We start from the raw sequence: 56384 nt of genomic DNA, 5'->3' as shown, positions 1-56384 counted from the left end.
GCAGCAGGTCGCGGATGGCAAGGGCGCAGCTGCGCGCGGCGCGCTCGATCGATTCGCCCGCGGACCACTTCGCGCCGGTGGTGGCCACGTGCGTCTGCACGATCAGGGCCGGCGCCGGCGTGCCATCGATGCAGAAATCCGGATCGCACGCGCGGTCGCCCGGTTGCGTGGGCGCGAACGCGATGCCTTCGCCGAGCGGTTCGGCGTCGACGCTGGCGTGCGCGAACACGCGGTTCACCGCGGCGAGCACGCACGGGCGCGAACGGAAGTTGCGGTCGAGCGGCGCGGCAAGTTGCGCGGTGCCGCGCGCGTCGAGGTACGTCTGCACGTCGCCGCCGCGGAAACGGTAGATCGCCTGCTTGGGATCGCCGACCAGCAACAGGCCGCCTTCGCCGAACAAGCGCGAGAAGATCGCCCACTGCCGCGCATCGGTGTCCTGGAATTCGTCGACGAGCACCAAGGGATATTGCGCGCGCAGGGCTTCGGCGAGCGCGTGGAAGACCACGTCGTCTTCCGTCGCTTCGAACACGGCGTCGACGAGGTCGTCGAAGCCGCGCACGTTGGCTTCGCGCTTCATCGCCTGGTCTTCGCGGCGCGCGTCGGCGCGCAACGCGTGCAGGTGCATGAGGTCGAAGCCTTGTTCGGTTTCGAGGAAGCGTTCGACGTGCGCCGACAGGGCGAGGGTCGGTGCGAGGTGCGCCTTGCTCGGAACGCAGGCCTTTCCCAGGCCTTCGCGCGTGAGCTTCGGCAAGTCTTCGTGCGATTGCGGCGGCGCATCGGACTGCACCGAGAACCAGTGCCACAGCGTCTCGATCGGCAGGCGCTTGTCCTTCGCCTTGCTCAACAGCCCCTGCGTGGCGGCCGCATCGAGCAACGCGCGATCCGCCTCCCCGTGGTGCGTGAACGCACGACGCAACGCGAGCCACGCCTGCGTGCGCGCGGTCTGCGGATCGCCGGCGGGCGGCGGCGGCAGCAAGGGTTCCGAAGACAACAGGTCACGCAGGTCGTTCGCCAGGCTGTCGACGTCGGTGAACATGCGTTGCAGGAACGCCGCGCCTTCCGCGGTGCGCGCGTGCGCGCGCCACAGCACGACCGCCAGGCGGCTGCGCTGCGCGGCGTTGTCGGGCTCGATGGCGGTGGGCAGCAGCGGCTGGCCGGCGAGCAAGGCGTGTTCCGACAACAGGCGCTGGCAGAAGCCGTGGATGGTGGTGATCGAGGCCAGGTCGAGGTCGCGCACGGCGCGACGCAGGCGCAGGCGCAATGTCGACAGGGATTCGCGGGTGCCGTCGTGCAGCGCGGCATGCAGCAAGCCGCGGAGGAGGGCACTTTCGGCGTCGTCGCCTTCGCGGTGCGGCGCGTCGTCCGACTGCCAGGCGTCGGCGAGTTGCGCGGCGCGTTGCAGGCGCAGGCGGACGCGTTCGTGCAGCTCCTGCGTCGCGGCCACGGTGTAGGTGACGGCGAGGATCTGCGGGACCTCGAGGCGCTGCACGATCACGGCGCGCGCGAACAAGCCCGCCAGCGCATACGTCTTGCCCGTGCCGGCGCTGGCTTCGATGAAGCTGCGCGCATCCAGCGGGGTGTCGAGGATGGTGGCGCTCACGCGAACATCCCCGCGTCCAGCGGCGTGGCGTGTTCCAGCGCGCTGAAGATCGCGACCGAGAGTTCGGCGAAACGCATCTGCGCGCTCGCGTCGTCGTCGTAGAACGGATCGCGGCCGCGCAACGCAACGCGCGTGGCGGGCGAGGCTTCGGCACGGCCGATGCCTTCGAACGCACTGCCCATCCAGGTATCGCGCGCGGCGCGCAATGCGGACGCCGGGTCCTTCTTCGCCAGGCATGCGACGAAGTCGTGGCCACTCTTCGGCAGGAACACCTGCGGCGCGCGCACTGCGTGGTCGTGCCAGGCGAAGAAGGCGTCGAGTGCGGCAGCGGCGCGCTTCTCGGACACCGGCTTGCGTACGATCCATTCGGGATCGGCGCCTTTCTCCGGGCGGGCCAGCAGATGCATCGACTTGCCCAGCAACGACGCGCACAGCGCATCGAGCCCATGGCGGATCACGTGCCCGCCGTGCTGGCCGTCGGGACGCAGCACCACGCGCAGCAAACCCGGGCGATGCAGGCCGTCGAGCGTGCCGCGCAATGCGCCGGCCTCCGACGCATGCGAAAACGCGGCGCGCGCGGCGGCGTCACCGAAGCCCTTCGCGAGTGCGCGTTCCGCGAACGGCGCGATTTCCTCCAGCATCTCCGCGACCTGCGCGCGGCCATCCGCGCCGGGCGCGACGACGGCGCGTGCGAGCAAGCGTGCATGCAGCGCATGCGCATCGGGCCGCCCGTTCGCGCGCATCCACGCATCGAACACCGCGTGGCGCAACGCATAGGCACCGAGCGCGTCGGGCGCGCCGAGCGGTTCGTGTTCGGCCAAGGGTGGTTCGTCTTCCGGCAGGCGCAGGCCGAGACCTTCCTGCAGGTACACGGCGTGCGGGCGCATCAGCGAGCGACGCAGGCGATCGAGCGACAACGCACCGCGCTCGCCTTCGCGTTCGGGCAGCACCAACGTGGGCGGCGCGAACACGGGTTCGTCGTCCACGCCCGAGGCTTCCGTGGACGCCGCCCGCCAGCGCGCGTCGTAACTGAAGCGGCGCGGTTCGATGGGCTCGCCCTGCGGCAACGCTTCCCCGACATGCGCCGCACCGAATGCGCCCGGCGAGAACGGCTGCAACGCATGCCGCACGACGAGGGCCTCGCGCACCTTTGCCGTTTCGACCGCGTGGTATGCGGCGGCCGCGTCGAGCAATTCGGTCACCAGCGTCGACGGCTCGCGCCGGCTGTTGTCGCGCGGATCCATGCCGCACCAACTCATCGCGAAGACGCGGCCGGACGAGGCGAACAATTGCAGGAACAGGTAACGATCCGCATCGCGCCGCGAGGGATCGCCCGTGCGCCGCTCCGGCGTCGACAACGCGTTGGCGAGGCGATTGACGGGATCGCGGCCTTCGCGCGCGGGGAAGGCGTCGGCGTCCATGCCCAGCAGCCAGATCGCGCGGAACGGGATCAGGCGCATCGGCACCATGCGGCCGAAGCAGATGCCGCCCGACAGGAACGGCGCGCGCGCATCGCTGGTGCCGAGTTCGGTGCGCAGGTGGTCGAGCACGACGGCGTGTTCGACCGGCGCGTCGTAGCCCGCGGTGGCGGCGCCTTCGGTGAATCGCGCGATCGCATCGCGCAGGCGGCGCAACAGTTGCGCATCGGCGCTGTCGCGCGGCGGTGCGAACGCGTCGTCCAGCAGGCGCTGCAGCACGGTGGCCCACGTGGCCGGCGGATGCGGACCGGCCAGGCGCGTGCGCGCGCTGCGCAGCATGTCGACGCAGCGCAACAGCGCGTCGAGGGTTTCCGCGGCCTGGCCTTCGAGCTCGGGCCACGGCGCGATGCCGGCGATGTCGTCGTCGGCGCCGCTCGCGTAACCGAGCAGCAGGCGCTCGATCGCGAATTCCAGCGTGTACGCATTGCCGTCCGCGCCGTGGCGCTGGCGGTCGTCGCCGTCCAGGCCCCAGCGCGCGCCGGCGGATTCGAGCCAGTCCTGCACGCGTGCGCGGTCGGCATCTTCGAGGTCGAAGCGCGCGGCGATCGCGGGAACGGCGAGCAGGTCGAGCACGTCGGCGGTCGATGGGGCGCGCAACGGGAGTTCGAGCAAGCGCAGGAACGCCTCGGCGATCGGTGCACTCGCGAGCGGGCTGGTGTCGGCGATCGTGTACGGCAGTTCGCGCGCGGTGCCGAGCGCGCCGCCGAACACGGCTTCGATATGCGGCGCATACGCGTCGATGTCGGGCGCCAGGACGGCGATGTCGCGCGGCTGCAGCGGCGGATTGCCATCGGCGGGCCAAGCGTCCAGCAGCGCGCGCAGCTGGTCGTGCAGCACCTGCACTTCGCGCAGCCGCGTGTGGCAGGCGTGGAATTGCAGGCTCGGATCGCGTGCGTCCACGGTCGCGCGCGGCCATGCGGCGTCGTTGGCGTCCTGCAAGGGCGCGCGGTTGTCGAGCAGGTCGGCCTGCATGCGCCCGAGCAGCGTGGTGCGCGTGGGTTCGACGAACGGTGCGAGGTCGAACGCGGGCTGCACCGCCTCGCCGCCGACGAGCATCGCGACGAAATCGCGGCCGGCCTGGCCCCACGCGGCGAGCAACGGATTGGGTTGCGCGTCGCCGAGCGCGAGGTACGCATCGTCCGCGCCCGGCGCGTAATCGGACCAGCGCGCGAGGTCGCCCCAGAAGCCGCGCGCCGGCGAGTGCAGGTAGAAATGCTGCGTGCCCGCGTGCGACTGGCTGGCGATCACCTGCAGCACGTCGGGCGAGACGTTCTGGCACGCGAACACGAACAGGCGCGGCGGCAGGCCGGTCGGCGCTTCGCCCGCACCGGCGCCGAAGCGCGCGAGGTAATCGTCGATGCGCCGCGCGCGATGCGCCTTGCCGCGGCCGATCGCGCGCCACAACGCCGCTTCCCAATCGTCGCGGGGTGCGCGCTTCTCCCAGCCGAGCAGCCAGTCGCGGCGCCAGGCCTGGTATTTCTCGAACGTATCGGCCAGCGCGGTGGCGAGCGACCAGGCCTTGCGCGGCTGCGCGTCGTCGAGGAAGCGCTGCAACGCCGCCGGGGGGTGGCGCTGGAGTTCGCGCAGGACGTGCCAGCGGAGGGTCTCCGGGGCCAGGCGGTCCTGCGGCGGCGCGGGGCCGAGGTTGCGATCGAGCGCCAGGTCCACGAATTCGCCCGGCGTCAGGAACACCAGGTTGGCGCAGATGCCGCTCGCTTCGGCCAGCGCCTGCTGCAGCCAGCGGCGCATGGAGAACTGCGGGACCAGGACGATGTCGGGGCGCAGCCAGTCGCCGTCGGCCGGCGGCTTCGCGACTTCGGCCGCCAGCAGCCCGGCGAGCACGTCCAGCGCATTGCCGTGGTAGAGGCGGAAGTCGGGGCGTCCCTGCATCGGGGCATGATGCCGGACGCGTGTCGCACTCGCCGAGACATGCCGAAGCGGCCGGCCGAAAGCAGACCTGCGACAATCCGCCCGCTCGCGCCGCCGCAAGCGCTAACCGCCATTCAGCGCCCGGGCGCCAAGCTGCCGCGCTTTTTCGCGATCCCCCGATCCGCCCCCGAAGACCCGCCCGTGACCGATCCAGACACGCCCGCCGTCCGCGTCACCGATGTCCGCCTCGAACGCGGCGGTCGCACCGTGCTGCACGACGTCACGCTGGTGGTGCCGCGCGGCGGCGTGACCGCGGTGCTCGGCCCGTCGGGCAGCGGCAAGTCCACGCTGCTCGCGGCGCTGACCGGCGAACTGGTCCCGGCGGCCGGCAGCGTGGAAATCTTCGGCGAGCCCGTCCCGCGCCAGCAGAAAGCGTTGCTGTCGATGCGCAAGCGGCTGGGCGTGCTGCTGCAGGGCAACGGCCTGCTCACGGACATGACCGCGGCGGAAAACGTCGCGCTGCCGCTGCGCACGCACACCGACCTGCCCGATGCGGTGATCCGCAGCCTCGTCGAAATGAAGCTGCACGCCGTCGGCCTGCGCGCCGCGGCCGACCTGTATCCGCGCGAGCTGTCCGGCGGCATGGCCCGCCGCGTCGCACTCGCCCGCGCGCTGGCGCTGGATCCGCCGCTGATGATCTACGACGAACCGCTGACGGGCCTGGACCCGATCGCCAGCGGCGTGGTCATGAGCCTGGTGCGCCGCCTCAACGACACGCTCGGCCTGACCAGCATCGTGGTCACGCACCACGTGCACGAAACCATGCCGGTGGCCGACCACGCGATCGTGATCGCGAACGGCCGCATCGTCTTCACCGGCACGCCGGCGGAATTGGCGGCCTCGCAGGATCCGCTGGTGCGCCAGTTCCTGGACGGCCAGCCCGACGGTCCGATTCCCTTCGACACGACGGCGCGCGCGCCGGAGGCCGCCTGATGCCCTTCGTCGCCGCCACCCGCGGGCTCGGCGCCGCCGGCCTGTTCGCGCTTTCGGTGTTCCGCGCCTCCACGCCGACGCGGGATTTCTTCGCCGAGCTGGTGAAGGAGATCTACAAGATCGGTGCGCGCTCGTTGCCCATCGTGGCGGCGGGCGGGGCGTTCGTGGGCCTGTCGGTCACGCTGCTCGGCTATCGCGCGCTGGAAACCTACGGCGCCACGGGCCAGGTGAGCGCGCTGCTCGGCCTGGGCCTGTATCGCGAACTCGGGCCGGTGCTCACGGCATTGCTGTTCATCGGCCGCGCCGGTTCGTCGATCGCGGCCGAACTGGGCCTGATGCGCGCGACCGACCAGATCACCGCGCTCGGCCTGATGGCGATCGACCCGGTGGCCAAGACCGTCGCGCCGCGCTTCTGGGCCGCGGTGCTGTGCGTGCCGCTGCTCACCGCGTTCTTCGTGAGCCTTGCGATCACCGCCGGCTATTTCGAAGCGGTGCACGTGATCGGCATCGACGGCGGCACGTTCTGGCAGACGATGAAGGACAGCGTGGATTTCCACGACGACTTCCTCGTCGCGTTCTTCAAGGCCGCCGTGTTCGGCGGCGTGTCCGCCCTCGTGGCCGCGTACGTCGGCTTCCATGCCGAACCGACGATCGAGGGCACCTCGATTGCCACCACCCGCGCGGTCGTCAATGCGTCGCTGCTGGTGCTGATGTTCAATTTCGTCCTTTCCGCCCTGTTGTTCAGGAGTTGATGGCCATGCGTGGTCCCCGTCTCGAATTCGCGGTCGGCGCATTCCTGCTGCTGGCGCTCGCCAGCGTGCTGGTCCTGGCCCTCGCTTCCACCAACGGCAAGTTCGGCTTCGGCGGCGATAGCTATCCGCTGAAGGCGCGCTTCTCCACCATCGGCCAGCTGCGCGTCTCGGCGCCGGTGAAGATCGGCGGCGTGATCGTCGGGCAGGTGTCCGATGTGTCGCTCGATCCGCAGAAGTTCGATTCGATCGTCACGCTGTCGATCGACGGCAAGTACAAGGATCTGCCGGCCGATACGTCGGCGGGCATCTTCACGGCGGGCCTGCTGGGCGAAAGCTACGTCGGCCTCAGCCCCGGCGGGGATGTCGAAACCCTGAAGCCCGGCGACGAGATCACCTTGACGCAGAGCGCGGTCGACCTCATGCAGCTGGTCGGCAAGTACATGTTCTCCGGCGCCGACAAGCCGGCCGCCCCGGCCGATGCCGCCGCCGCACCCGCCACCACCGACGTTCCCTCCCCCGAAGCCACCACGGAACCCACGCGATGAAACGATCCCAGTCCGCCGCGCGCGTGTCCCCGCGCCGCTTGATCAACCAGACCCTCGTCGCCGCCGCCATCGCGACCACGCTCGTGCTCGCCGTGCCGTCGCTGTCGCATGCCCAGGCCGCGGTCGCCGGTGCGACGCTGCGCAACACGCCCAGCGCGCAGGTGCTCGACAACAGCACGCGCATCGTCGCCACGCTCGAAAAGCGCCGCGACGAATTCAAGAAGAACCCGGCCGCGCTCGACAAGTTCATCTCGAGCGAGTTCAACCAGATGTTCGACCGCGACTACGCGGCGCGCCTGGTGCTCGGCCGCCACGGCCGCGGTGCGTCGGATGCCGACGTCAAGGATTTCGCCGACGCGCTCGCCGACAGCCTGATGGCGCGTTACGGCTCGGCGCTGATCAACTTCGACACGGGCCTGAAGGTCCGCGTGAAGTCCGAGACGCCGCTGCGCAACGGCGCGATCGTCAAGGTGTCCAGCGAGTTCCTGCGCGCGGGCGGCCAGACCACGCCGGTCGATTACCTGATGCGCAAGACCGGCACGAAGTGGCAGGTGTTTGACGTGATGGTGGAAGGCGTGTCGTTCGTGCAGACCTTCCGCAGCCAGTTCGATGCGCCGCTGAGCACCAAGTCGATCAAGCAGGTCGCAGCCGACCTCCGCGCCGGCCGCGTGCAGCCCGACGCCAAGCAGTAATGCGCACCCCCGCCGACAACGGCGCCGGCGTGGCGCGCGATGGCGACGCACTGGTGTTCACCGGTGCGTTGTCGCGCGTGGCGGTCGCTGCGTTGTGGGCGCGCGCGCTGGCCCAGCTGTCCGGCGTGCGCCGCTTCGACCTTGGCGGCACCACCTCGGTGGACAGCGCGGGGCTCGCGCTCCTGGCCGCCCTCGCGGCCCGCGCCGGCAACGGCGTCGTGGTGACCGGCGATCCGCCGGGGCTTTCTGCCCTCCGGGACGCCTATCGGCTCGATGCGGGCCTCGGATTCGCCTCCGCCTGACCGGTAAACTGCCTCGCATGGAACGCACGGCTCCCCCCTCTTTCACGCGCCTGGCCGTAACGCTGTCGCTTGCGCTCTGCGCGGGACAGGTGTTCGCCCAATCCACCGACGCGCAACCGGCAGCGGCCACGACGGTGATGCCCGCACCGGCCGTTTCCGTCGAAGCGTCGCCGCAGGTCGCGCCGCCGGCCGCCGCCGAACAGACGCAGGCCGAGCAGGATTACGAAGCGATCTACGGCTCCGAGGGTCAGTACAACGACCCGACGTTGCCCACGCCCGCGCAGCTGCCGGAATCCTACGATCCGTGGGAATCCTTCAACCGCAAGATGCACGGCTTCAACGAAGTCGTGGACAAGCGCATCGCCAAGCCGCTCGCGAAAACGTACGTCGCGGCCGTGCCGCGCCCCGTGCGCCTGGGCGTCAGCAATTTCTTCGCCAACCTCGCCCAGCCGCTGAGCGCGATCAATGCGCTGCTGCAGGGCAAGCCGAAGCAGGCCGGCCAGGCGCTCGGCCGCTTCGTGCTCAATTCCACGCTGGGCCTCGGCGGCATCTTCGATCCGGCCACCGCGGCCAAGATCCCGTATCGCAGCGAAGACTTCGGCCAGACGCTCGGCGTGTGGGGCTGGGAGCGTTCGCGTTACCTCGAACTGCCGCTGTTCGGGCCGCGCACGGTGCGCGATGTGTTCGGCATGGTCGGCGATTCGCCGCTGTCGCCGTTGCGCTCCATCGAACTGGACCGCAGCCGCATCTTCCTGCAGGGCCTGCAACTGGTCGACGTGCGCACGCAGTTGTTGTCGCTCGACAGCATGCGCGAGGGCGCGACGGACGATTACTCGCTGCTGCGCGACGCATGGCTGCAGCGCCGCAACTACCAGATCTTCGGCGATCGCCAGCAGGACTCGGGCGAGTTGCCGGATTACCTGCAGGACGACCAGGACAACCCGATCGTGCCGATCGATGCCATCCCGGTCACGCCGATGGACGGCGGCTGACGCTCAGGCGTCCGGCGATTCGTCGAATTCCAATTCGTCCGGCACCAGGGCCTCGGGCAGCTTCTTGCGGCTCTTCACTCCGAGCTCCACCAGGCGCCGCGCACGCGGGATGACCGCCTGCGCCGAATCCTCCAGGCGATCGCGCGCGGACTTGTAGGCCTTCGCCGCGCCGTCGAGGCTCGCGCCGACGGACGCGAAATCGGTCAGGAAGTTGATCACCGAATCCAGCAGCAGGCCGCCGGTCTTGCTGATCTCCAGCGCCTGCTTCTGCAGCTTGTCGCGCGTCCACACGCGATCGACCACGCGCAGCACGGCCATCAACGTATTGGGTGACGCGAAGGCCACGCCCTTGGCGAAGGCATCGGCCTGCAGCGTGGTGTCGAACCCGAGCGCGCCGGCAAGCGCGCCTTCGATCGGCACGAACGCGATGGTGACGTCGAGCGCGGATTCGCCGACGGACTTGGGATAGTTGCGCTCGGCCAGGTCGCGGACGTGCATGCGCAGCGCCACGGCGTGGCGACGCATCGCCTCCTGCTGCGCTTCCGGGGTCTCGGCGTTCATCGCCTCCTCCCACGCCACCAGGTTGACCTTGCTGTCGACCACGATGCGGCGGTCGTCCGGCAGGCGCACGATCACGTCGGGGCGCAGGCGGCGGCCTTCCTCGTCGGTGCTGGTCTGCTGGCGATCGAAATGCACGCCGTCTTCCAGGCCCGAGCTGCGCAGCACGTTCTCGAGCATCAGCTCGCCCCAGTCGCCGCGGACCTTCGCGTTGCCCTTCAGCGCGCGCGTGAGCGCCGAGGCCTGCGAGGCCATGTCCTGGTTGAGCGTCTTGAGTTCCTGCACCGCGCCCAGCAGCGCCGAACGCTCCTTCGCTTCCTCGCCGTACACCGTGTCGATGCGCTGGCGGAAGGTGCCGAGCTGGTCGGCGAAGGGCTTGAGCATCAATTCGATGTCGGACTTCGACTGGCCGGTGGCCAGGCGCACGTCGTGTTCGAACTTCTTGCCGCGTTCGTCGAAGGCCTTGGTGGCCAGTTCGGTGAACTTGGCGGAGAGGTGTTCCTGCGCGTTGCGCACGAAGGCTTCGGTTTCGGCGCGCGCGCGGTTGGCCTGTTCAGCCTCGGCGCGGGCGCGGGCCAGGGCGGTGGCGTCGTCGTGCGCGCGTTCGCGCAGGAGCGCGAGTTCCTTCTGCAGCGCATCGCGTTCGCCGATGCGCGCCTGCAGTTCGCCTTCCAGCGTGGCGGCGCGGACCGCGACGTCCATCGCGTCGCCCTTCGGCCGGCGCAGCCACACACCCGCGGCGATGCCGGCCACCAGCGCCAGGACGCAGGCCAGGATCAGGGTTGCGGTCATGGGCGAAGTCCTCCGGTTCGGCGTGGGCAGTGTATGCGCTCCACGCGTCGCACCGGCTGCGACTCAATCGAGGACGCGACAGAACACCGCCTTGAGGTAACGCGATTCCTGGGCCTGCGCCAGGAACGGATGGTCGGCGCCCGCGCCGGAGACCTTCAGCACCTGCACCGTGCGGTTGGCGTAGAACGCCGCGCGCCGGAGCATGTCGAGGAATTGCTCTTCGCTCACCAGGCCCGTGCACGAGAACGTGGCGAACAGGCCGCCCGGCTTCACCACGCTCATGGCCAGCTTGTTCATGTCGAGGTACTTCTTGAGCGCGGGGATCACCTGGTCGGGGTCGCGCGTCATCTTGGCCGGGTCCAGGATCACCACGTCGAAGCGTTCGCCGTTGTTCGAGGCATCGCGCAGCCACGGAAAGATGTCGGCCTGCACGAAGCGCGGGCGCACGTCGTTGAGCTTCGCGTTGCCCTTGGCGATGTCGAGGACGTCGTTGTCGATGTCGATGCCGATCACTTCCGACGCACCGCGCGCGGCCGCGTACACCGCGAAACCGCCGGTGTTGCAGCACAAGTCCAGCACGCGCTGGCCGGCGCACAGGTGCGACAGCCACTCGCGGTTCTCGCGCTGGTCGGCGAAGAACCCGGTCTTGTGCGCGCCCGCGGGGTCGGCGCGGAAGCGGATGCCGTGTTCGGTGATGATCGCGGGCGCGGCGGGCTCGCTGCCGCGGTAGTCGAAGCTTTCCTGCTTCTGCACGTGTTCGTCGGCGAAGGAATGGAAGCGGCAGCCCGGGAACTGTTCGCGCAGCGCCTCGTAGATCCATTCGCGGTGGCGGAACATGCCGGCGCTGAAGAACTGGACGACCAGCAGGTCTGCGTAACGGTCCACGACGAGGCCGCTGAGGCCGTCGCCCTCCGAGTGCACGACGCGCCAGGCGTCGCTGACGGCGTCGAGCTTCAGCAGTTCGCGGCGCAGGCCCACGGCCGCGGCGATCTTGCGCGAAAACCAGGCCTGGTCGACGGCGACCGATCGGTCGGTTTCCAGGATGCGCACCGCGATGCGCGAGTGGCCGTTGTAGAAACCGCGGCCGATCCATTCGTCGTCCACGCCGACCACGTCGACGATGCTGCCGGGCTTGGGCCGCACGGCGGGCTTCTCGACCAGCTTCTGGAAGATCCACGGGTGGGAGGACCGCCATGCATTGCGCAGGCGGACGACGGTGGGGGCGGGGGCGTCCATAGGGGCGCAAGTTTACGCGGCGGCCACTTGTCCCGCGCGAAATCGCCGCCATCCCCCTGCCATGCACCTGCCGACCCAAGCCCTCCCCGACGATCCCCTGGCCCAGCGCGTGCGCGATCGGCGGCGGGTCAGGCGGGCGTTTTTCGGCAGCGCGGCGGCGGTGGCATTGCTGACGGTGGTGTACCTGCTGCAGGGCGCGTTCGATGCGAGTGCGTGGGCCGTGGCACCGCATTCGCTGGCCGGACTGCGCGGCGTGCTGGGCGCGCCGCTGCTGCACGGCTCGTGGGATCACCTGGTGTCGAATGCGTTCGCGCTGCTGCTGCTCGGCACGCTGGCCGGCAGCGTGTATCCGAAGGCGACGGTGCGCGCGATCCCGATCGCGTGGATCACGAGCGGGTTGGGCGCGTGGTGGCTGGGTGACGTCGGCACGCATCACCTCGGTGCGAGCGGTGTGGTGCAGGGCTTGGCGTACCTCGTCGTGGCGCTGGGCTTGTTGCGACGGGATCGTGCATCGATGGCGGCGGCGATGATCGCGCTGACGTTTTCAGGTGGGATGCTGGTGGCGGTGTTGCCGCATGATCCCGGCGTGTCGTGGCAGTCGCATCTCGGAGGCGCGATCGGCGGTGTGGTTTCGGCGGTGTTGTTCCGGCACGTGGATCCGCCGGCGCCGCGGCAGCGGTATAGCTGGGAATTTGAAGAAGAACCGCCGGAGCAATGAGCGGCGCGGGCGCGCGACCGTCAATCGGTTGAAAACGCTTTGCCCTGTGGCGACCTATAGAGCAAGCGCCATTTACCTGCATCGTGCTGCTGATAGGACATGGAAGCAAAGGCGGCTTCGCATTTCGTCGCGCAGGTTCTCGGCTTGAAATAGACCCGCACTTCCGCGCCGTCGTCCCACCCATCGCCTCTCGTGACCCCTGTGATTTCCGGAGCTTGGCCTTCCCATCCGGGAGAGGACAAGAAATCGCCCATGATCTGGTGATCACTTGGCCCGCTTGTGCACGCTGCCATTCCAATGCACGCAGAGATCACGCCCGTCCTTGATAGTGATTTCATTGTCCGCAAGCCTTTACCGCGAATTCCTGAAGACACCACGTCCGCCAAGCAACCAGGTTTCTTTCGCGGTCCGCGTCCGTCGCTCCGTTGTAGACAAAAACAAAGCTCTGCCCGGTCATTTGGTTCAAGAGAGCGCTAAGAGCATCGTGGACTGTCCTTGGGCTGTAGTGACGAAGCCCTTCAAACGCTTCAGGAGATTGGTTTGACAAGGTGATCGACTCTTCGGCGAGCCTCTTGGTGTCGTCTAGGTGAGCGACCAAATATGGGATTGCAACTCTGCCGGCTCTCTCCAGTTCTTGCAGCGCGAGACGTTGTTTTTTTGGAGAGCTGGTCATGTCTGTGACGAGTCGATCGACCAGTTCAGCTGTTTTCTCATCTCCGAGCCTGGAAGTTGCGCATGCCCCGACTAAAGGAATGCACAGCACTGCGAGAAGTTTGGCGCTCCAATTCATTGCTGATCCCCGCATGGGCAATTGCAGCCCAAAGCGTCCATGACTGCTTGTCGATCCGTTGCGGTCACCGTCCCTAAGTGCTCCGCCATGATGGTCCCCTGCCAGCCTTCCTGCGGGACCGTGATACCGCGCTCGACCTCAACATATCGATCGTCCAGTCTCATGATGTGCCCTGACTCATGCGCGGCGGTCCAGGGGTCTTCTTCTGCGAACCAAGTGCCTCGGTTGCCTTGCATGAATGAGCGGCCTCGGCCAGACATGAAGGTGATATCGGTAGACCACCATCCCCCGATGCTTGTCGTTACCTTAAATCCCGGTGCCGACCATGCTTGCTCGATGGACGACCTCCATGACGCGATTACTTCGGGTGTGGCTCCGGGTCCGTCGAAATCAAAATTGATGTTGATCTCTGCACCGGTATCCGAACACCGGCATGTCGCGCGCAAGCCCAGTACATCGACACGATCCGTAGGATTGCTTCCGACATAAGTGTAGGGATTCATGCCGCCACCCAGGCCAATTGGGTCAGGCTGGGTGTAACGCCCACCATGCTCAACTTCCGAAAGGTAGTATCTAAACCCGTTGAACCATGTGCGGGATTCCTCGTCCCAGTACTGGCCCGGAAAACCGAGGCTCATTCCTCCAACGGCGTCCACCTTAACCTCGCGATTGAACGCATGGTTTGCTGCGCGCCAGCGCACGTTTCGCCCGGCGTCGGTTAATACCTCTGGCCTACCCAATTGGTCGTCGTGCGCGAAGTACAAGTCCGTTTGCCCATTGACCATGCCGACCAAGGATTCGCCGACACGGATGTAATCCTTCCATCCTGAAGGCGTCCGCTCGGCGAGAAGCTGGTTTTGCCCCATGTACGTGAAGCGGGTTGCGCCGTTGAATTCGCCCTTTTGAACACGCTGGTCGATCGCGTTGGTCAGATAGTTAGTTTCTACGCTTCCGGCGGCGCCCATGCGCGAAACTTGCAAAAGACGTTGAAAGCCGTCGTAAACAAACCGTGTATCTGCATCCCCAATTCGATTCAGGCGGACGAGATTCCCGTTCGCGTCGTACTCCAACGACGACTGCTTCGCGCCACTCGCCCCAAGCACACGGTTGCTGTTCGGATCCACCTGGATCGCAAACACGTCGTCGCCTTCGCGATACGCGGTGCGATTGCCATTGAGGTCCAACGTGAAATCGGACTGCCGCGCCGGGGCATGCGACGACGTGAGTCGCGAAGTCGCATCGAACCCATTCGTCAACGTCAGCGCGCCATCCACCCCATTCGTGATTCGCGTGATCTCATCCGCGGCATTGCGCTGGTAGGTCAGGCTCTGCCGCGCGCCGGAGGCATCGGCGACACCCAGGCCGGCTACGCGTCCGTCGAGATCGAGGTGGATCGTGCGCTGCAGTCCGTTGCCGTAGTCCCACCCCGTTGCGCCGCCGAAGGGCGATGACGTGATGTTCCCGATCACGGGTACCGTTTCCCCGGCGACCGTCGCGTACACGCTCTCCAGCTTGCCGGCCGCGTAGCGGTACCCGACGAACGTGCCGCTGGGGTACGCGATTCCCGCAAGCCGCCCGGCGTGATCCCACGCGAACGCGGTCTGGTTTTCGTCCTCCCCGATACGTTCGCGCTTCAGTTCGATCTGTCCGGCCTGCGTGTAGTCCACGCGGGTCTGCGTGGCTGCGGTCAGGGATTCGCACCAACGCCCCTTGCCGTTGGCGCACGCGTCGTAGACGTGCGTCCGCCATTCATCGCCGCTGCCTTGTCGCGTGAGCCGCCCCAGCGTGTCGTATTCGTGCGTCAGCGTGGTTCCATCCGCCAACGTCTTGTGCAGCAGCTGGCCGGCCTGGTCGTACGTGTAGGTGGTGTGCCCGCGATCCTGGCTTTCCTCGCGGACCAGGCGGCCCATGCCGTCGTAGTGGTAGCGCGTTGGAATGCCGCGCGGGTCGACGATCTGTGTGATGCGGTCCGCGGCGTCATAGGTGAACATTGCGCGCCCGCCCAGCGGGTCGATGGACGCCACCATCCGGCCGAGCGCGTCGTAGGCGAACGTGGTCGTCCTCCCCAACGCGTCGGTGGACGCCGTGCGGTTGCCCACCGCGTCGTACGCGTATCGGAACTTGACGCTGCCATCCGCCGCCAGCACGCGGATCACGCGGCCGAGCTCGTCGTATTCGAGGGCGGACTGGTAGGTGACAGTTGCCTGGGCGTTTGCGATCGACAGGCTGGCGATCGCTGCACCCAGCGCGAGTGCGAGAGAGGAGCGCGCGTTCATCGCGGCTGCTCGCAGGGGCCGGCGCCGCACGGTCGCCGGGTGACGTCTTCGACGTACATGGATTTCACCGGAACCTCCACGAGGGCTTGCACGTTTTCCATCCAGACCACGCCGCCGAAGTGGTGGTATTGCGATCCGGGCGGCGGGTTGAAGGCGTAGGTCAGCGTGGCCACCTGGCCCGGATGGATGACACCGGAGGCGTACGTCCTGGGCGGCATGGGGTGTTGCGCGTTGTTCTGCGCAAGGACCACGGTGGGGTCGGGTGCGAGATTCCAGGGGTGCGAGCCGGTGTTGCGCACGCGTACGGAGATCCAGCTTGTCTGGCCGTGGAAGACGTGGCCCGGCACGTCGTGGCTGACCAGTTCCGCGCGATATACGACGGGCGGCGGAAGGGCGACTGCGGTCGTGGCTTCACCGAACGCGGTGCCGTCGCTCTTCGTCATGCGCCACTGGAACGTGAGCGACGTGGTGACGCGGGGGGCGGTCGCGGCGAAGGCGATGGTGGCGACCGCGCCGGGCGCAACGTCACGATCCAGCGCGACGCCGTGCGGCAATCCCCATGCTTCGCTGTTGGCGGAGCGCAGGCGATAGCCATCCTGTACGCGCCACGGCACGTTGCTCGTATTCCGGACCTGCACCGTGATCCAGTACGCCGTGCCGCCAAGCATCGCGCCCGGCACGCTCTGCGCCACGAATTGCGCGGCGTGCACGGGGAAGGGATGCAGGTCGGCGCGTTCGACCTTGATGCCCGCGACCTGGGATTCCGGGTTGTACGAAACGCGGCGTACGTCGAACCGGCCATCGCTGGCCTGTTCGAATTCGGCTTGCAAGCGTTCCGCGACGTCGTAATGGAATTGGCGCCGGTTGCCTTCCGGCGTGGTGGTGGCGGCGAGCAAACCGGCGGCGTTGTATTCGTGCCGCGTTTCGGCGACCTGTCCATCCGCGCGCAGGCGCTCGGCCGTCGCGCGCCCTCGCGCGTCGTACTCGAATTCGCGAACGGCACCGTTTGGGTCCACCACCCTGCCGGGGCGCCCCATCGCGTCGTACTGCTCGTAGCGCGTGACATGCCCGAGGCTGTTGGAGACGGAAAGCAGGTCGCCCGCGCTGTTGTACGCGTAAGTGACGGCATCGCCGGCGCCCGCGAGCGGCCCGTCGACGACAAGGGTCGCGACCATCCTGTTCGGATGATGGGTGTACGTGGACGAGGTGCCCGTCGCCTGCCCGGTACTGGCACCCACGCCCCACTGCGTCGTCGTCGCGGGCCGGCCCTCCGCGGTGTAGGCGTAACGCGTGTCCGACACGCCTTCCACGAGATGCCGCGCAAGGCGTCCGTTCGCATCCCATTCCAGCCGCGTGGTGCGCGCCACCGCCGTGCCAAGCGCTTCCGTGCGCTTCAGCAGCCGTCCGTGCGTGTCGTAGTCGAAGTCGGTGACGACGCCTGCTTCGTCGGTGATCGTGTCGAGGCGACCTTCGGCGTCGAACGTGCGCTTGCTGAAGCTGGATGGGCAATGCACCGTCGCATGCCCGGTGATTTCGATGATTCGGCCATCGACGATGCGGTAGGTGGTCTTGCGCCCGAGGGCATTGGTGCGCTCGGTGCGATCGGCGAAGTAAGCGTAGCGCTTGAGGTCGGTGCCGTCGGCCTTGCGCGATTCGACGACGCGATCGCCTTGGTACGTGTAGTACGTCTTGCGCACGCCGGCGACGGAGATGCCCGACAACTTTCCGTTGTCGTAGTGATAGCCCAGGTTGCCTTTGCCGTCGGGATAGGTCACCGACGCAAGTCGCCCGCCCGCGTGCGCGTAGCGGTACACGACGCCCGAACTGTCGACGACTTCGACCAGGCGGTTGTTCTGGTGCGAGAGGCGAATCGATCGGCCCGAGGTATGCCGCACCTCGACAAGATGGCGTGCGGCGTCGTACGTGTAGTACAGGCCCGTGCCGTCGGGTTGCAGCCGCCACATCAGCAAGCCCCGGGTGTCGTAGTGCTCACTGCCGCCGTCGGGCCATTCGAGGAAGTAGCCGCCCGCGACGGTGGTGATGCGGGCCAGGGGATGCTCCTCCGAGCCGAGCCAGGCATTGGATGTGCCGTTCCAGTTGAAGCGCACCAGGTCGCCGGCTTCGCGGTGCGCGTAGATCACGTAGACGAGCGGGACATTGCAGGCAGGGCCGCCCGGATATGGATAGCACTGCGTCGACGAAGGCGGGCCAGGCACCAATGCATCGAACGACAGTTTCAAGTCGTGGTTGCTGATCCACTGGTTGCCGAGCATGCCGACGCCGCGCCAGCCCTGGTGGTACGTGCGATGGATGCCGAGGCCTTCGCTGCCTGCGACGACGAAGTCGGTGACGTCGTCGTATTTCTTGCCGGTAACGATGTCGACCGGATTGTCGCAGCGGTTTTCGTCTTCGGATTCGTCATCGCCGCCCGCGGCCCCGCCTGCGGCACCTTCGGAGAATCCGCCGCCACCGCCACCATTTCCGTTACCGCTCCAGGAAAAACCGGGCACGGATCGCCACCCCCCGGTTCCCACCACGGTTACCCGCTCGAACGTACCGACATGATTCGCAGGTTTGTAAAAGACACGCCCGTCGGCAGGTTTTTTTGCAACGGCCTCGACGGTCGTCAGCGCAAACGCAACCAGAACCCACTTCCATCCCTTCGCCATGCCGCTCCCCGGAGCACGTTGCATGCCCGCAGGGTTCTTCATGGACAGCGCGCGAAGCTAGGCGCTCGCGGCGCGAAGACGCGAAGAAACATCTGCGAAGTCGTGCGCCGCCCGATCGGCTACGCGAGGTCCAGGTACCCCTCCGGCACCAACGCCGTCGCCAGCATCACCGCGTTGATGTCTTCATGCGCGCGCCATGCCGCGGTGTCCTGCGCGGCGGGATCGCACCATGCATCCGTGATCGTGCGCGCCAGCGGTACCTGCGTGATCAAAACATCGAGCGCCCGCCGCAATTCGGGTTGCGCATCCAGCGACGCGGCATCGCGCTCCAGCAACACCCACAACCGCGACACGGCCTGCAAGCCGATCGCGAGCCCGAGTTCGCGGAACGCCAACCGCGTTTCCACCGGTTGCGCGAACGGCTGCGTCGCCAGGTAACGCGCCAATCCGCGCGACGCCGCGCCCACCACGAGCCCGAGCAACGGATTGTCGCCGGGCCGCACGCGCAGCAATTGCGCGAGGCGATTGGCATCCGCCAGCAAACCGCCGATGCCCAGCGGATCGTCCGTCAGCAGGTTCGTGCCTGCGACGATCGCGGCCATGTCGCGCAATTCGGCGTCGAGTTCGGGGCCGTGGCCCACGCGCCCCTGCGGTTGGTGCGCGCGCAGTTGCCAATACGTGATCAGCGCGTCGAGTGGATCGTGTTGTCCCATCGCTTCGACGAGCGGTTGCGAAAGATCGATGCGCATCTTCCAGTACATGCGCTTCGGTGCACCGGGCGTGGGCGCATAGGTGAACGCGCGATGCGCGGTCTGCGCGAGTTCGCGGGCCCATCGTCCGGCATCGGCGTGACCGGTGCGACGCGAGAATTGGTCGAGCGCATGCATCCAGCGCGCGAGGTAATGGAAATACTGGCCGTCGCGTTCCCACTCCAGGTCCCAGTCCACGACGGTGTCGTCGTCGCGTTCCGGCAAGGGCTTGCCGATGCGCAATCCGCCGCGCGTGGGATGTTCGGTGCCGGTCTGCGCATCCATGCCGCCGATCCAGCCGGTGCGCGCGTCGTCGGCGCGATGCTGGCCGAGCACCGCGTGCACCTGTTCGATCAGGCGTTCGGCGAGGTCGGCCTGCCCCAGCGCGAGGAAGTTGCAGACCGCGAACGCATCCGTCCACAGGTAGCGCACCGGCGGCAGGTCGCCGATCACGCCGGTGCGCTCGGCGAACGCGTGCATCAGCGACGCGGCGGTGCAGCCCGCCGCGGTCGGTTCGTCGTGTCGTTTCGCCTGCGACGTCGCCATTGCGGCGGATCATCGCGGGCGCATCGATTGCGTTTCGTGAAGCAGCGGCGTTCAGTTACCCGAATGCGCGGGGCTCAGCGCAGCCCCAGTTGCCGGTCGTGCAAGCGCGACCACAGCGCCAGCGACACCAGCGCGCCGCACAGGCACAGGAACATGTCCCACTGCGTGTCCCACACGTCGCCCTGGGTGGCGAGGAACGCATCGGCGTCGGCGCCGAAGGCCAGCGCGGCCCACCATTCCAGCAACTCGAAGAACGCACTGAAGCTGAGCGCGGCGGCGACGCAGAGGTAGGTCAGCCACGCGCCCGGCTTCAGCGGCGTGCACCGCAGCAGCAACTCGCGCGCAAGCAACGCAGGCACGAACCCCTGCATGAAGTGGCCCACGCGATCCCACGGATTGCGCGTCACCTCGAACCCGATCTCACGGAACGCATCGCGCAACCAGAACCCGAGCGGCGTCTCCGCGTACGTGTACGCGCCGCCATGGATCAGCACGAGCGCATGCAGCGCGAGCAGCGTCGACAACAGCAGCGTCAGCGGGAATGCACGCCACCGCCACGCGATGAAAGGCAGGCCGAGCACCACCCACACGACCTCCATGATCCAGGTCATGCGGTCCTTCGGCGCGATCGCGGAAACCAGCAGCGCCACCGCCACCAGGCCGGCCAGGGCCCAGCCCTCGACGCGGGTCGGCGGGCGGGCGATCCCCTGCGACAGCGCCGGATAGCGGGCTTCCATGGTCATCCACCCCCGGTTTCACGCGAATTTCGCGCCCGGATCATCCGCCGGGCATGAGGATCGGCGCAAGAACGCAACCGACTTGCGTCCCGGAAGGGCTAGCATTCCCCGCCATGAACACGCCGACCGCCACCCCCACCCGCGTCGAACACCAGCTCACCGACAAGGGCTACGTCCCCGTCTACACCACCGCGGTGGTCGAGCAGCCCTGGTCGACGTACACGGAAACCGACCACGGCACGTGGGCCACGCTGTTCGAGCGCCAGCAGCAGGTGCTGCAGGGCCGCGCGAGCGACGAGTTCCTGCGCAACCAGCGCGCGATGGGCATGACGCCCGACCGCATCCCGAAGTTCGACGACCTCAACCGCATCCTGCGCCCCGCCACGGGCTGGGAACTGATCGGCGTCGAAGGCCTGCTGCCCGAACTCACCTTCTTCGAACACCTCGCCAACCGGCGCTTCCCGGTGACGTGGTGGATCCGCAAGCCCGAACAACTCGATTACCTCAGCGAACCGGATCTCTTCCACGATCTGTTCGGCCACGTGCCGCTGCTGATGAACCCCGTGTTCGCCGACTACATGGCCGCGTACGGCCGCGGCGGCGTCAAGGCGCACGGCATCGGGCCCGAAGCGCTGGTCAACCTCACGCGCCTGTACTGGTACACGGTGGAATTCGGCCTGATCCGCCAGCCCGACGGCCTGCGCATCTACGGCAGCGGCATCGTCAGCTCGAAGGGCGAATCCATCCATTGCCTCGAAAGCCCCGCGCCCAACCGCATCGGCTTCGACCTCGAACGCATCATGCGCACGCGCTACCGCATCGACACCTTCCAGAAGACGTACTTCGTCATCGACAGCTACGAGCAGTTGATGGAAGCCACGCAGCCGGACTTCACGCCGATCTATGCATCGCTCGCGCAGCAGGACTCGATCCCGGCGGGCAACGTGCTGGACGCCGATGCGGTGTTCAACAAGGGCACGGGCGAAGGGTGGGCGAACGACGGGGACGTGTGAGGCTCATGCGCCGCTGACTTTCCGCAGGTAAGCCTCGAGCCCCCGCGCCGGCACTTCGTCGAACACTTCGCCCGTCTCGTCGAACGACGCGATCCGGTCCGGCCGGAAGCTGCGGAAATCCGCGCGCAACCGGCACCACGCCCCGATCGTCCAGCTGCCGCCCCAGAACGCCAGGCACAACGGTTCGATGTCGCGCGCGCTCGACTGGCCGTCCTGGTCGCGGTAGTCCAGGCGCAGCACGTGGCGCGCGTCGATCGCGGCGTGCAGGCGGTCGATCATCCCACTCGATTCCATGCGCGCCACTTCCGGCGCGAAGATGCGGCTGCGTTCGCTGCGCGCACGCAGCTCCGGCGGCAGCACCGCTTCGATCTTCAGCAACGCGGTCTTCGCGCCGTTGCCCAGCCGCGTGCCGCCGAACGCGCGCACGAAACGCGTGCCCACCACCAGTGCTTCGAGCTCGTCGGCGTTGAACATCAGCGGCGGGATGTCCGCGTCCTTGCGCAACATGTAGCCGACGCCCGCTTCGCCTTCGATCGGCACGCCGGAGACCTGCAGGTCCGCGATGTCGCGATACACGGTGCGCAACGACACGCCCAGCGTTTCGGCGAGGCGATGCGCGGGCACCGCCGCGCGACGTCCGCGCAGGGCGTGGATGAGGAGGAAGAGGCGGTCGGCGCGGCGCATGCCGCCATGATGTCCTGCCTTCAGCGCAGGCGCGAGCGCGGCGTGGGCGACAGGCGCAACACCTGCGGCGGGCCCTGCAGGCGATGCGCCAGGCGCACGGCAATGTCGCGCCATTGCGGTTGCGCGACGAGGGCTTCGCGGTACGCAGCCCAGGCCGCGGCATCGTCGAAGCGCGCAAACCACGCGAACACGTGTTCGCCCGTGCGCACCGGCAGGCGCGGCCAGGTGTTGGTGGCGTATTCGGTGGAATACGTGGCGAGCACGCGCGCCCCCGCGGCACTGACGGCAGGCAGCAATTCGGCGGCGAAGAATTCCAGGAAATCCATGTCGACCGGCGCGTCGAAGAAGTACAGCGTCGCGGCGAACACGCCCTCGCAGTCGCGCGCGTCCGGCAGCGGCCCGTCGATCGCGAAGCCCGACGCCGGCGACACCGGCTTGAGCAGCAGCACGTCGTCCGAATCGATCATCGTTGCGTTGGCCGCGTCGCGATGCGCCTGCCAGGTGGGACCGCCGTAGAAGCGTTCGAGCGCGTCGTGGCGCTGCGCCATGTCGGGGAATTCGCGCAGCCAGACGAAACGATCCGGCCCGTCGAGGTCGCGGAACTGCCCGAGCACGCGCATGCCGGCGGCTTCCTGCGGTTCGAGGAACTCGCGTTCGAACAGGCCGACCAGCGTGTCGCGGCGGCCGGGGTGCAGGGTGTACTGGCGCAGTTCGACGACCATGGCGGTGCTCGCTTTCCCGAAGGCAGGCCGCAGCGTGCGCCCGGGCTGCTGCCACCCTGTTGTCAGCAGGGACGGCGCGGCGTCATTCCGTCGGCGGCGGCTGCGGCCAGGAGGCCGCCGCTTCCAGCGTGCGCAGGTCGGCGGGATCGATCGCGTCCACCGTCTTGCCCGCGGGCACGGCGACGATCCGCAATTCGTGGGTGCACGGGAGGTCGCCGCGGTCCTTGGTGTCGTCGTCGCCGCCGTCGTGCGCGACGCAATCGGTGTAGCCGATGCGTGCGTCCGGCGCTTCGCCCGGGATCGCGAGCACGACGTAATCGCCGCGCGACAAGCCTTCGATGCGGTACGCGCGTTCACCGCGCGCGGTGCGCGTGCAGGTCGCCACGCCATCGTTGAGTTCGAACGCGCACACGCGCACCGAGGCTTCGGGGTCGCCCGGGTGCGTCACCACGCCGGCGATCGCGCCGGGCGCGAGCGCGCCTTCGGTCAACGCGCACTCCACGCGCGTGTCGCCGAGGTCGGTGCCGGAGGCGAGTTCGCCGGCGCCGGCGGGCATCGCGTTGCGCAACGCATCCGGTGGCGCCGGCAGGATCACGGGCGCCACGCCCGAATGCGCGGCGCCGAGCACGAACCAGCCGATGTCCGCGTTGCCGATGCGCAAGGCCGGCACGACCGCGCAGCGCAATGCGGTGTTGTCGCTCTCGGGCGTGCACGTCACGCCGTCGGCCTGGCGCAGGCGTTCGCGCTGTTCCGCCTGGCTGATCGTGAGGAACGCGCGGTCGCCGCACGTCAGCGCGCGTGCAAGCCAGGCGCGCGTGGCGTCGTTGGCGGTGTTCGCGGCGGATTCGGCGGGCGTGGTCGTCGCCGGTGCGGGCGCGGGAACGGGCGCAGGTGTCCCGCCGCCGCATCCCGCCAGCGCCACTGTCACGCCGAAGATCGCCACGCACCCGCGCATCGTTCGCCTTGTTCCGGGGGACCCCGACCTTAGCGACCCGGCGCGGCGCATGCCACTCATGGGCGGCGCCGCACGGGAATGGACGCGATGGGAACCGATGTGACGTCAAACCCGCCTTCACGGATCGGCGCGCCGGGGCCCGGGGCCCAGGCCATCGCGGTGATGACTTCCCACGTCGCGGGCAAGCGGCCGTCGGCGTGGCGGAACGTGTCGTACGCGCGCGCCGCGGCGGCGAAGCGTGCGCGGCCCGTCAGCGTGTGGCGACGCGATTGCAGCGCATTCGTCGCGCCGATCGCGCGCAGTTCGCGCATGAGGGCGGGCAGGTCGGCGTAACGCGTTTCGTGTTCATCGCGATCGAGCACGGGATTGCGGAACCCCGCGTGCACGAGCGCGTCACCGAATTGCGCGATGGTCGCGAAGGGGCTGACGTGCGGTGCGGCGTCGGCCTGCGCGAAGGATTCGCGCAACTCGAACAGCGTGTCCGGGCCAAACGTGGACACCAGCAGCAACCCGTTGGGCTTGAGCACGCGGCGAAAACCCGCGAACGCCGCCGGCAAGTCTTCCACCCATTGCAGGCACAGGCTGGAGAACAACACGTCGACGCTGCCTTCGGCGAACGGCAATGCGCGCACGTCGGCGCACACGCGATCGAACGGGCGCCAGAAGCCGCTGCGCTTGCCGGCTTCGCGCAACATCGGCAATGCCATGTCGACGGCGACCACGCGCGCCTTCGGCCAGCGCTTGCGCATCGCGGCGCTCGCGCGGCCGGGACCGGCGCCGAGGTCGAGGATGCATTGCGGCGGCGGCAACGCGAGTTTCGGATCGTCCAGGTAATCCAGCGATTCGAGCAGGCGCGCTTCCACTTCGTGCTGCAGCGCGGCCGCGGCGTCGTAGCTGCGCGCCGAGCGCGAGAACGCACGGCGGATGTGGCGCGGGTCGAAGAGCGGATTCATGCGGCGAACGCTGCGAAGGCGGTGGCGAGGTGCCCGGCCACGACGTCGGCGTGCGTGAGGAACGGCGCGTGGCCGGCGTGTTCGATCACGTGGACGGTCGATGCCGGTGCGAGCGCGGCGGCGTCGCGCATCGCGCGCGGATCGACGAGGCGGTCGCGGCGGCCCGCGAGCCACAGGCTCGGGACGCGCAATGTCGGCAACGTGTCGCGCAGGTCGGTGGTTTCGAGAAGGTGCAAGCCATCGGCGAGGACGTGCGCGGAGGGTTCGCCGCGGGAGAACAATTCGTCGCGCAGCGCGCGGATCTCGTCCTTCGCGTGATCGGAGCCGAAGGCCTCCAGCGCGACGAAGCGATCGAGCGTGGCGCGGTAATCACTGCGCAGGCCGTCGGCGAAGTCGCGGAAGATTTCGGCGGAAACGCCGTAACGCCAGTCCTCGCCGCGCACGAACCGCGGGCTGGCGCAGAGCATCGACAAGGCGGGCACGGCGTCGGGACGCGTGGCGGCCGCGTGCAATGCGACGAGGCCACCGAGCGACCAGCCGCACCACGGCGCGCGCGGCACGTGGCGCGTGATCGCGTCCACGCACGGCTCGAGCGCAAGCGGCACATCGCACGTGCGACTCAAACCATGCCCCGGCAGATCGACGACATGCAACGTGAAGCGATCCTGCAACCGCGCGACCAGCGGCGCGAACACGCCGCCATGCATCGCCCAGCCATGCAGCAGCACGAGCGGCGGGCCGTGGCCGATGACATCGATGTGCAACGGGCCCTTCATGCGTGCGGCTCCGCCGGCAACACGATGGGCGCGCGCGTCGGTCGCGACACCAGCCACGCGAACGCAGCGATGCCCGCGATCACGAGGCCCGCGCCCCACCATGCGATCCCATGCGGCCACGCTTCGCCGAGGAACATCACGCCCAGCACCATCGCGAACAACAATTCCGCCGCCTGCATCGCTTCGGCCGCACCGAGCGCGGCGGGCAGGTCCCGCACCATGCCGGTGGCCTGGAAGAACAGGATCGTCGCGATGATGCCCGCGCTCAGCGCAACACCCGCCGCCAGCCACACCTGCGACATCGGCGGCGCGCCGGATTGTTGCCACGCGTAGGCGGACACGAGCCACCACAACGGCTGGCTCGCCAGCGTCATGCCGAACACGCGCTGGCCCGCCGTGAGCTGTTCGCCCGTGCGTTCCAGGTGCAGCAACAGCAGGCGGTTGCCGATCGGATACAGCGTGGCCGATCCCAGCACGCACGCCAGCGCGATCCACGCCGCGCGATCGAGATGTCCCTGCGCATTGCCGAGTTGCAGCAGCGCCACGCCCGCGAGGGTGAGCACGCCGACACCGAGCGCCGCCTTGGGCACCTTGCGGCGCGCATCGCGATACAGCAGCGGCGCGCACAACATGCCGGCGACGACGGTGAACTGGAAACTGCCCGCCACCAGCCACGACGGACCGCTGGCCGCGGCGTACGCCAGCAGCATGTAGAACACGACGAACCCGATCGCACTGCACCGCAACCACGCCCACGGGTGCGCGCGGATCGCACGCCAGGCCGGCGCCATGCCGCCGAGCATCGGCATCACCGGCAGCAGCAACGGCAAGGTGATCAGGTAACGCAACGCCGCCGTCCATGCCCAGTGCCCGCCTTCGCTGGCGCTGGCGCGGTTGAGCACGTAGGTGAGGGTGAAGAACAGCGCCGACAGCAACGCGACGCCGATGGCCGCGAGCGCGCGGCGCGTGTCGTGCACGTCGCGCGTCATGCGTGCGCGGCGGCGTGCGCGGCCATGCCCGCGCCGAATCCCTGGTCGATCGCCTCGCGCGCCCAGGCGAGCGCATCGAGCAATGCATCGATGTCCGCCGGCGTGTGCAACGCGGACAGCGTGAAACGCAGGCGCGCCTTGCCTTCCGGCACCGTCGGCGGGCGGATCGCGGAGACCCAGAAGCCCTGCGCTTCGAGCGCCTGCGCGTACGCGAGCGTCTGCGCGTCGTCGCCGATGAGCAGCGGCTGGATGGGCGTGGTCGAGGCCATGAGTTCGAAGCCGCGCTTGCCCGCGCCTTCGCGGAAGCGCGCGATCGCGGCGTCAAGCTTTTCGCGGCGCCAGTGTTCGCGGCGCGCGAGCTTCACCGCCGCGAGCGACGCGGCGGCCTGCGCCGGCGGCAACGCAGTGGTGTAGATGTACGGACGCGCGGTTTCGGAAAGATGCTGGATGAGATCCGCATCGCCGACGACGGCCGCGCCGTAACTGCCGAGCGCCTTGCCCAGCGTGACGAGTTGCAGCGGCACCGCGCTCACGTCGAGCCGCGCGGCGGCGACGCTGCCGCGGCCATCGGGGCCGAGCACGCCCACGCCGTGCGCATCGTCGACGTACAGCGTGGCGTGCTGCACGCGCGCGATCAGCGCGAGTTCGCGCAGCGGCGCGATGTCACCGTCCATGCTGAAGACGCCGTCGGTGGCGAGCATCGCGCCGGTGTCCGGCACGCTGCGCAACTGGCGCAACGCACCTTCGGCATCCAGGTGCGGATAGCGGCGCAGCTTGCAGCCGGCCAGGTGCGCGGCGTCGATGAGGCTGGCGTGGTTGAGGCGGTCCTGCACGCAGAGGTCGTCGGCTTCCAGCAACGCCTGCACGACACCGAGGTTGGCGAGGAAACCGCTGCCGAACAGCAACGCGCGCGGCGCGCCGAGCCAGTCGGCGAGTTCGCGTTCGAGCGCTTCGTGCACCGCGTGGTGGCCGCACACCAGGTGCGAGGCCACCCCGCCCGCGCCGTCCTTCGCCGCTGCGTCCTGCAACGCGTTGACGACGCCGAACTGCTGCGCGAGGCCGAGGTAGTCGTTGCTGCAGAAGCCGGTCAGCCAGTGGCCGTCGACTTCCAGGCGCACGCCGTCGCGGCGCGTGACGTTGCGCCGCGTGCGCACCCGCGACTGCGCTTCCCGCTGCGCGCGTTGGGCGGCAACGCGTTCGGGCAGGCGCGGGCGCATGTCAGGCCGCTTCGCCGGTGATCGCCGCGTGCACCGTGGTGCTGCAGTCGGACGCCACGTCCGCCGAAGCCACGTGCATCGGGCGCAGGCCGAGGCGTTCGAACAGCGCGCGGTCCTTTTCGGTGTCCGGGTTGCCGGTGGTCAGCAGCTTTTCGCCGTAGAAAATGGAGTTGGCGCCCGCGGCGAAGCACAGCGCCTGCAGTTCGTCGCTCATGGTTTCGCGGCCGGCGGACAGGCGCACCATCGACCTCGGCATCAACAGGCGCGCCACCGCGATGGTGCGGACGAACTCGAACGGATCCAGTTCCACCGTGCCCGCCAGCGGCGTGCCTTCGACCTGCACGAGGCGGTTGATCGGCACCGAATCCGGATGCGCGGGCAGCGTGGCCAGCGTGTGCAGCAGGCCGGCGCGTTGTTCGCGCGACTCGCCCATGCCGACGATGCCGCCGCAGCAGGTCTTCATGCCGGCGTCGCGCACGTGGCCGAGCGTGTCGAGGCGATCCTGGAATTCGCGCGTGTGGATGATCTTGTCGTAGAACTCCGGCGCGGTGTCCAGGTTGTGGTTGTAGTAGTCCAGGCCGGCGTCGCGCAGCGCGTTCGCCTGGTCGCCGGTGAGCATGCCGAGCGTGGCGCAGGTCTCGAGGCCGAGCGCCTTCACCTCGCGGATCATCGCGGCGACCTTCGGGATGTCGCGGTCCTTCGGCGAGCGCCACGCGGCGCCCATGCAGAAACGCGAGGCGCCGGCGTCGCGCGCCTGGCGCGCCTTCTCGACGACCGCTTCGGTGCTCATCAGCTTCGTGGCTTCCACGCCCGTGTGGTAGCGCGCGGCCTGCGGGCAATAGCCGCAGTCTTCCGGGCAGCCGCCGGTCTTCACGGACAACAGCGTGGAGACCTGGACTTCGGTGGGATCGAAGTGTTCGCGGTGGACCGTGCCGGCGCGATGCAGCAGTTCGGTGAAGGGCAGCGCGAAAAGCGTGAGCACTTCGGCGCGGGACCAATCGGTGCGTACTTGGCTGACAGCGGGCATGGGGATTTTCCGACAGCGTGGCCGAGGCAGGCCGGGCAGTCTGGAAACCATGTCAGTCGCTGTCAACCAACGCGGGATGCTTCCAGTTGACGGGCCGCCGGGCGGCGGCCTCCGGGCCCGGTTGGGGTTCTGGTTGCGCAACGACGCCAGCCGGTTGTTGTGGCCCAGCCGGTGCCTGGTGTGCGCGGAAGCCGGGCTGGAAGGCATGGATCTGTGCGGCGCGTGCGCCGCCGGCCTGCCGCGGGGCACGGCGGCCTGCGTGCGGTGCGCCTTGCCACTGCCGCTTCCCGTGGCGGGCACGTGCGGGCGGTGCCTGCGCCATCCGCCGCCGCTGCGCGAGGTCCGGGCGGCCTGCCTGTATGCCGCGCCGATGGATCGGTTGCTGCCGCGCTTCAAGTTCCACGACGACCTGGCGGCCGGGCGGTTGCTGTCGCAGTTGATGACCGAAGCATTCGCCGGTTTGCCGAAGCCCGACGTGCTGGTGCCGGTGCCGTTGCATCGCGGGCGGTTGCGATCGCGGGGCTACGACCAGGCGCTGGAGCTGGCGCGGCCGGTCGCTCGGGCGCTGGACATCCCCCTGCAGCGCGGCCTGCTGGTGCGCACGCGGGCGACGGCGCCGCAGTCGGAACACCACGCGATCGCGCGGCGCCGCAACGTGCGCAATGCGTTTTCGGTGCCGGATGTGCGCGCATTGCCGGCCCACGTGGTGCTCGTCGATGACGTGATGACGACGGGGGCGACGTTGCACGCCGCGGCAGAGGCGTTGCTGCGCGCGGGCGTGCAGCGCGTGGATGCGTGGGTCTGCGCGCGCACGCCATGACGGCGTTTCGCGCAACCTCAGGGCGTGATCGGATGCTTCGCCAGGTACAGCGCGATCGCGATCCCGGCGAACACCGTCGCGCCCACCCAGTGGTTGTGCAGGAAGGCGCGGAAACACCCGTCGCGGTCGCGATGCCGCGCGATCACGAATTCGTACGCCACCAGCAACGCCGCCACGCCGAGCCCGATCCAGTACGCCTGCCCCAGCGTCGCCTGCCGCCCCACCAGCCACAACGCGAGGAAGAACGACGCATACAACACGGCCTGCGCGATCAGGTCCATGTCGCCGAAGAGGATCGCGGTGGATTTGGCGCCCGCGCGCAAGTCGTCGTCGCGGTCGACCATCGCGTACCAGGTGTCGTACGCGGTGGCCCACAGGATGTTGGCGGCGTACAGCACCCACGCGATCGCCGGGATTTCGCCGCGGATCGCCGCGAACGCCATCGGGATGCCCCACCCGAACGCAAGGCCCAGGTACACCTGCGGCAAATACGTATAGCGCTTGAGGTACGGATAGCTCGCGGCCAGCACCACGCCCACGACGCTCAGCATCAGCGTCAGGCGATTCATGGTCGCCACCAGCGCGAATGCGACGAGCATCAGCACTGCGAACACCAGCAAGGCTTCGCGGCCGCGCACCTGGCCGGTCGCCAGCGGGCGGTCGCGGGTGCGTTCCACCTGCGGATCCAGCCAGCGGTCGGCGTAGTCGTTGATCACGCAGCCGGCCGAACGCGTCAGCCACACCCCGAGGGTGAAGACCACCAGGGTCCATGCGGGCGGCACGCCCTCGGCCGCCAGCCACAGGCCCCACCAGGTCGGCCACAGCAGCAGCAACCACCCGATCGGGCGATCGCCGCGCACCAGCTTCCAGTACAGGCCGAGGCGTTGCCGCCACGCGGGCACCGGGGGCGGGACGGGCGCGTAGTCGCGTTCGTAGCTCATGGGTGGAAGCCTAGCAGTGGCGCCGCGGCAGGCGATGCGGGGCGTGGCGACATTGGTGGATCGTGCGAGAATGCGCGCCCCGCGGCCTCCGCGGGGACGTTCCATCGCCGTGCGCCTGTAGCTCAGCCGGATAGAGTAGTGGCTTCCGAAGCCATTGGTCGGGGGTTCGAATCCCTCCAGGCGCGCCATCGCTGGAGCATTCGTCCCGGCGGCCACCGGCCTTCGGCTCGCGCATATTCCGGGCTTCTGGAATAATCCGCGCTCTTTATTCTGCTTGGCGCGGGCAACCGCGCACTCTGGACGGATCGTGCGCAACTACGACCTCGACTTCCTCAAGAAATTCTCGATGGTGATCGGCTTCCTCATGGCCCTCACCGTGGTGCTGATGGTGTTCGCGCACCACCTGCAGGGCACCCTGGTGCCCGAGGCCGATCCGGCCGTGGCCAAGCGCCAGCTGGCGCGCATCCAGCCGGTTGGTGCGGTTTACGCCGGTGCCACCGGTGCCGCGGCGCAGACCGCCGCGCTGAAGGCCGCCGCGGACAAGGCCGCCTCGCAGGTCGCCTACGGCGGCACGATGGATGGCTCGGTGATCTTCAACAACCTCTGCACCGGCTGCCACACCTCCGGCGCGGGCGGTGCCCCGATGCTCACCGCCGCGGGCATGGGCGCGCGCCTGGCCGCCAAGGGCAAGGACACCCTGCACAAGCACGCGATCGAAGGCTTCCAGGACGCCGGCGGCGTGATGCCCGCGAAGGGCGGCAACCCGGCCCTCACCGACGACCAGGTGAAGGCCACCGTCGACTGGATGCTCGCCAACATCAAGTAATCGCCGTCGGCCCCGGCCGATCGCAGACGACGCCGCCTCCGGGCGGCGTTTTCGTTTCCGCCACCACTGCACGCCGCCAACGGCCGCTCGTGCATCATTCCCCGCATGAACGCCTCCACGCCCCCCGGTATCGCCCCCGCCGACGAGTCCGAACGCATCGACGGCCCGGCCGGCGTGCTCGAACTGGCGATCGACGATCCGGAACCCGAATCCACGCCCGCCGACATCATCGCGGTGGTCTGCCATCCCCTGCCCACCGAGGGCGGGACGATGCACAACAAGGTCGTCACGATGGCCGCGCGCGCGCTGCGCGAGTGCGGCGCGACGACGGTGCGCTTCAACTTCCGCGGCGTGGGCAACTCGGCGGGCACGTTCGACGAAGGCGTGGGCGAAGCCGACGACCTGCGCGCAGTCGTGGCCTGGGCGCGCGCGCGCAAGCCCGGCGCGCAACTTTGGCTCGCCGGTTTCAGCTTCGGCGCCTACGTGTCGTACAAGGTCGCGGCCGAACTCCAGCCTGGCCTGTTGCTGTCCATCGCGCCCCCCGTGGGCCGCAGCTGGGACTTCAGCGACATCCCGCATCCCCACTGCCCTTGGCTCGTGATCCAGGGCGAAGCGGATGAAATCGTCGACGCGCAGGCGGTGAAGGCGTGGGCCGAAGCGTTGTCGCCGGCGCCCGAACTCGTGCTGATGCCCGACACCAGCCACTTCTTCCACCGCAAGCTCATGGACCTGCGCGGCGCGATCAAGAGCGGCGTGCGGCCCTGGTTGCCGGCGGCATGAGCGACGGAGTGCTGCCGTCGGCGGCCTACGCCGCCGGTGTCGCGCGCGGGGACTGGCAGGACGATGTGGCGCAGCATGCCGCGTTGCGCGAACTGGATCGCCTGCATGCGGCGGTGTCGCAATCGTCTCCCGCGCGCAATGGCTTGTTCTCGCGCCTTTTCGGCAACGACGCGCCCGAGGCCCCGCGCGGCCTGTACCTCTGGGGCGGCGTGGGCCGAGGCAAGACGTTCCTGATCGACCTGTTCTACGACGGCCTGCCCATCGCCGAAAAACGCCGCACGCACTTCCACCGCTTCATGCGCGAAGTGCACGAGCGCCTGCGCGCGCATGCCGGCCAGCGCGATCCGCTCGCGGCGATCGCGAAGGAATGGCGCGAAACGCTGCGCGTGCTGGTGCTCGACGAATTCTTCGTCAGCGACATCGGCGACGCGATGCTGCTCGGGCGCCTGCTCGATCGCCTGTTCGCCGAAGGCGTGGTGCTGGTGACAAGTTCGAACGCCGCGCCCGGCGAGCTCTACAAGGACGGCCTGCAACGCGCGCGCTTCCTGCCGGCGATCGCATTGATCGAGCAGCGCTGCGCCGTCGTGCACCTCGACAGTCCGCTCGATTACCGCCTGCGCGCGCTCACGCAATCCCCGGTCTATCGCGCACCGCTCGATGGTGAATCCGATGCCTGGCTACAGTCGCGCTGGGATGCGTTGAGCCATGGCTGTCCGCGCGAGGACGGGCCCTTCATCGTCGAAGGCCGCGAGATCCCGGCACGCGCGCGCGCCGAAGGCATGGCGTGGTTCGATTTCGCCGCGTTGTGCGAAGGGCCGCGCGGGACGGCGGATTACATCGAACTCGCCGCGGAATGCCACACGGTGCTGCTGGGCGGGATCCCGGTGTTCGATGGCACGCGCGACGATGCGGCGCGCCGGTTCGTGCACCTGGTCGACGAGCTGTACGACCACCACGTCAACCTGGTGTGCACCGCCGATGCCGCGCCGGTTGCGCTGTACAAGAGCGATCGGCTCGCGGCCGCATTCGAGCGCACCGCATCACGCCTGATCGAAATGCAGTCCGCCGATTACCTGGCGCTCGAGCACCGCGCCTGAGGCGCGGCCCCCTCCCGGCCTCCCCCGCAGGGGAGGAGACATGCGTTACGCGCGGCGCCGCATCCAGTGCAGGCCCGCATAGACCGCAAGCAGCACCGCCAGCGCGATCACGATCGCCGCGAACTCGTCGCGCTTCAGCGTGAACACGATCGCGACCATGATCGCGAACCCGAACGCCGGAATCAGCGGCCCGCCCGGCAGCACGAACGGCGCATCGCCGCGTTCGCGCAAATCCAGGCGCTGCGCGCGCCACGCCGCCAGGCTCACCAGCCCGTACACCAGGCAGATCGCGCCACCGGAAATCAGCGCCAGCGTGTCGAAGCTGCCCGCGATCGCGAGCAACCACGCCGGCGTGGCATGCGCGATGAGCGCGAGCATCGGCACGCGATGCACCTTGGTCACGCGACCGAATGCGCGCGGCAGATAGCCATCGCGCCCGAGCGCGAACACCAGCCGCGACGTGCCGAGCAGGTTGCCCATCATGAAACCGGTCATCGAAATGCACGCGGTGATCAGCAGCAGCACGTGGCCCGGCGCCCACAGCGCTCCGGCGACATCCGCCACCGGCACCTTGCTCGTGCCGAGGTTCGCGCCCAGCACGCCCTGCCCCACGATCTGCAGGCCGAGGTACAGCAGCACGACGAGCAGGATCGCCACGACGGTGGCGCGCGGTACGTTGCGCGAGGGATCGCGCAATTCGCCGGACGGCACGAGCGCGGTTTCCATGCCGGAGTACGCGAACATCACCAGTGCCATCGACGCACCGAGCGCACCGAACGACGGCACGTCGCCGATCGCGAAGCTCACCTGGCTCCAGTCGACGAACCACACGCCCAGCGCGACCAGCAGGAACAACGGCGTGAGCTTCAACGCGGCGAGCGCAACGATCGCGCGCGCGCCCAGCTTCACGCCGAACGCATTGAGCGAGAACAACGCTGCGTACACGCCCGTGATCAGCAATGCGCGCAACACCGGATCGGCGAACGCCGGCACCAGCCGCGCGACCTGGTCCGACAGCGCCGCGGCCACGCCCGCGCTCGAGGTGATGTTGCTGATCCACATCAGCGCGCCGCCGATGAAGCCGGCGAACTGGCCGAACGTCGCGGTGAGATAGCTGTAGGGGCCGCCGGTGGCGAGCACGCGGCTGCCCACCGCGGAGAAGCACAACGCGATCGGGATGATCGCGATCGCGCCCACGATCAGCGCGAGCGGCGCAGCCGATCCCATCTGCGAGGACAAGGCGGCGGGCATGCGGAAGATGCCGCCGCCCACGATGACGTTGATGACGGCGGCCGTCAGCGCGAAGGTCCCGACGGCGCGGATCAGCGCGGCGTCCCCTTGCAGCGCGGCGGCGGCAGGCGTGCGATCGGTCATTGCATGGCTCCCCGTGGATCGGCCGAGCGTCGCATGCTCGCGACGCGAAGGCGAGTCCCCTTCCGGCCCCGTCACCCGCGCGCCCCTTAGAATCCGCGCCATGACCACGCATGAACTCCCCCTCGGCCGCGCCGTCGATTACCCGCGCTACTACGATCCGGGCCTGCTGTTTCCCTTCGCGCGCACCGTCGGGCGCACGGCGCTGTCGCTCGCGCCGGATGCGCCGCTGCCGTTCACGGGCATCGATCGCTGGCATGCGTACGAGTTGTCGTGGCTGGATGCGCGCGGCAAGCCGGTGGCGGAGGTGGCGACCTTCAGCGTGTCCGCCGACTCGCCGAACCTGGTCGAGTCCAAGTCGCTGAAGCTGTATCTCAACTCCTTCAACGCCTCGCGTTTCGAACGGCCGGAAGACGTGCGCGCGCGCATCGCCGCCGACCTGTCGCACGCCGCGGGCGCGCCGTTCGACGTGCGCTTCGGCCTGCCGCCGATGGCGGCCGACGACGCCGACGTGATCGACCTGGACCTGCAACCGATCTCGATCGACGACTACGGCCCGCCGAATCCGATCCATCTGGTCTCCGATGGCGCGACGGTCGCGCAATCGTTCCGCTCGGCCTTGCTGAAATCCAACTGCCCCGTGACCGGCCAGCCCGACTGGGCCGAAGTGCGCATCGACACGCTGGGCCCGCGCATCGATCCGGCGGGGCTGCTGCGCTACCTCGTCAGTTTCCGCGACCACGCCGAATTCCACGAACAGTGCGTGGAGCGCATCTTCATCGACGTGCTCGCGCGCTGTCGTGCCGAGCGCGTGTCGGTGGAAGCGCGCTACACGCGGCGCGGCGGGCTGGACATCAACCCGTGGCGCGGCACGCCGGGCCTGTCGCCGCCACCGGCCGTCCGCGCACTGCGGCAATAACGCACGGCACAGCCGGCGACGATGCGGATTTAACGGGGCGCGTGGTCCCCTGCGCTGCGCCCGGCCCCCGCCGGGCCGGAGCAATCCCATGAGCAACGACAAACCCGACTTTTCCCAGGTCAAGGGAACGGTGCGGAGCACGTCGGGCGAAGTCCCGGAAAAACCGGACTTCAGCCAGGTCAAAGGCACCGTCAGCGGTGAAGGACTCACGCCCGAAGCCACCAGCTACACCGTCGTCAAGGGCGACACGCTCTCGCACATCGCCAAGGCGCACTACGGTCGCGCGAGCAAGTGGCACGCGATCTTCGACGCCAACCGCGATGTCCTCGACGATCCCGACCGCATCCAGCCCGGCCAGGTCCTGAAGATCCCGGCGATCGACGCCGACGGCGATGGCGACATCGACCCGACGCGCGCCGCCTGACGTCCTCCCGCTTCCCACTCCAAAGGAATCTCCCCATGCAATCCATCCGATCCCCGCTCGCGCAGGCCGTGCTCGTCGCCCTGCTCGGCACGCTCGCCCTGGCGGGCTGCAAGAAGAAGGAAGCCGAGACGATGACGCCGCCGGCGTCGACCACCATCGCCACCCCGCCGCCGGCGATGCCGGCCACCGTGGCCTCGCCGGTGCCGACCACCTCGGCCGTCGGCGTGTCCGGCGTGGAGCTCGGCAATGCCGCCGGTCCGGACATGAAGATCACGGCGCCCACCGCCACCTTCTCGACGAAGGACAAGATCATCGCGGCCGTCAGCACGTCCACCACCGATGCCATGGCCACCGTCCCGGGCAAGCTCGCGGCGAAGTGGAGCCACCAGGACAGCAACCAGGTGGTCAACGAAGAGTCGCGCGACATCCAGTTCCACGGCGCGCAGGTCTACGACTTCCAGATCGAGAACAAGCAGCCCTGGCCGGCCGGCAAGTACAAGGTCGAGATCATGCTCGACGGCAACATGGTCCAGGCCCGCGAGTTCGAAGTGAAGTAAGCGGCCGCCCCCTGGGCCCCGGAAAGGCGCGGCTTTGCGGCCGCGCCTTTTTTCATGCGCGACAAACCCTGAAAATGGTCGGCCCAGCGCCCCCAGCAGCGAGCGACCCCATGTCGAAGTCCCCGAAGATCCTCTACACGCTCACCGACGAGGCGCCGTTCCTGGCGACGCAGTCGCTGCTGCCCATCGTCGCTGCGTTCGCCGGCACCGCCGGCATCGCCGTGGAAACGCGCGACATCTCGCTCGCCGCGCGCATCCTCGCGCTCTTCCCCGAAGTGCTCGACGCCTCGCAGCGCGTGAACGACGACCTCGCCGAACTCGGCACGCTCGCCACCACGCCGGAAGCCAACATCATCAAGCTGCCGAACATCAGCGCCTCGGTGCCGCAGCTCAAGGCCGCGATCCGCGAGTTGCAGCAGCAGGGCTTCAAGCTGCCGGACTATCCGGAAGAACCGAAGGACGACGCGCAGGCCGACATCAAGGCGCGCTACGACCGCACCAAGGGCAGCGCGGTGAACCCCGTGCTGCGCGAAGGCAACTCCGATCGCCGCGCACCGCTGTCGGTCAAGCAGTACGCGCGCAAGCATCCGCATCGCATGGGCAAGTGGGCCAGCGATTCCAAGTCGCACGTCGCGCACATGGACGAAGGCGATTTCTACGGCAGCGAGCGGTCGGCCACGATCGCCAACGCCGGCGCCCTGCGCATCGAATTCGTCGGCGCCGACGGCAGCACGAAGGTGCTCAAGGACAAGGTGAAGGTGCAGGCCGGCGAGATCGTCGACGGCGCGGTGATGCGCGCCAAGGCGCTCGCGCGCTTCGTCGATGCGCAGATCGAGGACGCGAAGGCGCAGGGCGTGCTGTTCTCGCTGCACCTGAAGGCCACGATGATGAAGGTCTCCGACCCGATCATGTTCGGCGTGGTCGTCGAGCGGTTCTACCGCGACGTGCTGGCGCGCCACGAAGATGCGCTGGTGCAGGCGGGTTTCGATCCCAACAACGGCATCGGCGATCTGTACGCGCGCCTGCCCTCGTTGCCGGAAGACCTGCGCAAGGCCATCGAAGCCGACATCGCCGCCGAATACGCGCAGCGCCCGGGCCTGGCGATGGTGAATTCCGACAAGGGCATCACCAACCTGCACGTGCCGAGCGACGTGATCGTCGATGCCTCGATGCCCGCGATGATCCGCGACTCCGGCCGCATGTGGAACGCGAAGGGCGAGCTGCAGGACACCAAGGCCGTCATCCCCGATCGCTGCTATGCCGGCATCTACCAGGCGGTGATCGACGACTGCAAGGCGCACGGCGCGTTCGATCCCGCGACGATGGGCAGCGTGCCCAACGTCGGGCTGATGGCGCAGAAGGCCGAGGAATACGGTTCGCACGACAAGACGTTCCACCTCGACGCCGACGGCACCGTGCGCGTGGTCGACGACGCGGGCAAGGTGGTGTTCGAACACGCGGTGGAAGCCGGCGACATCTGGCGCATGTGCCAGACCAAGGACGCGCCGATCCGCGACTGGGTGAAGCTCGCCGTTTCGCGCGCGCGCCTGAGCCACACGCCGGCGGTGTTCTGGCTGGACGAAAAGCGCGCGCACGACGCGCAGGTGATCGCGAAGGTCAACGCGTACCTGAGGGACCACGACACCAATGGCCTGGATCTGCGCATCCTGCCGCCGGTGGAGGCGATGCTGTTCTCGCTCGCGCGCATCCGGAAGGGCGAAGACACGATCTCCGTCACCGGCAACGTGTTGCGCGATTACCTCACCGACCTGTTCCCGATCATGGAACTGGGCACCAGCGCGAAGATGCTGTCGGTCGTGCCGCTGATGGCAGGCGGTGGCTTGTTCGAAACCGGCGCGGGCGGTTCGGCGCCGAAGCACGTGCAGCAGTTCACGGCGGAGAATTACCTGCGCTGGGATTCGCTCGGCGAATTCCTCGCGCTGGCCGCGTCGCTGGAACACCTCGCCGAGAAGTACGGCGACAAGCGCGCGCAGGTGCTGGCCGATGCGCTGGATGCGGCCAATGCGCAGTTCCTGGAAAGCGATCGTTCGCCGTCGCGCAAGATCGGCGGCCTCGACAATCGCGGCAGCCACTTCTACCTCGCGATGTACTGGGCGCAGGCGTTGGCGGCACAGGACGACGATGCGGGCCTGAAGGCGCTGTTCGCGCCGCTGGCGAAGACGCTGGCGGAGAACGAACAGAAGATCGTCGGCGAGCTGGCGGCGGTGCAGGGCTCGCCGGTCGACATCGGCGGGTATTACCGGCCGGACATGCAGAAGCTGGCGACGGCGATGCGGCCGAGTGCGACGTTGAACGCTGCGTTGGCTTCGCTCGGGAAGTAACAACTCGGGACCGGGGACCAGGGACCGGGGACCAGAGAGCAAGTGCGCTCTTCCCTGGTCCCTGGTCCCCGGTCCCCGGTCCCTGCTTTCAGCAATGCGCGACCCGCTGGTCGTTCGACACGACCGGCTTGCGCACGGCGGCTTCGCGCTTGGGTTCGATGCGCGGCTTGCCGAAGGTGCGTTCGGACGCGATGCGGTTGCCGTAGCTCGGGTTGAAGCCGGTCTCTTCGTCCTCGACGCGAGGATCGATGGACGCCAGGCCGCCGAGCAGCCAGAAGCTCTTGAACAGGTTCATGTGGGACTCCTCGGGGATGCCCGGCGTTGTCGCGGCCTGGTCCGTGGCGGCTTGCTCCGTGTCGTCCGCCAGCGTGGCGCCGAGCCGGGGGTCGGCGACGTGGCCATGGAGGAACAACAGGTCCTTGAAGAGGCGTTGCGTCTGCACGTTCATGGCGGTCTCCCTGGGGGACATTGCTTGAGTGGGATCGAAGATAGGCGCATCCTTTCGCCCTGAAAATCGCAAGTTCGGCAAGGGACCTTTCGATTCCATTCAAGGCTCGCCTCCAATGAACCGTCCGCCGCTGCATGCCCTGCAAGGGTTCGTCGCCACCGCGCGCCTCGGCAACCTGTCGCGGGCGGCCGAGTCGATGCACCTGACCATCAGCGCGCTCAGCCACCAGATCAAAGGGCTCGAGGAACGCCTCGGCCAACGCCTGTTCGTGCGGCAGCCGCGCGGGGTGGAACTCACCGCCGACGGGCAGCGCCTGTTCGACCGCGTCGCCGATCACCTCGATGCGATCGAACACGCGCTGCGTCCCTTCGGCATGCGTCGCGACGACGTGCTGACGGTGACGCTGATGCCCTCGTTCGCGACGAGCTGGCTCGTGCCGCGATTGCCGACCTTCCTCGCCGCGCATCCGCAGTTGGAGATCCACCTGCAGTCGACGATCAACGTCGTCGACTTCGAACGCGACACCGACGTGGACGCGGGCCTGCGCTACGGCCCCGGGCATTGGCCCGGACTGGAAGCCGTGCACCTGTTCGACGACTGGCTCACGCCGATCGCGAGCCCCGCGCTGATCGAACGCCTGGGCCGGCCCACGCTGGAAACGCTCGGCGACTTCCCGCTGCTCGGCGCACCCGGCGGGCGCTGGAGCGATTGGTTCACGCGCTTCGGCGGCAAGGCACCCAAGCGCTACGTGGCCAACTTCGACGATTCCGAAACGCTGCACCGCGCGGCGGTGGAAGGCATGGGCATCGTGCTGGGCCGGCTCACGCTGGCCTGGCCGCTGATCGATTCGAACCGCCTGTGCCTGCTGTTCGACGAGAAGCTCAAAGCCGACTTCGCGCATTACCTGGTCGCCCCGCCCCGCTCGCGCGGGCACGCCGGCCTGGCCGCGTTCCGCGCCTGGTTGCTGGAACAGGCGCGGGTCTACACGGACGCCCAAAGCTGACGCGCTACCCTGTCGCTCCTTTCCGAGGAGCCGACCCCATGGCACGCCCGACGTTGTCCGCACGTCCCCTGCTGTCCTGCTTCGTCGCATCCCTGCTGGCCGCGTGCGCGTCCACGCACGACGGTGCTTCCGCTTCGGCGAGCGCATCGGCGGACGGCGGCGCCGCATCGTCGAGCGCGTCCTCTTCGATGGTCACCAACGCCACGGGCGCAGCGCTCGACGAATCGATCGCGGGCAGCTGGCGCACGCCGGCGTGGGCCGCGCGCGACGTGTATCGCCATCCGAAGGAAACGCTGTCGTTCTTCATGGTCAACGCGAACCAGACCGTCATCGAGATCACGCCCGGCGGCGGCTGGTACACGGAGATCCTCGCGCCCTACCTCCGCGACAACGGCCACTACGTTGCCGCGGTGTGGGACGACGCGATCACCGGGCAGCCGCAGTACCGCTACAACCTCAACAAGCAGTTGCGCGAGAAGGTCGCGGGCAACGGGGCGTTGTACGGCAAGGCGGAGCTGCGCAAGTTCGATGCGAAGCACCCGAACTTCGGGCCGGCGGGCTCGGCCGACGTCGTGCTGACGTTCCGCAACGCGCACAACTGGGTGGAGGACGGCAACGCGCAGGATTACTTCAATGCGTTCTTCGCCGTGCTCAAGCCGGGCGGCACGCTGGGCTTCGTCGACCATCGCGCGAAGGCGGGCACGGACCTGGCCACGCAGATCAAGACCGGCTACCTCACCGAGGAGTTGGTGACCGGTTACGCCAAGGCCGCGGGCTTCGTGCTCGAAGACCAGAGCGAAGTGAACGCCAACGCGAAGGACACCAAGGATCACCCGAACGGGGTGTGGACCTTGCCGCCGACCAACCAGCACGACAAGGCGGACGACGCGAAGTACAAGGCGATCGGCGAAAGCGATCGCATGACGCTGCGCTTCCGCAAGCCCGCCGCCTGAGGCGAGACGCCCCGCGTCGATGCTCGTGGCGTTCAACAAGCCGTACGGGGTGCTGTCGCAGTTCACCGACCGCAGCCGCCCGCCACGGCCGACGCTCGCGGGGTTCGGCCTGCCCGCGGGCGTCTATGCCGCGGGCCGGCTCGATGCGGATTCGGAGGGCTTGCTGCTGCTGACCGACGACGGTCCGCTCGCACACCGGCTCAGCGATCCGCGCCACAAACAGCCGAAGACCTATTGGGTGCAGGTGGAAGGCGTGCCATCTGACGCGCAGGTCGAGCGGTTGCGCGCGGGCGTGCTGCTCAACGATGGGCCCACGCGTCCGGCCCTGGTGGAAGCGATCGATGCGCCCGACCTGTGGCCGCGCGACCCGCCGGTGCGGTTCCGCAAATCGGTGCCCGACGCCTGGCTGTCGATCACGATCACCGAGGGCCGCAACCGGCAGGTGCGGCGGATGACCGCTGCCGTGGGTCTTCCCACGTTGCGTCTGGTACGGGTCGCCGTCGGCCCGCATCGGCTCGAGGGGATCGGGCCCGGCTTTTGGCGCGAGATCGTCTGAATGGTTCAGCCGCCCGGGGGCGGCTGTGGGAGGTTTCTGATAACTTGCGCGGCCCGTTCAGGTTTTGCAACGAGATGGATCTCGTTGCCTGATACACAGGAAACGAATGGCTGAGTCGCTACAAGGTTCGGGCAGGATCCTGGTGGTCGACGACCAACCAGCGAACCTGCGCGTCGTCAGCACGTTGCTCTCGCGCAACGGGCACGACGTCGTGCCTGCGCTGACGGGCCCCGAAGCGCTCGAACTCGCGATCGCGCATACCCCCGACCTCGTCCTGCTCGACATGCTGATGCCCGGCATGGACGGTTTCGAACTGCTGCGCGAGCTGCGCCGCCTGCCGCAATTCCAGGACATGCCGGTGATCTTCCTCACCGCCGCGCAGGATCGCGAGCTGCTGCTGCGTGCCTTCGACAGCGGCGCGGTGGATTACGTCACCAAGCCCTTCATCCCGGAAGAACTGCTGGCGCGCGTCGGCACGCACGTCGCGCTGAAGCAGGCGCGCGATCGCCTCGAACGCGTGGCGCGCGAACGCCAGGAGCTGGTGAACCTGGTCGCGCACGACCTCAAGAATCCGTTGAGCAGCGTGTTGTTCGCCAGCGACATCCTGATGCAGAACGGCTGCAAGCCCGAGCGCATCCCGCGCTACCTGCAGATGATCCACGACAGCGCGCACGACGCGATCGGTTACATCCGCCGTTACCTCGAAGGCCAGGAACGCATCGCGCAAGCCGAAAGCGGCGAAGCGCAATCGCATCCGGCCGACCTGCGCGAAACGCTGGAGTGGTTGTCGCATCGTTACGAACTGCAGCTCGAAAGCCGCGGCATGCGCCTGCATGCGCAGGTGCCCGAGGCGTGCGGCACCGTGGCGATCGACCGGCGCGTGCTGCGCCAGGTGTCGGAAAACCTGATCACCAATGCGATGAAGTACGCGGCCGATGGCGGCGAACTCACGCTCGAAGTGCGTTCCGGCAACGGCGCCTACTGGCAGTTGCGCGTGCTCGACCGCGGCAACGGCGTGCCGGGCGAAAAACGCTCCGACCTGTTCAAGCCGTTCATGCGCCTGAGCGGGCGCGAGGACGGCCTGTCCAGCGGACTGGGCCTGTCGCTCGCGCGGCAGATCATCGTCAATGCGGGCGGCGACCTCTGGTACGAGGATCGCGAAGGTGGCGGCGCGGCGTTCGTGATCGAACTGCCCGCGATCGCCACCTAAAGAACGAATCAGCTTTCGTCGGTGGCCGGCGTGCTGCGCGCGCGCGTGGTCTTGCGTGCGGTCGTCGTGCGCGTGGCGCGCTTGGCGCCATTGCTGCGACGCGCATCCACGCGACGCGAGCTGCCTTCGATCGCCGCGCGGCCATCGCCGTTCTCGGCCTGCTTCGCCTTGCGGCGCGCGAGATACCACAGCAGTCCGGCGCCGGCGACGGTGGCCACGGTGACGATGGGATAGCGCCGCACGACCTTCGTCGCAGCCTTGGTGCCCGCGCGCAGGGCGCCGAGCTTGGCGCCGGTTTCGAGCCACTTCTCGCCGCGCGAACTGATCTGCGAACCCAGGTCGAGCAATTCGCCGCCCCACTTGCCGGCCATTTCGACGGCGCGTTCGGGCAATGCGATCAGCTGCTTGTTCATGGCGGAACTCCTGGTGCCTGGCGATTGGGCCGCAGTCTCGGCAAGGCGGCGTTGAGCGCATGTGATCGGCGCGGCCGACCGCGTTTTCGCATTCAGGTGCCGCGCGGTTTGGCGCGGTGCGTCGCGGTGGCCGACCACGGATCGTCCGGCCAGGGATGGCGCGGGTAGCGGCCTTTCATTTCCTTGCGCACGTCGGGATACGTGCGGTCCCAGAACCCGCGCAGGTCCTGCGTGACCTGCAACGGACGGCCGCCCGGCGAGAGCAGGTGCAAGGTGAGCGGTACGCGGCCATCGACGATGCGCGGCGTGTCGGCCAGGCCGAACAGTTCCTGCAGTTTCACGGCGAGCACCGGCGGACGCGCGCCTTCGTGCGCATCGAAGGCGTACTCGATGCGGCGTTCCATGCCGGACGGAACGACGATGCGCGTCGGCGCGAGCGCTTCGATGCGGCGGCGGAGGTTCCAGTCGGCTTTCGAATGCAGCGCGTCGGCGAGCGCGGATTCGTCGAGCGCGTCGAGGCGCGTCTTGCCGGCGAAGGCGGGCAGCAGCCAGTCGTCGAGCGTGGCGAGCAATGCATCGTCCGACAGATCGGGGAATGCGTCCGCATCGTCCGGCAGCCATGCGCGCAGGCAGCGCACGCGGGCACGCCATTGTTCGAGGGATTCGCTCCAGGGGAGTGCGTCGAGGCCGAGTTCGCGCACGGCATCGGTCAGGGCGCGCGCGGCTTGCGCGGGATCCACGCGGCCGGCCGGGCGCGCATCGAGGACGATGTTGTCGAAGCGGCGTTCGCGTTGCGCGACGAGGGCGCGGCGATCGGCGTCCCAGCGCACGGTGCCGCGTTCGACGAAGCGTTCGGGGAAATCGCGTTGCAGGCGCGTTTCGTCCACCGGCGCGCCGCGCAGCAGCAAGGCGTCCTTCGCGTCGAAGCGCAATTCGCTCGCAACGAGCCAGGGTTCGCCGAAGAGCGCGCTGTCGTCGAACAACGTGGCCATGCGGCCGTTCGCGAGCTGGTAGCGACGCGGCTGCGTGGCGTGCTGGTGCGCAATGCGATCGGGGAAGGCGTGCGCCAGCAGATCGCCGAGGCGGTGCGCATCGACTTCGCGCGGTGGCGTTGCATCGACGTGCAGGCGACGCCGCCATTGTTTCGCGGCGGCATCGATCGCAGCGAGCGCGCCGCGGTTGCCGTCGGTGGCGTGGCCGGCGCGGAAGGCGGCGAGGGCGCGCCAGCGTTCGGCGATCGCGTCGCTGCGCGAACGCAAGGGATCGCGCGCTTCGACGAGCGCGGCGAGGTCGCAGGCGAGGGCGCGTTCCTGTGCATCGCGCGGTGCGAGCAGCATCGCGGACAAGCGCGGGTGCGTGCCGAGCGCGAGCATGCGGCGGCCGAGCGGCGTGATCGATTCGCCATCGAGTGCGCCGAGGCGACGCAGCAGGTCGCGGGCGGCGGCGAGGGCGCCGGGCGGCGGCGCATCGACGAAGCGCAGGTCGGCGCTGCCCCACGCCGCGAGTTCGAGCGCGAGCGACGCGAGTTCGACCTGCGCGATTTCGGGACGACGCTGCGGTTCGAGACGTTGCGATTGCGGCCACAGCCGCAGCGCCCAGCCGTCGGCGACGCGACCCGCGCGACCTGCGCGCTGGTCCGCGGAGGCTTGCGCGATCGTCACGATGTCCAGGCGTGCGAATCCGGAATTCGGGTCGTAGCGCGGCTCACGCGCCAGGCCGCTGTCGATCACCACGCGCACGCCCGGCAAGGTCACGCTGCTCTCGGCGACATTGGTCGCGAGTACCACGCGGCGCTTGCCGTCGGTGGCGGGTTGCAGCACGCGCGATTGCTGTTCGACGGGGAGTTCGCCGTGCAGCGCGAGCACATCGATGTCTCGCAATGCGTCGCTGCCGGCGAGCGCGGCGTCGACCTGCGCGATCTCGCGTTGGCCCGGCAGGAACACGAGGACATCGCCGGGATGCGTCGCCACCGCCTGTTCGACGGCGCGGCGCGCCTGCGGCACCAGCGCTTCGTCGCGCCGCGCGGGGAAGTGGGCGACCTCCACCGGATAGCTGCGCCCTGCACTCGACAAGCGCGGCGCGTCGAGGAACCGCGCGAGGCGTTCGCCATCCAGCGTCGCCGACATCACGACGATGCGCAGGTCTTCGCGCAGGCCGGCCTGCACGTCGAGCGCGAGCGCGAGGCCGAGGTCGCCGGCGAGATGGCGTTCGTGGAATTCGTCGAAGAGCAGGGCGCCGACGCCGTCGAGCATCGGGTCGTCCTGCAGCATGCGCGTGAGGATGCCTTCGGTGACCACTTCGACGCGCGTGCGCGCAGAGATGCGGCTTTCGAACCGGATGCGATACCCCACCGTGTCGCCGGGCGCTTCGCCGAGTTGCTTCGCCATGAACCCGGCGGCGGCGCGCGCGGCGACGCGGCGCGGTTCCAGCATCACGATCTTGCGGCCGGCGAGCCACGGCGCATCCAGCAGCGCCAGCGGCACCTGCGTGGTCTTGCCGGCGCCGGGCGGCGCTTCCAGGACCAGGCGCGGATGTGCGGCCAGGCTCGCGCGGAGCTCCGGCAACAGGGCGGCGATGGGGAAGTCGGGGCTGCGCACGCGCGAAGTCTACGGGGGTGGCCGGTAGACTTGCGCCCCATGCTCATCGACATCGGCGCCAACCTCACCCACGACAGCTTCGACCACGACCGCGACGCCGTGCTGCAACGCGCGCGCGATGCGGGCGTGCGGCGGATGATCGTGACCGGCGCCAGCCGCGCGCACTCGCCGCAGGCCGCGAACCTGGCGCGCCAGCACCCCGGCGAATTGTTCGCCACCGCCGGCGTGCATCCGCACCACGCCACCGAGTACACCGCCGAATGCGACGCGGAGATGCGCGCGTTGCAGGCGTTGCCGGAAGTGGTCGCCGTCGGCGAGTGCGGGCTGGATTACTTCCGCGATTTCTCGCCGCGGCCGGCGCAACGTCGCGCATTCGAGATGCAATTGCAGATCGGCGCGGACACCGGCAAGCCGCTCTTCCTGCACCAGCGCGATGCGCACGACGACTTCATGGCCGCGATGCGCAACTTCGACGGGCGCCTCGGGCCGGCCGTCGTGCATTGCTTCACGGGGACGCGCAAGGAACTGTTCGATTACCTCGACCAGGACTGGTACGTGGGCATCACCGGGTGGCTGTGCGACGAACGCCGCGGCCTGCACCTGCGCGAACTGGTGAAGCACATCCCGGCCAACCGCCTGATGATCGAAACCGATGCGCCCTACCTGCTGCCGCGCACCGTGCGACCGCAGCCGTCGCATCGCCGCAACGAACCGATGTACCTGGCGCACATCGTGGAGGAGCTCGCGCGCGATCGCGGCGAGCCCGTCGAGACCGTGGCGGCGGCGACGAGCGCGGCCGCGACGGCGTTCTTCCGCTTGCCCGGTTAGCTGCGCAGCCCGACGCCGCGCTTCAGCAGCCACAGGCCGATCGCGGACAACGCGGCCACGAAGCCCAGCATCAACGAATACGCGACCCACAACGGCACGTCGCTCACGCCGAGCAGGCCGTAGCGGAACGCATTGACCATGTAGAAGATCGGGTTGAGGTGGGTAAGCGTTTCCGCCCAGCCCGGCAGCAGCTTCACCGAATAGAACACGCCGCCCAGGTACGTGAGCGGGGTGAGGATGAAGGTGGGGACGATGGCGATGTCGTCGAACTTCTTCGCGTACACCGCGTTGACGAACCCGGCGAGCGAAAAGATCGTGGCGCCCAGGATCACGGTGGTCAGCGTGACGAGCGGATGCGGCATGCGCACCGGCGTGAAGAACATCGAGATCAGCAGCACGATCACGCCGACCATCAACCCGCGCAGCACGGCGCCGGCGACGTAGCCGCCGAGGATCACGTGGTTGGGCATCGGGCTGACGAGCAGTTCCTCCACGTGCCGGCCGAACTTGGCGCCGAAGAACGACGAGGAAATGTTGCCGTAGCTGTTCTGGATGACGCTCATCATCACCAGGCCCGGCACGATGAAGGCCATGTAGCTGATGCCGTCCATCTGTCCCACGCGCGAGCCGATCAGCCCGCCGAAGATCAGGAAGTACAGCGTCATCGTGATCGCGGGCGGCACCAGCGTCTGCGCCCAGATGCGCAGGATGCGCGTGACTTCGCGGCGCACGATGGTGCCCAGCGCCACCCAGTTGCGGCGCGCGGGCGTGGCGGGGACGGGCGCGATCATGCCCTTGGCTTGCACGTCCTTCGAGGGGATGTCGTTCACTGGGCCTGCTCCTGCCCCGTGAGGCGGACGAACAATTCTTCGAGACGGTTGGACTTGGTGCGCATCGAACGCACGCGGATGCCGGCGGCATCCAGTCGGGTGAACACGCCGTTGAGGTCCATGGCGCGCGGCATTTCGAGGTCGAGCGTGTGGTCGTCCGCGGCGGACAGCGTGGCGCCGGGGATTTCCGGCAACGCTGCCGGCAGCTGGCCGTCGATGTCGAACAGGAAGCCTTCGATGTCGAGCTTGGCCAGCAGCGCCTTCATCGTGCCCTGCGCCACGATGGTGCCCTTGTCGATGATCGCCAGGTTCTTGCAGAGGCTCTCGGCTTCCTCCAGGTAATGCGTGGTGAGGATGATCGTGGTGCCGGCCGCGTTGATCTCGCGCAGCGTGCGCCACATGCCGCGGCGGATTTCGATGTCCACGCCGGCGGTGGGCTCGTCGAGGATGAGCAGGCGCGGCGCGGTCATCATGGCGCGCGCGATCATCAGCCGGCGCTTCATGCCGCCCGACAGCGTGCGCGACATCACCTGCGCCTTTTCCCAGAGGTGCCCGCGCTTGAGTTCCACTTCGGCGCGCGCCATCGCTTCCTCGCGCGGGATGCCGTAGAAGCCCGCGTAGTTGACGAGGATGTCGAAGGGCTTCTCGAACAGGTTGAAGTTGATTTCCTGCGGCACCAGGCCGAGCAGGCGCATGGCCTCCGACCGGTGGCGGGCGATGTCCGTGCCGAACACCTCGACCTGCCCGGCGCTCTTGTTCACGAGCGAGCTGACGATGCCGATCAGGGTGCTCTTGCCGGCGCCATTGGGGCCGAGCAGGGCGAAGAAGTCGCCGGGACGCACGTCCAGCGACACGCCCTTCAGGGCCTGCACGCCGTTGTCGTAGGTCTTGCGGAGGTCGGACACGCGCAGTGCGGGCGCGCTGTCGAGCGCATGGGTCTTGGCGTTTGCGTCGGGGGGCATGGAAAGGCCTTCGGCCGCAGCCTGCGCGGCGAAGCCGGTAGTATAGGCGGCCCCGCGGCGGCCCCGGCGCCAACGCTCCGTTGCACTGACGACCCCCGACACCTTGGCCATCACGCACTTTCCGCTCAAGCTCGTCGCGCGCCGCATGCTGGCGCCGACGGTTGCGCACCTGACCTTCCAGCGCGACGACGGGCAGCCCCTGGATTTCATCCCCGGCCAGTTCGTGCAGGTGCACTTCCATTACGCCGACGGCACGGCCACCAAGCGCAGCTACTCGCTGGCCACCATCCACGACCACGCGCTGGGCCCGGGCGAGGCGGTGGAGATCGCGGTCAGCTACGTGGCGGGCGGCGCGGCCACGGCCCTGTTCGAAGGCCTGCCCGAGCACGGCCTGATCGACGCGAGCGGCCCCTACGGGCGCTTCTGCCTGATGCCGGCCGACACCAACCAGCGTTACCTCCTGATCGGCACGGGCACCGGCGTCACGCCGTACCGCGCGATGCTGCCGCAGCTGGAGCGGCTGATCGTGGAGCGCGGCATCAAGGTGGTGTTGCTGTTCGGTGCGCGCACGCCGGTGGAGCTGTTGTACGGCGACGAATTCCGCGCCTTCGCCGACAAGCACGGCGAGCACTTCCGCTTCGTGCCGTGTTTCTCGCGCGAACTGCCGGCGCCGGGTTCGGCGCAGGCGCATGCCGACGTGCGCCATGGGTACGTGCAGCAGTTCCTGGAGGAATTCGCACCGCACGCCGACACCGACATCGCCTACCTGTGCGGCAACCCCAACATGGTGGATGCCTGCTTCGAGACGCTGAAGGGCTTCGGCCTGCCGGTGCCGCAGGTGCGCCGCGAGAAGTACGTCAGCAGCAAGTAGCTCCCTCGTCGGTCACGTTCCGCGCCGCGCAGCGTCCTGTCATGCTGACGCCATCGCTCGGAGGGGACGCACCACGATGAACCGCAAGACCCGATTCCTGCTCGCACTGGCGCTGGTCGCGGCCGTGCTGGGCTGGCGCGCCTGGCAAAGCCGCGCACCGAAATCCGCGCCCAAGGCCACCGCCTACGCCGCCGAAGCCGCGCCCGAACGCAAGCTGGGGCGCATCGCCTTCAAGCCGTGCACGCTCGCGCCCGCGCTGGGCGCCGCCAGCGTCGAGGCCGAGTGCGGCACGTTCACGGTCGCGGAAAATCCCGCGCTGCCGAACGGCCGCAAGATCGCGCTCAACATCGCGTGGGTGCCGGCCAACGAATCGGGCGACCACATGCCCGATCCGGTCTTCATGCTCGCCGGCGGCCCGGGCCAGGCGGCGGCGGAAACCTATCCGCAGGTCGCCCCCGCGTTCCGCGAGGTGCTCAAGCATCGCGACGTGGTCCTCGTGGACCAGCGCGGCACCGGCAAGTCCAATCCGCTGAAGTGCAAGGACGAGGGCGCCGAGGACAAGGCGGACGACGCGAGCGTGCAGGCCGACGCGGTCGACGAATCGCCCGCCGCCATGCGCGCCGCCGCCGAGAAGTGCCGCGATGCGCTGGCCAAGCACGCCGACGTCCGCTTCTATTCCACCACCGACGCGATCCGCGACCTCGACGCCGTGCGCGCCGCCATCGGCGCCGACAAGATCAACCTGATGGGCGTGAGCTACGGCACGCGCGTCGCGCAGCAGTACGCGATGCGCTATCCGCAGCACACGCGCACCATCACGCTGGATTCGGTCGCGCCGAATGCGATCTACCTCGGCAACGATTTCGCGCGCAACCTGGAGTCCGCACTCGACCTGCAGTTCGGTCGCTGCACGAAGACGCCGGGTTGCGCGAAGTCGCTCGGCGATCCGCGCCAGCGCTTGAACGCGTTGATGACGAAGCTGCGCGCCGACCCGCCGATGGTGAAATACCGCGACGCCAGCACCGGGCAGATGAAGGAAGAACGCCTCACGCCGGACCACGTCGCGGGCCTGACGCGCATGTATGCGTACGTGCCGGTCGCGGCGTCCATCCTGCCGCTGCTGCTCAACGAAGCCGACCAGGGCCGTTACGAAGGCCTGATGGCGCTGTCGAAGATGCTCGGCGGTTCGCTGGCGGACCAGATGATGTACGGCATGCAGTTGTCGGTGATCTGCACCGAGGACAGCGCGGGCATCCACGGCGACGATGCGATGTCGCAGTCGCTGCTCGGCAACCAGCTCGTCGAAACGCTGCAGCAGCAGTGCGCGGTGTGGCCGAAGGGCGTGGCGCCGAAGGATTTCCACGCGCCGCTCGCCACCAACGTGCCGGCGTTGCTGCTGTCCGGCGAACTGGATCCGGTGACGCCGCCGGCCTACGCCGAAAGCGTGGTCAAGACGTTGCCGAAGGGCCGCGCGCTCGTGCTGCGCGGCCAGGGCCACAACGTGATCGGCGCCGGCTGCATGCCGAAGCTGTTCGCGCAATTCCTCGACACGGCCGATGCGAAGGCGCTCGATGCGAAATGCCTCGACACGCTCGCCTACACGCCGCCGTTCACCTCGTTCAATGGATGGGAGCCGTAAATGATCGTTGCCGAACACCTGCGCAAGACCTTCCCCGGCACGGGGAAAGGCAAGGGGCCGGTCGTTGCCGTCGACGACGTGGGCTTCGAAGCGCGCGATGGCGAAATCACCGGGTTGCTCGGGCCGAACGGCGCGGGCAAGACGACGACGCTGCGCATGCTCTACACGCTGATGCGCCCGGAAAGCGGGCGCGTGCTCGTCGATGGCAAGGACGTGGCGAGCGATCCGGAAGCAGCGCGACGCGCGCTCGGCGTGTTGCCGGATGCGCGCGGCGTGTACAAGCGCCTGACTGCGCGCGAGAACATCCGCTACTTCGGCGAGCTGCACGGGCTGGATGCGGCAACCATCGCGGCGCGCACCAAGGCGTTGTCGGCGGCGCTGCAGATGGACGATTTCCTGGATCGCCAGACCGAAGGCTTCTCGCAGGGCCAGCGCACCAAGACCGCCATCGCGCGCGCATTGGTGCACGACCCGCGCAACGTGATCCTGGACGAACCCACCAACGGGCTCGACGTGATGACCACCCGCGGGCTGCGCGAATTCCTGCGCCAGCTGCGCGGCGAAGGCCGTTGCGTGATCTTCTCCAGCCACATCATGCAGGAGGTCGCCGCGCTCTGCGATCGCATCGTGGTGATCGCGCACGGGCGCGTCGTCGCGCACGGCACGTCGGATGAATTGCGGAAGCAGACGGGCGAGGAGAACCTCGAGGATGCGTTCGTTCGGTTGATCGGTTCGGAAGAGGGGTTGCACGCATGAAGGCCGGCATGATGTCTTCCATCCGCACGATCCTGATGAAGGAACTGCGCGAGTTCGTCCGCGACAAGCGCACGCTGATGCTGGCGCTGGTGCTGGGCCCGCTGCTCACGCCCGCGATCATGCTCGGCATCCTCACGCTGGCCGAGTCGCGCGCGAAGAGCCAGATCGAAAAACCGCTCGACATCCCGATGGTCGGCGTCGAACACGCGCCCAACATGGTGAAGTGGCTCGCTGGCCAGGGCATCCGCCAGCGCAAGGTCACCGGCGACCTGGACGCTGCGGTGCGCAACCAGGCCGAGGACGTGTACCTGAAGATCGGCGACGACTTCGACAAGGACTGGCGCGAAGGCCAGCCGGCGCTGGTGGAGATCGTGCACGACAGCACGCGCCAGGATTCGGACATCCCGGTGAAGCGCATCGAGGATGCGTTGTCGCGTTACGGGCAGCAGGTGGGTGCGTTGCGCTTGCTTGCGCGCGGGATGAACCCGGGCGTCGCATCGCCGGTCGTCGTCTCGCACAAGGATCTGTCGACGCCGGAAGCGCGGCGCGGCATGGTGATGTCGATCCTGCCGTACCTGCTGATCCTCGGTGCGTTCCTCGGTGGTGCGTACCTGATCATCGACACGACCGCGGGCGAACGCGAACGCCAGTCGCTCGAACCCTTGCTCGCCACGCCCACGCATCGCGGCGCGGTGGTGACCGGCAAGATCTCGGCGGCGTGCGTGGTCGGCCTGACGTCGCTGCTGCTGACGCTGCTCGCGTTCAAGGTGGGCTCGCAGTTCTCGCCGGGCATCGGGCGCCAGATGGACGTGAGCATGCCGGCGATCGGCAAGATGCTCGTGATCCTGCTGCCGATGCTGTTCATCGGCACCTCGCTGCTGACGTTCATCGCCGCCGGTGCGAAGTCGGTGAAGGAAGCGCAGAGCTACATGAGCATGCTGATGCTGCTGCCGATGATCCCGACCATCGCGCTGATGGTGAGCCCGGTGAAGAACCAGCTGTGGATGTTCGCGGTGCCGTTCCTGGCGCAGAACCAGATGCTGCTGAAGGTGGTGCGCGGCGAAGACATCCCGATGGCGTTCTGGGGCGTGTACATGGCGGCGGGCTTCGGGGTGGCGATCGCGTTGTGGTTCGCGGCGACGCGGCGTTACCACCAGGAGAAGCTGGCGATCTCGGCCTGACGTTCCGGCCGGATTGCGCGCAAGAAAAAAGCCCGGCGATTGCCGGGCTTTTTTCGTTCCACGTGTTGCGCGAGATCAGCCGCCGGGACGGAAGTTGATCGTGCGGCGCGTGGTGACCGGTGCATCGATCGGCGCGAACTTCCAGCGCTTCACCGCCGCGAGGGCTTCGCGGTCGAAGATGCGCGCCGGGTTGGCGTCGACGACGCGGGCGCTGGTGACCGACCCATCGGTGCCCACGGTGATTTCCACCTGGACCTCGCCGCTCTGCTGGCGACGCGCGGCTTCGGGCGGATAGCGCGGGGCCGGCGTGGAGACGGCGCGCAGGCTGCCACCACCACCGGACGATGCCGGCGCCGAGGCCTGCTGCTGCGCCGGGGCGCTGGCGGCGGGCTGCTGGGCAGCGGCGGCGCGCTGGGCGGCTTCCTTCTGGTCGGCTTCGCGCTGGGCGGCGGCCTTCTTGTCGGCTTCGGCTTGGGCGGCCTGCTGCTGCGCGAGCTGCGCGGCGGCCTGCTGCTGGGCGGTGGCCTGCTGGGCGAGGCGCTGCTTTTCGAGGTCGGCCTGCTTCTTCAGGTCTTCCTCGGACTTCACCTTGTCCTGTTCGGCGCGTGCGGCGACGGCCTGCTGGGACTGGGCGATCGTCGTCTTCAGGCGCGGGAGCGCCGGCGCCGAGGCGTCGGTCTTCTCCATCAGGGCGTACAGGCGCTGGGCTTCGGTGAAGTCCTCGCGCTGGATGCTCTGCTCGGTCGCGATGAGGGCGTACGGCATCAGGTCGGTCAGGGCGCTGGCCACGGCGGGGTCGCTCGGCGCCTTGTCGCGCAGGGCGAGGTAGTACTCCATGGCGTTGTTGCCCGCCGGGGCGTACAGGCGCTGCTCGCGGAGCGCGCCGCTGGCGGCCTCGCGGAGCTGGTCGGCGCTCATCGCGGCGACGGCTTCGGACACGGCCGGCGGCGGTGCCGCGACCGCGGCGGCGGTGGCGCTGGTGGCCACGCCGGCATCGGTGGCGGCTTCCTGTTTGCCGCCGCAAGCGGCGAGCGTCGCGCACCCCAGCGCGACCAGGACGTAGAGATTCAGGCGCGCCACGCGCGGGCGCGACGACTTGGACATTGCGTGCATAACGGAACCACTCCCCTGTCTGTGCGCCAGTTGCGGGCACGTGCGCGTAGGACGCGACAGCGGCGGGCGTTTGTCAAGCGTGCGTGACGAAACCCGGGGCAAATTTCGGACATTCCGCATGGCGGCCCATGCACGGATCGTGCCGGGGGGCTATTCAGGCGGCGGGCGCGGGCCGCGGCGTTGCCTTACTTGCCGATGCAGAAGCTGCCGAAGATATGCCCGAGGAGGGCGTCGGGGACGACGCGGCCGGTGATTTCGCCGAGGGCGTCGTGGCCGGCGCGGAGGGATTCGGCTGCGAGTTCGAGCGCGTCGGCGTCCAGTTGCGCTGCGGCGTCGTGCAGGTGCGCGGCGGTGCGGGCCAGCGCGTCGACGTGGCGGGCGCGCGCGGTGAAGGTGCCCTCGCCGGCGTCGGCGGCTTCGGCGCCCGACAACGTGCGCAGGCGCGCGTGCAATGCGTCGAGGCCGGCACCGGTGCGCGCGGAGACGTGGACAGTATCGGGGTCCGTGTCGTGCGGCGCGTGCGGGAGCAGGTCGGACTTGTTGTGGATCCACAGGCGACGCGGGACGTCGGCGATCGCGTCGGCGACGGCGGTGCGTCCGGATTCTGGATCGCGCGCATCGAGCACCACGATCGCCAGGTCGGCGCCCTGCAGTTCGTCGCGCGCGCGGCGCATGCCTTCGCGTTCGATCGCATCGCCGCCTTCGCGCAGGCCGGCGGTGTCGACGAGCGTGAGTTCGGCGCCGTCGAGGCGAACGGTTTCGTGCAGCAGGTCGCGCGTGGTGCCGGCGATGTCGGTGACGATCGCGCGTTCGCTGCCGGCGAGCGCGTTGAGCAGCGAACTCTTGCCGGCATTCGGCGGGCCCACGATCACGGCGTGCAAGCCATCGCGCAGCTTGCGGCCGCGTTCGGCTTCGGCGAGGAGCGTGGCCACGGTGGAGGTCGCGCGGGCGAGGCCTTCGCGCAGTTCGCGGCCGCCGAGGGTGTCGAGGGACTCGTCGGCGAAATCGATCGCAGCCTCGACGTGGATACGCAGGTGCAGCAGTTCGGTGGCCAGCGCGTCGACGCGTTGCGAGAACACGCCATCGAGTGCGCGACGGGCGGCGCGTGCAGCGCGCGTGTCGCCGGCGGCGATGAGGTCGGCGACGGCTTCGGCCTGCGCGAGGTCGAGCTTGCCGTTGAGGAAGGCGCGTTCGCTGAATTCACCGGGCCGCGCGTGGCGTGCCCCGCGCGTGCAGCACTCGGCGACCAGGCGTTGCAGCACGACGGGGCTGCCGTGCGCCTGCAGTTCCACCACGTGTTCGCCGGTGAAGCTGGCGGGCGCGGCGAAATACAGCGCGAGACCGTCGTCGATGGTTTCCTCGCCGGCGCGCAACCGCACGTAATGCGCGTGGCGCGGGACGAGGGCGCAGCCGCACAGGGCTTCCGCGATCGCGCGGCTGCGCGGGCCGGACAACCGCACCACGCCGACGCCACCGGCGCCTGGCGCGGTGGCGATGGCGACGATGGTGTCGGTGTCCGTGGCGGTCACGCCTTCGCGAGTTCGGGCTTGTCGCCGTAGCGGCGCAGCATGAACCACTGTTGCAGCAGGCCGAGCGCACCGTTGGTAACCCAGTACAGCACCAGGCCGGCCGGGAAGAACACCATCGTGACGCCGATGACCAGCGGCATGAACTGCATCATCTTCTGCTGCGTGGGATCCATGCCCTGCATCGGCGTGAGCCGCTGCGTGGTGTACATGATCAGCATGTTGAGGATGGGCAGGATGAAGTACGGATCGCGCGCGGAGAGGTTGGTGATCCAGCCGATCCACGGCGCGTGGCGCAGCTCGACCGACTCCGACAGCATCCAGTACAGCGCGAGGAAGATCGGCATCTGGATCAGCATCGGCAAGCAACCGCCGGCCGGGTTGACCTTCTCTTTCTTGTACAGCTCCATCGTCGCCATCTGCAGCTTCTGGCGATCGTCGCCGTAGCGTTCCTTCAGCTGCTGCATGCGCGGCGCGAGCTTGCGCATCTTCGCCATCGACTGGAACTGCTTGGCGGCGATGGGATACATCGCCAGGCGGATCAGCACGACCAGGCCGATGATCGACCAGCCCCAGTTGCCGAGCACGCCATGGATCATCGTGATGATGGCGAACAGCCAGCCGGCGAGCGTGGCCATGAAGCTGAAGCTGCTGAAATCGACGGCGCGCGTCAGGCCCGGCACGTGCTGCGCTTCGATGCCTTCGACGAGCTTGGGGCCGACCCACAAACGCGCGGTGGTTTCGGCATGCGCACCCGGCGCAACGTTGACGCCGGGGCCGAGCGCGCGCAC

At 68.7% G+C, this 56384-nt stretch carries 52 protein-coding genes and 1 tRNA gene (2 of these 53 running past the window's edge); 26 read left to right on the top strand and 27 right to left on the bottom strand.

Annotated features, from left to right (window positions below):
- Both LYSHEL_RS06580 and recC read right to left on the bottom strand, forming a co-directional pair.
- Positions 1 to 1600, bottom strand: partial view of a UvrD-helicase domain-containing protein gene (locus LYSHEL_RS06580; RefSeq protein WP_213436910.1) — the 5' portion only. It extends 1943 nt beyond the left edge of the window; the window shows 1600 of its 3543 coding nt (coding positions 1–1600); it begins with the start codon at positions 1598 to 1600; its stop codon lies beyond the left edge, outside the window.
- Positions 1597 to 4968: an exodeoxyribonuclease V subunit gamma gene (recC, locus tag LYSHEL_RS06575; protein ID WP_213436908.1), complete on the bottom strand. Its 3372-nt coding sequence runs from the start codon at positions 4966 to 4968 to the stop codon at positions 1597 to 1599. Before recC ends, LYSHEL_RS06580 begins: the two co-directional genes overlap by 4 nt.
- A 180-nt stretch (positions 4969 to 5148) precedes the next feature.
- Between recC and LYSHEL_RS06570 the strand changes: the two genes are divergently transcribed.
- From LYSHEL_RS06570 to LYSHEL_RS06545, 6 genes are read left to right on the top strand one after another with little or no spacing between them, the layout of a single operon-like run.
- The gene (locus LYSHEL_RS06570) at positions 5149 to 5940 is read left to right on the top strand and encodes an ABC transporter ATP-binding protein (protein ID WP_213436906.1); all 792 of its coding nucleotides are present in this window, start codon (positions 5149 to 5151) and stop codon (positions 5938 to 5940) included.
- Positions 5940 to 6692 carry an MlaE family lipid ABC transporter permease subunit gene (locus LYSHEL_RS06565; protein WP_213436904.1) on the top strand — a complete coding sequence of 251 codons (753 nt, stop codon included), beginning with the start codon at positions 5940 to 5942 and terminating at the stop codon, positions 6690 to 6692. The genes LYSHEL_RS06570 and LYSHEL_RS06565 overlap by 1 nt, the downstream gene beginning before the upstream one ends.
- Positions 6692 to 7237, top strand: a complete 546-nt coding sequence (mlaD, locus tag LYSHEL_RS06560; protein WP_213436902.1) for an outer membrane lipid asymmetry maintenance protein MlaD — start codon at positions 6692 to 6694, stop codon at positions 7235 to 7237. The genes LYSHEL_RS06565 and mlaD overlap by 1 nt, the downstream gene beginning before the upstream one ends.
- Positions 7238 to 7278: 41 nt before the next feature.
- Positions 7279 to 7929, top strand: coding sequence for an MlaC/ttg2D family ABC transporter substrate-binding protein (locus tag LYSHEL_RS06555; RefSeq protein ID WP_213437658.1), 651 nt, complete (start codon positions 7279 to 7281; stop codon positions 7927 to 7929).
- Entirely contained in the window at positions 7929 to 8231 is a 303-nt protein-coding gene (locus LYSHEL_RS06550) for an STAS domain-containing protein (RefSeq protein ID WP_213436900.1), read from the top strand. The genes LYSHEL_RS06555 and LYSHEL_RS06550 overlap by 1 nt, the downstream gene beginning before the upstream one ends.
- Before the next feature lie 17 nt (positions 8232 to 8248).
- Positions 8249 to 9223, top strand: coding sequence for an MlaA family lipoprotein (locus tag LYSHEL_RS06545; RefSeq protein ID WP_213436898.1), 975 nt, complete (start codon positions 8249 to 8251; stop codon positions 9221 to 9223).
- 3 nt (positions 9224 to 9226) lie between these two features.
- Here LYSHEL_RS06545 and LYSHEL_RS06540 read toward each other — a convergent pair whose 3' ends face one another.
- Complete coding sequence (locus LYSHEL_RS06540; protein WP_213436895.1) at positions 9227 to 10573, bottom strand: DNA recombination protein RmuC; 1347 nt, start codon at positions 10571 to 10573, stop codon at positions 9227 to 9229.
- A gap of 63 nt (positions 10574 to 10636) precedes the next feature.
- Positions 10637 to 11809: a class I SAM-dependent rRNA methyltransferase gene (locus tag LYSHEL_RS06535; protein ID WP_213436893.1), complete on the bottom strand. Its 1173-nt coding sequence runs from the start codon at positions 11807 to 11809 to the stop codon at positions 10637 to 10639.
- Positions 11810 to 11870: 61 nt separating this feature from the next.
- On the opposite strand from LYSHEL_RS06535, the gene LYSHEL_RS06530 reads away from it, so the two are divergent.
- Positions 11871 to 12527: a rhomboid family intramembrane serine protease gene (locus LYSHEL_RS06530; RefSeq protein WP_213436891.1), complete on the top strand. Its 657-nt coding sequence runs from the start codon at positions 11871 to 11873 to the stop codon at positions 12525 to 12527.
- 334 nt (positions 12528 to 12861) lie between these two features.
- On the opposite strand, the gene LYSHEL_RS06525 is transcribed toward LYSHEL_RS06530, so the two are convergent.
- From LYSHEL_RS06525 to LYSHEL_RS06505, 5 genes are all read right to left on the bottom strand, one after another.
- Positions 12862 to 13317, bottom strand: a complete 456-nt coding sequence (locus LYSHEL_RS06525) for a hypothetical protein (protein WP_213436889.1) — start codon at positions 13315 to 13317, stop codon at positions 12862 to 12864.
- Complete coding sequence (locus LYSHEL_RS06520; protein WP_213436887.1) at positions 13314 to 15593, bottom strand: RHS repeat-associated core domain-containing protein; 2280 nt, start codon at positions 15591 to 15593, stop codon at positions 13314 to 13316. Before LYSHEL_RS06520 ends, LYSHEL_RS06525 begins: the two co-directional genes overlap by 4 nt.
- Positions 15590 to 18103 carry a DUF6531 domain-containing protein gene (locus LYSHEL_RS06515; RefSeq protein WP_213436885.1) on the bottom strand — a complete coding sequence of 838 codons (2514 nt, stop codon included), beginning with the start codon at positions 18101 to 18103 and terminating at the stop codon, positions 15590 to 15592. The genes LYSHEL_RS06520 and LYSHEL_RS06515 overlap by 4 nt, the downstream gene beginning before the upstream one ends.
- Positions 18104 to 18381: 278 nt before the next feature.
- Positions 18382 to 19557, bottom strand: a complete 1176-nt coding sequence (locus LYSHEL_RS06510; protein ID WP_213436883.1) for a hypothetical protein — start codon at positions 19555 to 19557, stop codon at positions 18382 to 18384.
- Positions 19558 to 19631: 74 nt separating this feature from the next.
- Complete coding sequence (locus LYSHEL_RS06505) at positions 19632 to 20300, bottom strand: DUF2238 domain-containing protein (protein WP_213436881.1); 669 nt, start codon at positions 20298 to 20300, stop codon at positions 19632 to 19634.
- A gap of 107 nt (positions 20301 to 20407) precedes the next feature.
- On the opposite strand from LYSHEL_RS06505, the gene phhA reads away from it, so the two are divergent.
- On the top strand, positions 20408 to 21307 hold the full coding sequence (gene phhA / locus LYSHEL_RS06500; protein WP_213436879.1) for a phenylalanine 4-monooxygenase: 900 nt from the start codon (positions 20408 to 20410) through the stop codon (positions 21305 to 21307).
- Positions 21308 to 21310: 3 nt separating this feature from the next.
- Here the strand turns inward: phhA and LYSHEL_RS06495 are convergent, their stop codons facing one another.
- The 8 genes from LYSHEL_RS06495 to bioB all read right to left on the bottom strand — a co-directional run bounded on the left by LYSHEL_RS06495 (position 21311) and on the right by bioB (position 28630).
- Complete coding sequence (locus LYSHEL_RS06495; protein WP_213436877.1) at positions 21311 to 21991, bottom strand: helix-turn-helix transcriptional regulator; 681 nt, start codon at positions 21989 to 21991, stop codon at positions 21311 to 21313.
- A 20-nt stretch (positions 21992 to 22011) separates the two neighbouring features.
- On the bottom strand, positions 22012 to 22713 hold the full coding sequence (locus LYSHEL_RS06490; protein WP_213436875.1) for an NIPSNAP family protein: 702 nt from the start codon (positions 22711 to 22713) through the stop codon (positions 22012 to 22014).
- Positions 22714 to 22795: 82 nt separating this feature from the next.
- The gene (locus LYSHEL_RS06485; protein WP_213436873.1) at positions 22796 to 23656 is read right to left on the bottom strand and encodes a hypothetical protein; all 861 of its coding nucleotides are present in this window, start codon (positions 23654 to 23656) and stop codon (positions 22796 to 22798) included.
- 68 nt (positions 23657 to 23724) lie between these two features.
- The gene (bioC, locus tag LYSHEL_RS06480; protein WP_213436871.1) at positions 23725 to 24621 is read right to left on the bottom strand and encodes a malonyl-ACP O-methyltransferase BioC; all 897 of its coding nucleotides are present in this window, start codon (positions 24619 to 24621) and stop codon (positions 23725 to 23727) included.
- Positions 24618 to 25385, bottom strand: coding sequence for a pimeloyl-ACP methyl ester esterase BioH (gene bioH, locus LYSHEL_RS06475; RefSeq protein ID WP_213437649.1), 768 nt, complete (start codon positions 25383 to 25385; stop codon positions 24618 to 24620). Before bioH ends, bioC begins: the two co-directional genes overlap by 4 nt.
- 8 nt (positions 25386 to 25393) lie before the next feature.
- Positions 25394 to 26386 carry a multidrug resistance efflux transporter family protein gene (locus LYSHEL_RS06470; protein ID WP_213436869.1) on the bottom strand — a complete coding sequence of 331 codons (993 nt, stop codon included), beginning with the start codon at positions 26384 to 26386 and terminating at the stop codon, positions 25394 to 25396.
- A complete protein-coding gene (bioF, locus tag LYSHEL_RS06465; protein ID WP_213436867.1) occupies positions 26383 to 27603 on the bottom strand; it encodes an 8-amino-7-oxononanoate synthase in 1221 nt (406 codons plus the stop codon). Before bioF ends, LYSHEL_RS06470 begins: the two co-directional genes overlap by 4 nt.
- Before the next feature lies 1 nt (position 27604).
- Positions 27605 to 28630 (bottom strand): biotin synthase BioB, encoded by a 1026-nt coding sequence (gene bioB, locus LYSHEL_RS06460; protein ID WP_213436865.1) that lies wholly within the window; start codon positions 28628 to 28630, stop codon positions 27605 to 27607.
- A gap of 205 nt (positions 28631 to 28835) precedes the next feature.
- Between bioB and LYSHEL_RS06455 the strand changes: the two genes are divergently transcribed.
- Positions 28836 to 29450 carry a ComF family protein gene (locus LYSHEL_RS06455; protein ID WP_244858727.1) on the top strand — a complete coding sequence of 205 codons (615 nt, stop codon included), beginning with the start codon at positions 28836 to 28838 and terminating at the stop codon, positions 29448 to 29450.
- Positions 29451 to 29467: 17 nt separating this feature from the next.
- Here LYSHEL_RS06455 and ubiA read toward each other — a convergent pair whose 3' ends face one another.
- The gene (gene ubiA / locus LYSHEL_RS06450) at positions 29468 to 30391 is read right to left on the bottom strand and encodes a 4-hydroxybenzoate octaprenyltransferase (RefSeq protein ID WP_213436861.1); all 924 of its coding nucleotides are present in this window, start codon (positions 30389 to 30391) and stop codon (positions 29468 to 29470) included.
- A 111-nt stretch (positions 30392 to 30502) separates the two neighbouring features.
- On the opposite strand from ubiA, the gene LYSHEL_RS06445 reads away from it, so the two are divergent.
- From LYSHEL_RS06445 to zapE, 4 genes are all read left to right on the top strand, one after another.
- Positions 30503 to 30579 (top strand) — tRNA-Arg (locus tag LYSHEL_RS06445).
- Between the two features lie 119 nt (positions 30580 to 30698).
- Positions 30699 to 31217 (top strand): c-type cytochrome, encoded by a 519-nt coding sequence (locus LYSHEL_RS06440; RefSeq protein ID WP_213436859.1) that lies wholly within the window; start codon positions 30699 to 30701, stop codon positions 31215 to 31217.
- A 105-nt stretch (positions 31218 to 31322) separates the two neighbouring features.
- Positions 31323 to 31997, top strand: coding sequence for an alpha/beta hydrolase (locus LYSHEL_RS06435; protein ID WP_213436851.1), 675 nt, complete (start codon positions 31323 to 31325; stop codon positions 31995 to 31997).
- A complete protein-coding gene (zapE, locus tag LYSHEL_RS06430) occupies positions 31994 to 33094 on the top strand; it encodes a cell division protein ZapE (RefSeq protein WP_213436849.1) in 1101 nt (366 codons plus the stop codon). Before LYSHEL_RS06435 ends, zapE begins: the two co-directional genes overlap by 4 nt.
- Positions 33095 to 33139: 45 nt before the next feature.
- Here the strand turns inward: zapE and LYSHEL_RS06425 are convergent, their stop codons facing one another.
- Positions 33140 to 34468: an APC family permease gene (locus LYSHEL_RS06425; RefSeq protein WP_213436847.1), complete on the bottom strand. Its 1329-nt coding sequence runs from the start codon at positions 34466 to 34468 to the stop codon at positions 33140 to 33142.
- A gap of 100 nt (positions 34469 to 34568) precedes the next feature.
- Between LYSHEL_RS06425 and queF the strand changes: the two genes are divergently transcribed.
- From queF to LYSHEL_RS06405, 4 genes are all read left to right on the top strand, one after another.
- On the top strand, positions 34569 to 35384 hold the full coding sequence (gene queF, locus LYSHEL_RS06420) for an NADPH-dependent 7-cyano-7-deazaguanine reductase QueF (RefSeq protein ID WP_213436845.1): 816 nt from the start codon (positions 34569 to 34571) through the stop codon (positions 35382 to 35384).
- An 88-nt stretch (positions 35385 to 35472) separates the two neighbouring features.
- Positions 35473 to 35808 (top strand): LysM peptidoglycan-binding domain-containing protein, encoded by a 336-nt coding sequence (locus tag LYSHEL_RS06415; RefSeq protein ID WP_213436843.1) that lies wholly within the window; start codon positions 35473 to 35475, stop codon positions 35806 to 35808.
- A gap of 35 nt (positions 35809 to 35843) precedes the next feature.
- Positions 35844 to 36365 (top strand): hypothetical protein, encoded by a 522-nt coding sequence (locus LYSHEL_RS06410; RefSeq protein WP_213436842.1) that lies wholly within the window; start codon positions 35844 to 35846, stop codon positions 36363 to 36365.
- 110 nt (positions 36366 to 36475) lie between these two features.
- Positions 36476 to 38707, top strand: a complete 2232-nt coding sequence (locus tag LYSHEL_RS06405) for an NADP-dependent isocitrate dehydrogenase (protein ID WP_213436840.1) — start codon at positions 36476 to 36478, stop codon at positions 38705 to 38707.
- An 88-nt stretch (positions 38708 to 38795) separates the two neighbouring features.
- Here the strand turns inward: LYSHEL_RS06405 and LYSHEL_RS06400 are convergent, their stop codons facing one another.
- Positions 38796 to 39155: a hypothetical protein gene (locus LYSHEL_RS06400; protein ID WP_213436838.1), complete on the bottom strand. Its 360-nt coding sequence runs from the start codon at positions 39153 to 39155 to the stop codon at positions 38796 to 38798.
- Between the two features lie 115 nt (positions 39156 to 39270).
- On the opposite strand from LYSHEL_RS06400, the gene LYSHEL_RS06395 reads away from it, so the two are divergent.
- The 4 genes from LYSHEL_RS06395 (at position 39271) to LYSHEL_RS06380 (ending at position 42877) form a co-directional block, all read left to right on the top strand.
- The gene (locus LYSHEL_RS06395; protein ID WP_213436837.1) at positions 39271 to 40158 is read left to right on the top strand and encodes a LysR substrate-binding domain-containing protein; all 888 of its coding nucleotides are present in this window, start codon (positions 39271 to 39273) and stop codon (positions 40156 to 40158) included.
- Between the two features lie 38 nt (positions 40159 to 40196).
- Positions 40197 to 41111, top strand: coding sequence for a class I SAM-dependent methyltransferase (locus tag LYSHEL_RS06390; RefSeq protein WP_213436835.1), 915 nt, complete (start codon positions 40197 to 40199; stop codon positions 41109 to 41111).
- 19 nt (positions 41112 to 41130) lie between these two features.
- On the top strand, positions 41131 to 41667 hold the full coding sequence (locus LYSHEL_RS06385) for a pseudouridine synthase (RefSeq protein WP_213436833.1): 537 nt from the start codon (positions 41131 to 41133) through the stop codon (positions 41665 to 41667).
- A 106-nt stretch (positions 41668 to 41773) separates the two neighbouring features.
- The gene (locus tag LYSHEL_RS06380; RefSeq protein WP_213436831.1) at positions 41774 to 42877 is read left to right on the top strand and encodes a hybrid sensor histidine kinase/response regulator; all 1104 of its coding nucleotides are present in this window, start codon (positions 41774 to 41776) and stop codon (positions 42875 to 42877) included.
- A gap of 8 nt (positions 42878 to 42885) precedes the next feature.
- Here the strand turns inward: LYSHEL_RS06380 and LYSHEL_RS06375 are convergent, their stop codons facing one another.
- On the bottom strand, positions 42886 to 43290 hold the full coding sequence (locus tag LYSHEL_RS06375; protein WP_213436829.1) for a hypothetical protein: 405 nt from the start codon (positions 43288 to 43290) through the stop codon (positions 42886 to 42888).
- A 92-nt stretch (positions 43291 to 43382) separates the two neighbouring features.
- On the bottom strand, positions 43383 to 45887 hold the full coding sequence (gene hrpB / locus LYSHEL_RS06370) for an ATP-dependent helicase HrpB (RefSeq protein ID WP_213436827.1): 2505 nt from the start codon (positions 45885 to 45887) through the stop codon (positions 43383 to 43385).
- Positions 45888 to 45926: 39 nt separating this feature from the next.
- On the opposite strand from hrpB, the gene LYSHEL_RS06365 reads away from it, so the two are divergent.
- Entirely contained in the window at positions 45927 to 46715 is a 789-nt protein-coding gene (locus LYSHEL_RS06365) for a TatD family hydrolase (protein WP_213436825.1), read from the top strand.
- Here LYSHEL_RS06365 and LYSHEL_RS06360 read toward each other — a convergent pair.
- Together LYSHEL_RS06360 and LYSHEL_RS06355 are read right to left on the bottom strand one after the other, a co-directional pair.
- Entirely contained in the window at positions 46712 to 47506 is a 795-nt protein-coding gene (locus tag LYSHEL_RS06360) for an ABC transporter permease (protein ID WP_213437641.1), read from the bottom strand. The two genes, LYSHEL_RS06365 and LYSHEL_RS06360, sit on opposite strands and share 4 nt — an antisense overlap.
- A 35-nt stretch (positions 47507 to 47541) precedes the next feature.
- Positions 47542 to 48507: an ABC transporter ATP-binding protein gene (locus tag LYSHEL_RS06355; RefSeq protein WP_213436823.1), complete on the bottom strand. Its 966-nt coding sequence runs from the start codon at positions 48505 to 48507 to the stop codon at positions 47542 to 47544.
- Between the two features lie 145 nt (positions 48508 to 48652).
- Between LYSHEL_RS06355 and LYSHEL_RS06350 the strand changes: the two genes are divergently transcribed.
- From LYSHEL_RS06350 to LYSHEL_RS06335, 4 genes are all read left to right on the top strand, one after another.
- Positions 48653 to 49378, top strand: coding sequence for an FAD-binding oxidoreductase (locus LYSHEL_RS06350; protein ID WP_213437639.1), 726 nt, complete (start codon positions 48653 to 48655; stop codon positions 49376 to 49378).
- 76 nt (positions 49379 to 49454) lie between these two features.
- The gene (locus tag LYSHEL_RS06345) at positions 49455 to 51017 is read left to right on the top strand and encodes an alpha/beta hydrolase (protein ID WP_213436821.1); all 1563 of its coding nucleotides are present in this window, start codon (positions 49455 to 49457) and stop codon (positions 51015 to 51017) included.
- Positions 51018 to 51773, top strand: coding sequence for an ABC transporter ATP-binding protein (locus tag LYSHEL_RS06340; protein ID WP_213436819.1), 756 nt, complete (start codon positions 51018 to 51020; stop codon positions 51771 to 51773). It begins immediately after the preceding gene.
- On the top strand, positions 51770 to 52954 hold the full coding sequence (locus LYSHEL_RS06335) for an ABC transporter permease (RefSeq protein ID WP_213436817.1): 1185 nt from the start codon (positions 51770 to 51772) through the stop codon (positions 52952 to 52954). The genes LYSHEL_RS06340 and LYSHEL_RS06335 overlap by 4 nt, the downstream gene beginning before the upstream one ends.
- A gap of 75 nt (positions 52955 to 53029) precedes the next feature.
- Here the strand turns inward: LYSHEL_RS06335 and LYSHEL_RS06330 are convergent, their stop codons facing one another.
- The 3 genes from LYSHEL_RS06330 to yidC form a co-directional block, all read right to left on the bottom strand.
- On the bottom strand, positions 53030 to 54058 hold the full coding sequence (locus LYSHEL_RS06330; RefSeq protein WP_213437637.1) for an energy transducer TonB: 1029 nt from the start codon (positions 54056 to 54058) through the stop codon (positions 53030 to 53032).
- A gap of 194 nt (positions 54059 to 54252) precedes the next feature.
- Positions 54253 to 55596 carry a tRNA uridine-5-carboxymethylaminomethyl(34) synthesis GTPase MnmE gene (gene mnmE, locus LYSHEL_RS06325; protein WP_213436815.1) on the bottom strand — a complete coding sequence of 448 codons (1344 nt, stop codon included), beginning with the start codon at positions 55594 to 55596 and terminating at the stop codon, positions 54253 to 54255.
- On the bottom strand, positions 55593 to 56384 hold the 3' portion of the coding sequence (gene yidC, locus LYSHEL_RS06320; RefSeq protein ID WP_213436813.1) for a membrane protein insertase YidC. It continues 906 nt past the right edge of the window; 792 of the gene's 1698 nt are visible here — the last part of the coding sequence; the start codon falls outside the window, past its right edge — the gene reads right to left on this strand; its stop codon occupies positions 55593 to 55595. Before yidC ends, mnmE begins: the two co-directional genes overlap by 4 nt.

Origin of the sequence: Lysobacter helvus (assembly GCF_018406645.1) — a bacterium.
GTDB classification, from domain to species: domain Bacteria; phylum Pseudomonadota; class Gammaproteobacteria; order Xanthomonadales; family Xanthomonadaceae; genus Noviluteimonas; species Noviluteimonas caseinilytica.
Note: the sequence above shows the minus strand (reverse complement) of the source record. Positions and strands in the feature narration are given on the sequence as shown.

Coding starts and splice junctions, on each gene's coding strand:
- recC (WP_213436908.1), bottom strand. CDS start 4,968: ATGCAGGGACGCCCCGACTTCCGCCTCTACCACGGCAATGCGCTGGAC.
- LYSHEL_RS06565 (WP_213436904.1), top strand. CDS start 5,940: ATGCCCTTCGTCGCCGCCACCCGCGGGCTCGGCGCCGCCGGCCTGTTC.
- mlaD (WP_213436902.1), top strand. CDS start 6,692: ATGGCCATGCGTGGTCCCCGTCTCGAATTCGCGGTCGGCGCATTCCTG.
- LYSHEL_RS06550 (WP_213436900.1), top strand. CDS start 7,929: ATGCGCACCCCCGCCGACAACGGCGCCGGCGTGGCGCGCGATGGCGAC.
- LYSHEL_RS06545 (WP_213436898.1), top strand. CDS start 8,249: ATGGAACGCACGGCTCCCCCCTCTTTCACGCGCCTGGCCGTAACGCTG.
- LYSHEL_RS06540 (WP_213436895.1), bottom strand. CDS start 10,573: ATGACCGCAACCCTGATCCTGGCCTGCGTCCTGGCGCTGGTGGCCGGC.
- LYSHEL_RS06535 (WP_213436893.1), bottom strand. CDS start 11,809: ATGGACGCCCCCGCCCCCACCGTCGTCCGCCTGCGCAATGCATGGCGG.
- LYSHEL_RS06530 (WP_213436891.1), top strand. CDS start 11,871: ATGCACCTGCCGACCCAAGCCCTCCCCGACGATCCCCTGGCCCAGCGC.
- LYSHEL_RS06525 (WP_213436889.1), bottom strand. CDS start 13,317: ATGAATTGGAGCGCCAAACTTCTCGCAGTGCTGTGCATTCCTTTAGTC.
- LYSHEL_RS06520 (WP_213436887.1), bottom strand. CDS start 15,593: ATGAACGCGCGCTCCTCTCTCGCACTCGCGCTGGGTGCAGCGATCGCC.
- LYSHEL_RS06510 (WP_213436883.1), bottom strand. CDS start 19,557: ATGGCGACGTCGCAGGCGAAACGACACGACGAACCGACCGCGGCGGGC.
- LYSHEL_RS06505 (WP_213436881.1), bottom strand. CDS start 20,300: ATGACCATGGAAGCCCGCTATCCGGCGCTGTCGCAGGGGATCGCCCGC.
- phhA (WP_213436879.1), top strand. CDS start 20,408: ATGAACACGCCGACCGCCACCCCCACCCGCGTCGAACACCAGCTCACC.
- LYSHEL_RS06495 (WP_213436877.1), bottom strand. CDS start 21,991: ATGCGCCGCGCCGACCGCCTCTTCCTCCTCATCCACGCCCTGCGCGGA.
- LYSHEL_RS06490 (WP_213436875.1), bottom strand. CDS start 22,713: ATGGTCGTCGAACTGCGCCAGTACACCCTGCACCCCGGCCGCCGCGAC.
- bioC (WP_213436871.1), bottom strand. CDS start 24,621: ATGAATCCGCTCTTCGACCCGCGCCACATCCGCCGTGCGTTCTCGCGC.
- LYSHEL_RS06470 (WP_213436869.1), bottom strand. CDS start 26,386: ATGACGCGCGACGTGCACGACACGCGCCGCGCGCTCGCGGCCATCGGC.
- bioF (WP_213436867.1), bottom strand. CDS start 27,603: ATGCGCCCGCGCCTGCCCGAACGCGTTGCCGCCCAACGCGCGCAGCGG.
- bioB (WP_213436865.1), bottom strand. CDS start 28,630: ATGCCCGCTGTCAGCCAAGTACGCACCGATTGGTCCCGCGCCGAAGTG.
- LYSHEL_RS06455 (WP_244858727.1), top strand. CDS start 28,836: ATGGATCTGTGCGGCGCGTGCGCCGCCGGCCTGCCGCGGGGCACGGCG.
- ubiA (WP_213436861.1), bottom strand. CDS start 30,391: ATGAGCTACGAACGCGACTACGCGCCCGTCCCGCCCCCGGTGCCCGCG.
- LYSHEL_RS06435 (WP_213436851.1), top strand. CDS start 31,323: ATGAACGCCTCCACGCCCCCCGGTATCGCCCCCGCCGACGAGTCCGAA.
- zapE (WP_213436849.1), top strand. CDS start 31,994: ATGAGCGACGGAGTGCTGCCGTCGGCGGCCTACGCCGCCGGTGTCGCG.
- LYSHEL_RS06425 (WP_213436847.1), bottom strand. CDS start 34,468: ATGACCGATCGCACGCCTGCCGCCGCCGCGCTGCAAGGGGACGCCGCG.
- queF (WP_213436845.1), top strand. CDS start 34,569: ATGACCACGCATGAACTCCCCCTCGGCCGCGCCGTCGATTACCCGCGC.
- LYSHEL_RS06415 (WP_213436843.1), top strand. CDS start 35,473: ATGAGCAACGACAAACCCGACTTTTCCCAGGTCAAGGGAACGGTGCGG.
- LYSHEL_RS06410 (WP_213436842.1), top strand. CDS start 35,844: ATGCAATCCATCCGATCCCCGCTCGCGCAGGCCGTGCTCGTCGCCCTG.
- LYSHEL_RS06405 (WP_213436840.1), top strand. CDS start 36,476: ATGTCGAAGTCCCCGAAGATCCTCTACACGCTCACCGACGAGGCGCCG.
- LYSHEL_RS06400 (WP_213436838.1), bottom strand. CDS start 39,155: ATGAACGTGCAGACGCAACGCCTCTTCAAGGACCTGTTGTTCCTCCAT.
- LYSHEL_RS06395 (WP_213436837.1), top strand. CDS start 39,271: ATGAACCGTCCGCCGCTGCATGCCCTGCAAGGGTTCGTCGCCACCGCG.
- LYSHEL_RS06390 (WP_213436835.1), top strand. CDS start 40,197: ATGGCACGCCCGACGTTGTCCGCACGTCCCCTGCTGTCCTGCTTCGTC.
- LYSHEL_RS06385 (WP_213436833.1), top strand. CDS start 41,131: ATGCTCGTGGCGTTCAACAAGCCGTACGGGGTGCTGTCGCAGTTCACC.
- LYSHEL_RS06380 (WP_213436831.1), top strand. CDS start 41,774: ATGGCTGAGTCGCTACAAGGTTCGGGCAGGATCCTGGTGGTCGACGAC.
- LYSHEL_RS06375 (WP_213436829.1), bottom strand. CDS start 43,290: ATGAACAAGCAGCTGATCGCATTGCCCGAACGCGCCGTCGAAATGGCC.
- LYSHEL_RS06365 (WP_213436825.1), top strand. CDS start 45,927: ATGCTCATCGACATCGGCGCCAACCTCACCCACGACAGCTTCGACCAC.
- LYSHEL_RS06360 (WP_213437641.1), bottom strand. CDS start 47,506: ATGATCGCGCCCGTCCCCGCCACGCCCGCGCGCCGCAACTGGGTGGCG.
- LYSHEL_RS06355 (WP_213436823.1), bottom strand. CDS start 48,507: ATGCCCCCCGACGCAAACGCCAAGACCCATGCGCTCGACAGCGCGCCC.
- LYSHEL_RS06350 (WP_213437639.1), top strand. CDS start 48,653: ATGCTGGCGCCGACGGTTGCGCACCTGACCTTCCAGCGCGACGACGGG.
- LYSHEL_RS06345 (WP_213436821.1), top strand. CDS start 49,455: ATGAACCGCAAGACCCGATTCCTGCTCGCACTGGCGCTGGTCGCGGCC.
- LYSHEL_RS06340 (WP_213436819.1), top strand. CDS start 51,018: ATGATCGTTGCCGAACACCTGCGCAAGACCTTCCCCGGCACGGGGAAA.
- LYSHEL_RS06335 (WP_213436817.1), top strand. CDS start 51,770: ATGAAGGCCGGCATGATGTCTTCCATCCGCACGATCCTGATGAAGGAA.
- LYSHEL_RS06330 (WP_213437637.1), bottom strand. CDS start 54,058: ATGTCCAAGTCGTCGCGCCCGCGCGTGGCGCGCCTGAATCTCTACGTC.